Source organism: Acinetobacter sp. NIPH 2100, assembly GCF_000369805.1.
GTDB lineage: Bacteria > Pseudomonadota > Gammaproteobacteria > Pseudomonadales > Moraxellaceae > Acinetobacter.
In genome coordinates this window covers 346,029-403,699 of record NZ_KB850224.1, presented here as the reverse complement: position 1 = coordinate 403,699, position 57,671 = coordinate 346,029, and the positions used below count along the sequence as shown (strand labels likewise).

Annotated in this window: 50 protein-coding genes and 3 tRNA genes (1 of these 53 only partly in view); 17 read left to right on the top strand and 36 right to left on the bottom strand. The window is 41.5% G+C overall.

Annotated features, from left to right (window positions below; genetic code table 11):
- Window positions 1–76: 76 nt before the first annotated feature.
- From F887_RS15975 to tpiA, 4 genes are all read right to left on the bottom strand, one after another.
- A tRNA-Met gene (locus F887_RS15975) sits at window positions 77–153 on the bottom strand.
- Window positions 154–197: 44 nt separating this feature from the next.
- Window positions 198–282, bottom strand: a tRNA-Leu gene (locus F887_RS15980).
- Between the two features lie 56 nt (window positions 283–338).
- The gene (gene secG / locus F887_RS15985; RefSeq protein WP_005291430.1) at window positions 339–668 is read right to left on the bottom strand and encodes a preprotein translocase subunit SecG; all 330 of its coding nucleotides are present in this window, start codon (window positions 666–668) and stop codon (window positions 339–341) included.
- Between the two features lie 12 nt (window positions 669–680).
- On the bottom strand, window positions 681–1,472 hold the full coding sequence (tpiA, locus tag F887_RS15990; protein WP_005291428.1) for a triose-phosphate isomerase: 792 nt from the start codon (window positions 1,470–1,472) through the stop codon (window positions 681–683).
- Between the two features lie 375 nt (window positions 1,473–1,847).
- Here tpiA and pilB point away from each other — a divergent pair, with 375 nt between their 5' ends.
- The 4 genes from pilB to coaE are packed head-to-tail and all read left to right on the top strand — an operon-like array spanning window position 1,848 to window position 6,290.
- Window positions 1,848–3,557, top strand: coding sequence for a type IV-A pilus assembly ATPase PilB (pilB, locus tag F887_RS15995; protein ID WP_005291425.1), 1,710 nt, complete (start codon window positions 1,848–1,850; stop codon window positions 3,555–3,557).
- Window positions 3,558–3,581: 24 nt separating this feature from the next.
- Window positions 3,582–4,811, top strand: coding sequence for a type II secretion system F family protein (locus F887_RS16000; protein WP_005291424.1), 1,230 nt, complete (start codon window positions 3,582–3,584; stop codon window positions 4,809–4,811).
- A gap of 11 nt (window positions 4,812–4,822) precedes the next feature.
- Window positions 4,823–5,683: a prepilin peptidase gene (locus F887_RS16005; RefSeq protein ID WP_005291423.1), complete on the top strand. Its 861-nt coding sequence runs from the start codon at window positions 4,823–4,825 to the stop codon at window positions 5,681–5,683.
- A gap of 1 nt (window position 5,684) precedes the next feature.
- Entirely contained in the window at window positions 5,685–6,290 is a 606-nt protein-coding gene (gene coaE / locus F887_RS16010) for a dephospho-CoA kinase (RefSeq protein WP_005291419.1), read from the top strand.
- Here coaE and F887_RS16015 read toward each other — a convergent pair.
- The 3 genes from F887_RS16015 to F887_RS16025 form a co-directional block, all read right to left on the bottom strand.
- Complete coding sequence (locus F887_RS16015) at window positions 6,287–7,198, bottom strand: DMT family transporter (protein ID WP_005291417.1); 912 nt, start codon at window positions 7,196–7,198, stop codon at window positions 6,287–6,289. The genes coaE and F887_RS16015 overlap by 4 nt on opposite strands.
- Before the next feature lie 30 nt (window positions 7,199–7,228).
- Entirely contained in the window at window positions 7,229–7,978 is a 750-nt protein-coding gene (rlmB, locus tag F887_RS16020; protein ID WP_005291415.1) for a 23S rRNA (guanosine(2251)-2'-O)-methyltransferase RlmB, read from the bottom strand.
- Between the two features lie 168 nt (window positions 7,979–8,146).
- Window positions 8,147–8,473 carry a pyrimidine/purine nucleoside phosphorylase gene (locus tag F887_RS16025; RefSeq protein ID WP_004802302.1) on the bottom strand — a complete coding sequence of 109 codons (327 nt, stop codon included), beginning with the start codon at window positions 8,471–8,473 and terminating at the stop codon, window positions 8,147–8,149.
- Window positions 8,474–8,936: 463 nt separating this feature from the next.
- On the opposite strand from F887_RS16025, the gene recN reads away from it, so the two are divergent.
- The 3 genes from recN to ruvX all read left to right on the top strand — a co-directional run bounded on the left by recN (window position 8,937) and on the right by ruvX (window position 11,701).
- Window positions 8,937–10,598 carry a DNA repair protein RecN gene (gene recN / locus F887_RS16030; RefSeq protein WP_005291413.1) on the top strand — a complete coding sequence of 554 codons (1,662 nt, stop codon included), beginning with the start codon at window positions 8,937–8,939 and terminating at the stop codon, window positions 10,596–10,598.
- Between the two features lie 112 nt (window positions 10,599–10,710).
- Window positions 10,711–11,265, top strand: a complete 555-nt coding sequence (locus F887_RS16035) for a YqgE/AlgH family protein (protein ID WP_005154877.1) — start codon at window positions 10,711–10,713, stop codon at window positions 11,263–11,265.
- On the top strand, window positions 11,258–11,701 hold the full coding sequence (ruvX, locus tag F887_RS16040; protein ID WP_005291411.1) for a Holliday junction resolvase RuvX: 444 nt from the start codon (window positions 11,258–11,260) through the stop codon (window positions 11,699–11,701). The genes F887_RS16035 and ruvX overlap by 8 nt, the downstream gene beginning before the upstream one ends.
- A 66-nt stretch (window positions 11,702–11,767) precedes the next feature.
- Here the strand turns inward: ruvX and F887_RS16045 are convergent, their stop codons facing one another.
- From F887_RS16045 to F887_RS16055, 3 genes are all read right to left on the bottom strand, one after another.
- Window positions 11,768–12,769, bottom strand: a complete 1,002-nt coding sequence (locus F887_RS16045) for an HlyD family secretion protein (RefSeq protein ID WP_005291409.1) — start codon at window positions 12,767–12,769, stop codon at window positions 11,768–11,770.
- A gap of 65 nt (window positions 12,770–12,834) precedes the next feature.
- Window positions 12,835–13,041 carry a DUF1656 domain-containing protein gene (locus F887_RS16050; protein WP_005154872.1) on the bottom strand — a complete coding sequence of 69 codons (207 nt, stop codon included), beginning with the start codon at window positions 13,039–13,041 and terminating at the stop codon, window positions 12,835–12,837.
- Window positions 13,034–15,127, bottom strand: a complete 2,094-nt coding sequence (locus F887_RS16055) for an FUSC family protein (protein WP_005291407.1) — start codon at window positions 15,125–15,127, stop codon at window positions 13,034–13,036. Before F887_RS16055 ends, F887_RS16050 begins: the two co-directional genes overlap by 8 nt.
- Window positions 15,128–15,554: 427 nt before the next feature.
- Here F887_RS16055 and F887_RS16060 point away from each other — a divergent pair, with 427 nt between their 5' ends.
- Window positions 15,555–16,334 carry an IclR family transcriptional regulator gene (locus F887_RS16060; RefSeq protein WP_005291405.1) on the top strand — a complete coding sequence of 260 codons (780 nt, stop codon included), beginning with the start codon at window positions 15,555–15,557 and terminating at the stop codon, window positions 16,332–16,334.
- A 216-nt stretch (window positions 16,335–16,550) separates the two neighbouring features.
- Here the strand turns inward: F887_RS16060 and pgsA are convergent, their stop codons facing one another.
- The 6 genes from pgsA to F887_RS16090 form a co-directional block, all read right to left on the bottom strand.
- Window positions 16,551–17,138: a CDP-diacylglycerol--glycerol-3-phosphate 3-phosphatidyltransferase gene (gene pgsA / locus F887_RS16065; protein WP_005154866.1), complete on the bottom strand. Its 588-nt coding sequence runs from the start codon at window positions 17,136–17,138 to the stop codon at window positions 16,551–16,553.
- Between the two features lie 105 nt (window positions 17,139–17,243).
- Window positions 17,244–18,041: a thioesterase family protein gene (locus F887_RS16070; RefSeq protein WP_005291403.1), complete on the bottom strand. Its 798-nt coding sequence runs from the start codon at window positions 18,039–18,041 to the stop codon at window positions 17,244–17,246.
- Between the two features lie 105 nt (window positions 18,042–18,146).
- A complete protein-coding gene (uvrC, locus tag F887_RS16075; protein WP_032862719.1) occupies window positions 18,147–19,946 on the bottom strand; it encodes an excinuclease ABC subunit UvrC in 1,800 nt (599 codons plus the stop codon).
- Between the two features lie 107 nt (window positions 19,947–20,053).
- A complete protein-coding gene (locus F887_RS16080; protein WP_005291400.1) occupies window positions 20,054–20,911 on the bottom strand; it encodes a hypothetical protein in 858 nt (285 codons plus the stop codon).
- 164 nt (window positions 20,912–21,075) lie between these two features.
- Entirely contained in the window at window positions 21,076–21,990 is a 915-nt protein-coding gene (gene lpxO, locus F887_RS16085) for a lipid A hydroxylase LpxO (protein WP_005291398.1), read from the bottom strand.
- Window positions 21,991–22,118: 128 nt separating this feature from the next.
- Window positions 22,119–23,216, bottom strand: coding sequence for a hypothetical protein (locus F887_RS16090; protein WP_005291396.1), 1,098 nt, complete (start codon window positions 23,214–23,216; stop codon window positions 22,119–22,121).
- Window positions 23,217–23,681: 465 nt separating this feature from the next.
- On the opposite strand from F887_RS16090, the gene fadB reads away from it, so the two are divergent.
- A complete protein-coding gene (gene fadB / locus F887_RS16095) occupies window positions 23,682–25,835 on the top strand; it encodes a fatty acid oxidation complex subunit alpha FadB (protein WP_005291394.1) in 2,154 nt (717 codons plus the stop codon).
- A 12-nt stretch (window positions 25,836–25,847) separates the two neighbouring features.
- Entirely contained in the window at window positions 25,848–27,020 is a 1,173-nt protein-coding gene (gene fadA / locus F887_RS16100) for an acetyl-CoA C-acyltransferase FadA (RefSeq protein ID WP_004802276.1), read from the top strand.
- Window positions 27,021–27,088: 68 nt separating this feature from the next.
- Here fadA and F887_RS16105 read toward each other — a convergent pair whose 3' ends face one another.
- A complete protein-coding gene (locus F887_RS16105; RefSeq protein ID WP_005291392.1) occupies window positions 27,089–27,607 on the bottom strand; it encodes a hypothetical protein in 519 nt (172 codons plus the stop codon).
- Window positions 27,608–27,847: 240 nt separating this feature from the next.
- On the opposite strand from F887_RS16105, the gene F887_RS16110 reads away from it, so the two are divergent.
- Complete coding sequence (locus F887_RS16110; protein ID WP_005291390.1) at window positions 27,848–28,564, top strand: hypothetical protein; 717 nt, start codon at window positions 27,848–27,850, stop codon at window positions 28,562–28,564.
- A gap of 87 nt (window positions 28,565–28,651) precedes the next feature.
- Complete coding sequence (locus F887_RS16115; RefSeq protein WP_005291388.1) at window positions 28,652–29,350, top strand: YidX family protein; 699 nt, start codon at window positions 28,652–28,654, stop codon at window positions 29,348–29,350.
- A 37-nt stretch (window positions 29,351–29,387) separates the two neighbouring features.
- On the opposite strand, the gene F887_RS16120 is transcribed toward F887_RS16115, so the two are convergent.
- A complete protein-coding gene (locus tag F887_RS16120) occupies window positions 29,388–31,193 on the bottom strand; it encodes an ABC transporter ATP-binding protein (RefSeq protein ID WP_005291385.1) in 1,806 nt (601 codons plus the stop codon).
- A gap of 56 nt (window positions 31,194–31,249) precedes the next feature.
- Window positions 31,250–31,999, bottom strand: coding sequence for a hypothetical protein (locus tag F887_RS16125; protein ID WP_005291383.1), 750 nt, complete (start codon window positions 31,997–31,999; stop codon window positions 31,250–31,252).
- A gap of 177 nt (window positions 32,000–32,176) precedes the next feature.
- Here F887_RS16125 and F887_RS16130 point away from each other — a divergent pair, with 177 nt between their 5' ends.
- The 4 genes from F887_RS16130 (at window position 32,177) to F887_RS16145 (ending at window position 37,230) form a co-directional block, all read left to right on the top strand.
- Window positions 32,177–32,872 (top strand): DsbA family oxidoreductase, encoded by a 696-nt coding sequence (locus F887_RS16130; RefSeq protein WP_005291381.1) that lies wholly within the window; start codon window positions 32,177–32,179, stop codon window positions 32,870–32,872.
- A 548-nt stretch (window positions 32,873–33,420) separates the two neighbouring features.
- Complete coding sequence (locus F887_RS16135) at window positions 33,421–34,842, top strand: hypothetical protein (RefSeq protein ID WP_005291379.1); 1,422 nt, start codon at window positions 33,421–33,423, stop codon at window positions 34,840–34,842.
- Window positions 34,843–35,069: 227 nt separating this feature from the next.
- Entirely contained in the window at window positions 35,070–36,209 is a 1,140-nt protein-coding gene (locus F887_RS16140) for a hypothetical protein (protein ID WP_005291377.1), read from the top strand.
- 133 nt (window positions 36,210–36,342) lie between these two features.
- Window positions 36,343–37,230: a hypothetical protein gene (locus F887_RS16145; protein WP_032862717.1), complete on the top strand. Its 888-nt coding sequence runs from the start codon at window positions 36,343–36,345 to the stop codon at window positions 37,228–37,230.
- Between the two features lie 90 nt (window positions 37,231–37,320).
- Here the strand turns inward: F887_RS16145 and htpG are convergent, their stop codons facing one another.
- The 5 genes from htpG to F887_RS16170 all read right to left on the bottom strand — a co-directional run bounded on the left by htpG (window position 37,321) and on the right by F887_RS16170 (window position 43,261).
- Window positions 37,321–39,240 carry a molecular chaperone HtpG gene (htpG, locus tag F887_RS16150; protein ID WP_005291372.1) on the bottom strand — a complete coding sequence of 640 codons (1,920 nt, stop codon included), beginning with the start codon at window positions 39,238–39,240 and terminating at the stop codon, window positions 37,321–37,323.
- 114 nt (window positions 39,241–39,354) lie between these two features.
- A complete protein-coding gene (locus tag F887_RS16155) occupies window positions 39,355–39,708 on the bottom strand; it encodes a lysozyme inhibitor LprI family protein (RefSeq protein WP_005291369.1) in 354 nt (117 codons plus the stop codon).
- Window positions 39,709–39,840: 132 nt separating this feature from the next.
- Complete coding sequence (locus F887_RS16160; RefSeq protein WP_005291366.1) at window positions 39,841–40,425, bottom strand: OmpW/AlkL family protein; 585 nt, start codon at window positions 40,423–40,425, stop codon at window positions 39,841–39,843.
- A 417-nt stretch (window positions 40,426–40,842) separates the two neighbouring features.
- Window positions 40,843–42,264, bottom strand: a complete 1,422-nt coding sequence (locus F887_RS16165; RefSeq protein ID WP_005291365.1) for a Na+/H+ antiporter family protein — start codon at window positions 42,262–42,264, stop codon at window positions 40,843–40,845.
- 121 nt (window positions 42,265–42,385) lie between these two features.
- The gene (locus F887_RS16170; protein ID WP_005291363.1) at window positions 42,386–43,261 is read right to left on the bottom strand and encodes an alpha/beta fold hydrolase; all 876 of its coding nucleotides are present in this window, start codon (window positions 43,259–43,261) and stop codon (window positions 42,386–42,388) included.
- A gap of 114 nt (window positions 43,262–43,375) precedes the next feature.
- Between F887_RS16170 and F887_RS16175 the strand changes: the two genes are divergently transcribed.
- Window positions 43,376–43,861: a DUF4442 domain-containing protein gene (locus F887_RS16175; protein WP_032863053.1), complete on the top strand. Its 486-nt coding sequence runs from the start codon at window positions 43,376–43,378 to the stop codon at window positions 43,859–43,861.
- Window positions 43,862–43,923: 62 nt separating this feature from the next.
- On the opposite strand, the gene F887_RS16180 is transcribed toward F887_RS16175, so the two are convergent.
- The 12 genes from F887_RS16180 to tuf all read right to left on the bottom strand — a co-directional run.
- On the bottom strand, window positions 43,924–44,283 hold the full coding sequence (locus tag F887_RS16180) for a hypothetical protein (protein ID WP_005291359.1): 360 nt from the start codon (window positions 44,281–44,283) through the stop codon (window positions 43,924–43,926).
- 354 nt (window positions 44,284–44,637) lie between these two features.
- A complete protein-coding gene (locus F887_RS16185; protein ID WP_005200545.1) occupies window positions 44,638–45,003 on the bottom strand; it encodes a hypothetical protein in 366 nt (121 codons plus the stop codon).
- A 162-nt stretch (window positions 45,004–45,165) separates the two neighbouring features.
- Complete coding sequence (gene rpoC, locus F887_RS16190) at window positions 45,166–49,359, bottom strand: DNA-directed RNA polymerase subunit beta' (protein ID WP_005291357.1); 4,194 nt, start codon at window positions 49,357–49,359, stop codon at window positions 45,166–45,168.
- Window positions 49,360–49,500: 141 nt separating this feature from the next.
- Window positions 49,501–53,589, bottom strand: coding sequence for a DNA-directed RNA polymerase subunit beta (gene rpoB / locus F887_RS16195; protein WP_005291355.1), 4,089 nt, complete (start codon window positions 53,587–53,589; stop codon window positions 49,501–49,503).
- Window positions 53,590–53,898: 309 nt separating this feature from the next.
- Window positions 53,899–54,264 carry a 50S ribosomal protein L7/L12 gene (rplL, locus tag F887_RS16200; RefSeq protein ID WP_004802232.1) on the bottom strand — a complete coding sequence of 122 codons (366 nt, stop codon included), beginning with the start codon at window positions 54,262–54,264 and terminating at the stop codon, window positions 53,899–53,901.
- A gap of 48 nt (window positions 54,265–54,312) precedes the next feature.
- Entirely contained in the window at window positions 54,313–54,819 is a 507-nt protein-coding gene (gene rplJ, locus F887_RS16205; protein WP_005291352.1) for a 50S ribosomal protein L10, read from the bottom strand.
- A 251-nt stretch (window positions 54,820–55,070) separates the two neighbouring features.
- The gene (gene rplA / locus F887_RS16210) at window positions 55,071–55,766 is read right to left on the bottom strand and encodes a 50S ribosomal protein L1 (protein ID WP_004656290.1); all 696 of its coding nucleotides are present in this window, start codon (window positions 55,764–55,766) and stop codon (window positions 55,071–55,073) included.
- A 3-nt stretch (window positions 55,767–55,769) separates the two neighbouring features.
- The gene (gene rplK / locus F887_RS16215; protein WP_005291350.1) at window positions 55,770–56,198 is read right to left on the bottom strand and encodes a 50S ribosomal protein L11; all 429 of its coding nucleotides are present in this window, start codon (window positions 56,196–56,198) and stop codon (window positions 55,770–55,772) included.
- A 111-nt stretch (window positions 56,199–56,309) separates the two neighbouring features.
- Entirely contained in the window at window positions 56,310–56,843 is a 534-nt protein-coding gene (nusG, locus tag F887_RS16220) for a transcription termination/antitermination protein NusG (RefSeq protein ID WP_005154809.1), read from the bottom strand.
- Between the two features lie 7 nt (window positions 56,844–56,850).
- Window positions 56,851–57,291, bottom strand: coding sequence for a preprotein translocase subunit SecE (gene secE, locus F887_RS16225; RefSeq protein ID WP_005291348.1), 441 nt, complete (start codon window positions 57,289–57,291; stop codon window positions 56,851–56,853).
- 76 nt (window positions 57,292–57,367) lie between these two features.
- Window positions 57,368–57,443: transfer RNA gene (locus F887_RS16230), tRNA-Trp, on the bottom strand.
- 56 nt (window positions 57,444–57,499) lie between these two features.
- A protein-coding gene (gene tuf / locus F887_RS16235; protein ID WP_004802222.1) for an elongation factor Tu crosses the window boundary here: on the bottom strand, window positions 57,500–57,671 show its end. It continues 1,019 nt past the right edge of the window; 172 of the gene's 1,191 nt are visible here — the last part of the coding sequence; its start codon lies off the right edge, out of view — the gene reads right to left on this strand; its stop codon occupies window positions 57,500–57,502.

Sequence of the window (57,671 nt, the reverse complement as noted above, 5' to 3'; positions counted from 1 at the left end):
AAAAATTATATACAAATATGAAAAAAAGTCAATCTAAGTTTTCATATCCGCTTGATTAAGTTGCACCTTAATCAAATGGTAGCGGGAGCTGGATTTGAACCAACGACCTTCGGGTTATGAGCCCGACGAGCTACCAGACTGCTCCATCCCGCAACAACACAAACACTGCATACACCGAACTTACTGGTTATTAAGTTTGGTGCGGAAGGGGGGACTTGAACCCCCACGCCCTAAAGCACTACCACCTCAAGGTAGCGTGTCTACCAATTCCACCACCACCGCAGTTTGTGGGACGCATTCTAGTCCCTTAAATACAAAAAGGAAAGTGTTAATTCAACTTATTGAGTTGTTTTTGGTGCATTTGGCGAAGTTTCAGGCGATGTCACGGGTGCAGATGTCGTTGTTTGAACAGTTTTCAAACTATAAGCATCTGTTGTTTGCTTTTTGGCAAATACTGCCAAGGTCAAACTGGTTGCAAAAAACAATGCCGTAAAAATCGCGGTTAAACGAGTTAAAAAGTTACCTGCACCTGAAGCACCAAAAACAGTAGCAGCACCGCCACCACCAAATGATGCTCCTGCTTCCGCACCTTTACCTTGTTGTACCAAAACCAATGCAATAATTAAAATTGCTAAAATAATATGTACAACGAGTATAAAACTATACATCTCAATTCCTCGTTATTTGCTTTGAGCAAATGCTTTTGCGATTTGGTAAAATGATTGTGCATTTAAAGATGCGCCACCAACCAAAGCACCATTAATATCTGGACATGCAGCCAATTCAACTGCATTTTCAGCCTTAACACTACCACCATATAGAATGGCAGTATGCTCACCATATGATGTAATTTGTTTTAAACCTTCACGAATCTTTGCATGCATGGCTTGAGCGTCAGCTGGTGATGCAGTTTTACCTGTGCCAATTGCCCAAATCGGTTCATAAGCGAACACAATTTTTTGCCATTGATCCGCTTGAACAACCGCCGCAATATCACAAATTTGCTGCAATACCACTTGCTCAGCAGCACCCTGCTCTCGTTGTTCTAAACTTTCACCAACGCAATAAATCACGGTCAAACCTGCATTTAACGCATTATGCAATTTTACTTTTAAAATTTCGACATTGTCACCGAATAATTCACGACGTTCAGAATGCCCAATTAAAACAAATTCAATGCCACTGTCTTTCAACAATTCAGCACTGACCTCACCTGTATAAGCACCTGTCCCTGCAACGCGAGAAACATCTTGAGCCACCGTATAAACTGTTCTCGCCGCATCTTCAAATTGCGTTTGAATATGACTCAAAGCAATCGCGATAGGCGCGACACCAATATGACATTGCTCAGGCGCAATATTATCCTGTTGTAATAACTGTTTGAATTCTTCTACTAATTGGAAAGCATTCGCATGCATTGGATTCATTTTCCAATTGCCAACAACCCAAGGAGTAATGCTCGAGTTCGACATACTTCGCCCACCCACTGTTAATTAATTTCTCAAAAATGCTGCATATTTTACACGGATTTTTATAAAATTCAGTTTTTTCTTTTAGTGCCGTAAAAATCACGTCAAAATCATAAAGTTCAACAAAAGTGAGCATTTTACGTTTATGAAAGAGTTACATTCATTTATCAATAAAAAGCTGACTTACATACAATTGATTTGATTATTGGTAAGATTTAGCTTAATAAAAGAAAATTAATTTGCAAAACACTCGATCAGTTCAAAGTTTTGGCTATGAATCAAGGTAAAAGCAACACTTTCTGTAGTGGTATTTTTGCATAACAAAAGTATAATTTTTAAAATACATATTATAAACATTTATTGTCATAAGGCGGACAGATGTCAGGATTACATACGTCTCCAAAGTTTTCGGGGTTTATTCGACGGTTAGTTGAAGATGGGCACATGCCTACAGCAACAATGCAAACAGCCATCGATGCTGCTAAAAAAGCACAACAAGATATCGTTGCGCACTTGATTGAACAACATCGGGTGTCTCCATTAACCATTGCTGAAACCATTGCAGCCGAGTTTGGTGAACCACTTTTCGATTTGGCTGTTTATGATACGGCCTTGTTGCCGCGTGATTTGGCAGATAATAAACTAATCCAGAAACATAGAGTTGTACCACTGATTCAACGTGGTCAAATCCTCTATGTTGCGACCAGTAATCCCACCAATATCGAAGCACTAGATGCGATTCGCTTCAATACCAAGCTCAATATTGAACCAATTATTGTTGAACATACAAAACTCGAAAAACTGATTGAACAACAGTTTGGTGATTCTGGCAGTTTTGATTTTGGTGATCATGAAGACTTCGACCTCGACGTTGATGTGAACCAAAACACAGAAGCCGATGATGAAGCCCCCCAAGGCGATGAATCCCCTATTGTCAAATACATCAATAAGCTGTTGATTGATGCAATCCGTATGGGCGCATCTGATTTACATTTCGAACCTTATGAAAAAATGTATCGCGTGCGCTATCGTGTGGATGGTGTATTACGCCAAATCGCCAATCCACCGTTACAAATGGCAACCCGATTGGCTTCTCGTTTAAAAGTCATGTCACAAATGGACATCTCAGAAAAACGCATGCCGCAAGATGGCCGTATTAAACTGAAATTGTCTAAAACCAAAGCAATTGATTTCCGTGTCAACTCACTCCCAACGCTGTTTGGTGAAAAGCTGGTACTACGTATTCTCGATCCATCCAGTGCTATGCTTGGTATTGAGGCACTGGGCTACGAAGACGAGCAGAAAGCTTTATTTATGGATGCATTGGATAAACCTCAAGGCATGCTCCTGATTACAGGTCCAACAGGTTCGGGTAAAACGGTCTCGCTATATACGGGTTTAAATATTTTAAATACCGAAGATACCAATATTTCCACGGCCGAAGATCCTGTTGAGATTAACTTAGAAGGCATCAACCAAGTCAACGTAAATCCTAAAACAGGTTTAACCTTCTCTGCTGCATTAAAAGCATTCTTACGCCAAGATCCTGACGTGATTATGGTCGGTGAGATTCGAGACCTAGAAACAGCGGAAATTGCGATTAAAGCCGCTCAAACAGGTCATATGGTAATGTCTACACTACATACCAATAGTGCACCCGAAACCTTGACTCGTTTGCGTAATATGGGTGTACCCTCTTTTAATATTGCAACCTCTGTCAATCTGGTAATTGCACAACGCTTGGCACGGCGTTTATGTAGTCAATGCAAAGAAGCTATTGAGATACCGAGACAAAGTCTTTTAGAGCTTGGGTTTACTGAGCAGGACTTGGCTGATCCTGAGCTTACTATTTTTCAGCCCGTCGGTTGTGCTGAATGTCGCGAAGGCTACAAAGGTCGTGTCGGTATTTATGAAGTGATGAAGGTTACACCTGAAATTTCCAGATTGATTATGGAAGATGGTAATGCGATACAAATTGCAGCAGCATCAGAACAAGCAGGTTTTAATAATCTCCGTCGTTCAGGTTTGAAAAAAGTCATGCGAGGAATTACCTCTTTGCAGGAAGTCAACCGAGTAACAAGTGAATAAAATTAATAAAAAGGATTAATAATCATGGCAGCTAAAAAAGCGCAAATGATGCCAACTTTTGCTTATGAAGGGGTCGACCGGAAAGGAGCAAAAATTAAAGGGGAAGTACCAGCCCGCAATATGGCTTTAGCAAAAGTCACTTTGCGCAAACAAGGCGTGACCATCAAAAATATTCGAGAAAAGCGTAAAAACATTCTCGAAGGCTTGATGAAGAAAAAAGTCACCACACTCGATATCACCATCTTTACACGTCAATTGGCAACCATGATGAAAGCGGGTGTGCCTCTGGTACAAGGCTTTGAAATTGTTGCTGAGGGTTTAGAAAACCCTGCAATGCGTGAAGTGGTATTAGGAATTAAGAGTGAGGTGGAAGGAGGTAATACCTTTGCGGGTGCACTGAAAAAATATCCACAATATTTTGATAATCTATTTTGCTCTTTGGTTGAATCAGGCGAACAGTCAGGTGCACTTGAAACCATGTTGGATCGGGTAGCGATTTATAAAGAGAAGAGTGAATTACTCAAACAAAAAATTAAAAAAGCAATGAAATATCCAATCTCAGTGATAGTGGTTGCTGTCATTGTCACCATTATTTTGATGGTGAAAGTGGTTCCCGTATTCCAAGATTTATTTAGCTCTTTTGGTGCCGATCTCCCTGCTTTTACTAAAATGGTGGTGAATATGTCTAAATGGATGCAAGAATATTGGTTCATTTTGATCATCGTCATTGGTGCAATTATTGCAGCTTTCTTGGAAGCTAAAAAACGGAGTAAGAAATTCAGAGATCTATTGGATAAAATGGCACTGAAAGCGCCAATTTTTGGAGATTTAGTTTATAAAGCGATTATTGCTCGCTACAGTCGCACCTTGGCCACAACATTTGCTGCGGGTGTGCCACTGATTGATGCACTTGAATCAACCGCGGGCGCGACCAACAATGTCGTTTATGAAGAAGCTGTCATGAAAATTCGTGAGGATGTTGCCACAGGCCAACAGCTACAATTTGCCATGCGTGTTTCCAACCGTTTTCCGTCGATGGCGATTCAAATGGTTGCAATTGGCGAAGAGTCCGGTGCTTTAGACAGTATGCTGGATAAGGTCGCAACACATTATGAAAATGAAGTTGATAATGCCGTCGATGGCTTAACCTCAATGATGGAACCTTTAATCATGGCAATTTTAGGTGTTTTAGTCGGTGGTCTGGTGATTGCGATGTACTTACCAATCTTCCAAATGGGCTCTGTTGTTGGTTAATTGGGAATTAAATGCACACTATCTTATTTTACTTTATTGAAAACCCAACTGCACTGTATCTTGCGGTTGGGCTTTTTAGTTTATGTATCGGCAGCTTTTTAAATGTTGTCATTTTCCGCACCCCTCGCATGATGGAACAGGAGTGGCAGCAAGAATGTCAAATGCTGTTACATCCTGAACAACCTAGTATTGATCAAAGTAAACTGACCTTAAGCCAACCAGCCTCAACCTGTCCTAAATGTGACTCACCTATTCGTTGGTATCAAAATATCCCTGTGATTAGCTGGCTAGCATTACGTGGTAAATGTGGGACTTGCCAAAATCCGATTAGTATTCGCTATCCGCTGATCGAACTACTGACCATGCTCTGCTCTTTGGTTGTTGTTGCCGTATTTGGCGCAACAGTACAGATGCTGTTCGGTTTAGTCCTGACATGGGTATTGATTGCATTAACTTTTATCGATTTTGATACACAGTTGCTGCCTGACCGCCTTACCTTGCCCTTAGCTGCTTTGGGCCTCGGGATCAATAGCTATGCCATTTATACCACCGCAAGTGCCGCAATTTGGGGATATCTCATCGGCTTTCTCTGCCTCTGGATTGTGTACTACATTTTTAAACTCGTGACCGGCAAAGAAGGCATGGGCTATGGTGATTTCAAGCTTTTGGCCGCACTCGGGGCATGGATGGGGCCAATGCTACTACCTTTAATTGTGCTACTCTCTTCTATGGTCGGTGCAATTATTGGTATTATTTTGATGAAAATGCGTGGTGAAAATCAGCCATTCGCATTTGGCCCTTATATTGCAATTGCAGGTTGGATTGCATTTTTATGGGGTGATCAAATTATGAAGGTCTATCTGGGCGGTTAATATGAGTTTTATCTTGGGCATTACGGGTGGTATTGGTAGTGGAAAATCTGCGGCCACACAATGGTTTGAATCTCAAGGTATCACCGTCGTTGACGCTGACATTGTCGCAAGAGAAGTGGTTGAACCAGGTCAACCCGCTTTGCAAGCGATTCAACAAACCTTTGGTGACTGGGTGTTATTGGAAGATGGCCAACTGGATCGACGTGCACTGCGTGAGCATATTTTCCAGTTCCCGGAAGCACGTCAAAACTTAGAAAAAATTACCCATCCTGCCATTCGCCAATCGATTATTCAGCAACTACAAAATGCTGAAAGTCCTTATGTAATTTTAGTCTCACCGCTGTTGTTTGAGACCAATCAACATGAATTGGTTCAACATACCTTACTGATCGATGCTGATGAACAAACTCAACTGCAACGCGCAGGTCAAAGAGATGGACAAACTGAAGAACAGATTCGAAAAATTATTGCAGCGCAAATGCCACGTGCTCAAAAACAACAGTTAGCCAATGATATTGTACTGAATGATGGTTTATTAGAGCATCTGTATCAGCAGCTTAAATCCTTACACTTCAGTTATTTACAACGAGCAGAACACGCTTTCTAGCCTTGTTTCTGTTTAGCAAGTTGAGTAGCCAAAGTGTCTTTACGAAACCAACGCCATGGCTGTAAGGCACCAACACCCATCCCGATCAAGCCACAAATAATAGCTGCATTCAATGGTTCGTTCAGTAAAGGCACAGCCACAACAGCAGCGATGAAGGGTGCCAAAGTCACAATACTGCCTGTTTTAAACGCACCTAAACGCTCAATTGCAGCAACATACGTCAATGTGGCAACGATAACCACCAAAATGCCGTGAAATAGCCCTTGGATCAGCAGATGTAGAGGTGCTGCATCATGAAAATGCTTGGGAATAAAAAAAAGATAAATCGGCAAGTAGATCACGGCTGACCAAATCACCACACCTGCAGTTGCATGCCAAGCGGATAATTTCCACTGTCTCAGCAACACCGTAAATATTCCCCACCATACTGCGCTGATGAAAAGTAACAGATCGCCCCACCCCAATGCCGAAGCTTGGTCATGCAACATCAAGTAACTCATAAGAATTAAAGCAGCCATCATAATCATTAGACTCAACCATGTGTGTTTATCAAATGGTTGTCTGAATAGCAGATAAGCTGCGACGGCTGTACAGAGCGGGATACAGCCATTTAAAAAAATAGCAGCATGTGCAGCAGGTGCATGTAAAAAAGCAGTATAGACGGTGAAACAATAAGCCAGACCACCAATGAGGGCTAAGATGACGGGCCGAGTATCCCATAAAAATGCAAAATCTTTTTTATAGATCAAGACGGGTATTAAAATCAGGGAGGCAATCGCAAAGCGCATTGCCACCAGATCCCAGACACTCACATGCCAATGTGCATTTAAACGAGAGAAAATAGTGAATCCTCCCCAAATGCACATGGTAATAAAGACAAAGAAATAGCCTTGTGTACGGACAGTCATCAGAGTTTACATTGCCAACATTTGGCTAAATTATACAGCACTACGCTGACGACACGCCTCATAAAGTGCCATACCTGTGGCCACACTGACATTCAAACTTTGTAGATCACCCGACATCGGGATGTACACGGTATGGTCACACTGTGACTGGGTAATCGGACGGAGACCTGTATCTTCAGCGCCCATGACAATCACCACAGGACCTTTAAAATCGCATTGATGAATCGGCAATGCTTTTTCATCCAGCATGGTGCCAATCACACGGGTATGTGTGCTGTCTTTTAAATGTGCTAAGGTTCGCGCTAAATTGGTCACTTGAATAAACTTAACTTTCTCAGCACCACCTGCCGCAACCTTACGTGCTGTTGGTGTTAAGCTTGCTGAACGGTCACGTGGCACAATCACCGCCTGAACACCCATCGCAGCTGCGGTACGAATACATGCACCAAGATTATGCGGATCAGTCACCTGATCAAGCGCTAATAACAAAGCATCTGGTGATTGCTGCATCAATTCATCCAAATCTTTTTCATTTAAGGTTGGATGTGGACGAACAGCGGCAACCACTCCTTGATGGAATGGCAAACCTGCCAGCTTTTCTAAGCTGTCACGACTGGCTTTTTGAATACTAATCCCAAAAGGTTCTGCCAGCTGCAAAATCTTTTGCAAACGCTGATCATCACGACCTTTCAAGGTAAATAAAGTCAAAACGCGTTCAGGCTCTAACTCCAACAATGACTCCACCGAATGAACGCCATAATAATATTCAGGTTTAGCCATGAACGACCTCTAACAATTTCATATCAACGAAAAATAAAAATCCTGCAAAGTGACTTTACAGGTGAGGAGCGATTATAGCTCCGCAAGAGTACTTAATAAAAAAATCCTGCAAAATGTCTTTACAGGATTTCTATTGACTCTAGTGTACTCGATTTAGAAGGGAATACGTTAGCCTTCTAAATGACAGACATAATCGAGTACTTCATCCGCTTCGATGTGGAACATACTATTACCAGGCACATAGAAAGACTGACCTGCACGGAATAGTTCACTTTCAGTGCTATCTGCTATTTTGACACGGCATTCACCAGAAATAATTTCCATACGTTCTGGAACATGTGTTTCGAAAGTTAAAGCCTGTTCAGTAGGTAGAATTACACCCAAAGTCTTTTTTGTACCATCTTCAAATTGTACTGTATGGCTAATACATGCCCCACCAAAATACACATTCGATTTCTTAATGACCGTTACATGATCAAATTGCACTGAACTCATGCGTACTCTCCAAATAATGCCGCATTTATATTAAATTATGCTGGACGTAGTTTAATTGCGCCGTGACAACTAATCAATCCATTTTCTAGGCTAAACATAGCAATTTTCATACCTGAGCGAGGAAAAAACAAAGTGGAACTTTGTCCGAGCGCAAGACGAGTAGCTATGCTGCGAGTGACGAGGAAAAAACAAAGCATGAGAAGCATTGCTTCGCAAGGTCTGGGCGCAAGTCGAGCAGTTATGCTGCGAGTGGCGAGGAATAATAAACATTAATAACATTTTGCCCAAGCGTAAAACCTTAGCTCACCCATATAAATGCTGAAGAAAAAATCAAGCAGCTAAATACATAATGAAATAATCCTCTATCCACACAGTAAATCAGGAAAATCCTACATTCATCTCTTGTGACAACTTAAAAACTTCTCTATCTTTAAGCAAAAGATTCTGTGCATTGGATGCGTTTATGCTCACCCATTTAACTTTAATTAATTTTGCACTCGCTGACCATTTGGCTTTAGATATTGAACAAGGCTTCAATGTGCTGACTGGTGAAACTGGCGCGGGCAAATCATTATTGTTAGATGCCCTCTCTGCCTGCTTAGGTGAACGTACTGATACCAATTATGTGCGCTACGGTGCAGATAAAGCAGACATCACTGCAGTATTTAGCTATCAGCCTGAAAGTGCCGAAGCACATTGGCTGACGGAACACGAACTGGATGATGACTCAGGTGAAATTCATTTAAGACGTGTGGTTTTTGCTACAGGTCGCAGCAAGGCCTGGATTAATGGCCGCCCGAGTAGTTTAGCTGAACTCAAAGAAATTGGCCGTTTGCTGGTACAGCTCTATAGTCAACACAGTCAACAACAGTTATTAGAACCGCCTTATCCGAGACGCTGGTTAGACCGTTATCATAATTTTGCTGAGCCCTCAAATGCGGTACGCGAAGCGTATAGTACATGGCAAAAGAATATTCGCCTGCATCAAGCGGCTTTGGATGCACAAGCCACACGGATTCAAAAAATACAAAACCTAGAATCTCAAATCGAAGAACTTGAGGACGTGGTTCAAACAGATTATCGCGAAACTGAACAAGAGTTTGATCGTCTCAGCCATCACGAACATATCATGCAGGACTGTAGCTATAGCCTGAATGTATTGGATGAAGCGGAGCAAAATATTACTCAAGAAGTTGCCTCGATCATTCGTCGCTTAGAATCTCATGCAGGTCGCAGTGAACAACTTTCCAATATTTATAATGCTTTGTTAAACGCCCAAAGCGAAATCGATGATGCCACGGCGAGCTTACGTCAATTTATTGATCGCCAAAGCTTTGATCCTGAGCGTATGGAACAGTTGAATGCGACTTTAGAAGTATTCCATCGTCTAGCACGCAAGTACCGTACTCAACCTGAATTACTGAAACAAGAATACGAAACTTGGCAGCAAGAATTAGAACAATTACATCAACTTGAAGATCCAGAAACCTTGGCCGAACAAGTTGAAATTTCTTATCAAGCATTTATGCAGAAAGCACAACATTTAGATGATATTCGTCGTGCAGCTGCAATTCCATTGGCCAAACAACTGACCGAGCAAGTTAAACCGCTGGCACTGCCTGAAGCACATTTCGAATTTAAGTTTGAACCACAAGAAGCTGCCAATGCAGAAGGATTAAGCTTCATTCAACTGTTATTTACCGCGAATAAAGGGATCCCACCGCAGCCACTTGCACGTGTTGCATCAGGGGGCGAACTCTCTCGTATTGCGTTGGTAATGCAGGTCATGAATGCCGAAAAAACGGATGCTGAAGTACTGGTATTTGACGAAATCGATGTGGGGATTAGTGGTGGCACGGCTGAGGTGGTTGGGCGTCTGTTGGCGGACTTAGCCCAACACGTGCAATTGCTGTGTATTACCCACCAAGCACAGGTTGCGGCGCAGTCTGACCAACATTTATTGGTGAAGAAACAACAGACTGATCCTGCAAGCAGTACCATTATTGAGCTTGATGAAGACCAACGTATTTTAGAGCTGGCACGTATGTCGGGTGGTGTTGAAATCAGCGAAACCACCTTGCAACACGCAAAACAATTACGTCAGCTCAAATTTCAATCTGCCTGACCCTGTTACAAAATATTAGAAAATAATTGGCGAAATCCGATTAACTCTTGTATGTTGATAAAAAGAACCTATATAGATAGATCAGCACAATTTTTGATGGAGAACCGCCTAGGTGACGAAACAATACTTAACTCACCGTTGTCTCATCGCTCCACCAGACATGGCAGATGACAGCTTTGCAAACACCGTCATTTATCTTGCTCGCCATGACGAAGACGGTGCTCAAGGCATTATTATTAACCGCCCGTCTGACCTACAAATCAAAGAATTACTCAATGATTTAGAGATTGATGCCGACAATGTACAGCCACATGCTGTTTTGCAGGGCGGTCCATTACGTCCAGAAGCAGGATTTGTTCTACACACAGGCCAACCGACATGGCATTCATCAATTGCAGTGGGTGAGAACGTCTGTATCACCACCAGCAAAGACATCTTGGATGCGATTGCACATAATGAAGGTGTCGGACGTTATCAAATCGCATTGGGTTATGCGAGCTGGAGCAAAAATCAGCTTGAAGAAGAAATTGCACGTGGCGACTGGCTCATTTGCGATTCGGACATGGATTTGATTTTTAATCTGCCATATGACGACCGCTGGGATGCAGCTTACAGAAAAATCGGGGTAGACCGCACTTGGCTGGCGTCTGAAATTGGTCATGCCTGATATGCAAAATGCTCAATCGATTATGGCTTTTGATTTCGGTACCCAAAAAATGGGGATGGCAATCGGTCAATCTAGTATTGAAAGTAGCAATCCCCTGCCATTATTTGCAATGAAAGATGGTATTCCTGATTGGGATAAACTCTTAAAGATCGTCAAAGAATGGCAACCTCAATTATTTTTAGTGGGCTTACCACTGAACATGGATGATAGTGAATCTGAACTGTCTGCTCGTGCCCGTAAATTTGCCCGACGTTTACGCCATCAAACCAATATTGAAACTTGGATGGTGGATGAACGGCTGACTACACGTGAAGCGAGAGAAGAACTTGAGTTTTATCAAAATAAAGGTCAAGCCAAACGCTTATCTGCTGATAGTTTTGCTGCTGCATTACTGATTCAAAGCTGGTATCACGATCCTGCTGGGATTACGCCTTAAAAAGAAATCGCCCTCCAGTTCTTTCAACATAGCGGCATCCGTGCCGCTCAGTGCAAGTCAACAACATCATTTCTCAATAATTCTAACCGTTGCGGTACGCCCAGAAACAAAGGCCAATGGATTATGCGGTTGTTCATCTAAAACAATTTTCACTGGTACACGTTGCGCCAAACGCACCCAACTAAAGGTTGGATTCACATTTGCCAACAGATTAGAGCTGCCTGAACGCTCGCGATCTTCAATCCCTGTCGCGATGCCTTGTACATGTCCACGAATCTGCTGACGGTCCCCCATCAGTTGGACAGTTGCCGAATCACCGACATGAATACGGTTCAATTTGGTTTCTTCAAAGTAACCGACGACATAAAGCTGTTGGCGATCTAAAAGTGCTGCAACCGCCTGCCCAACTTTGACGTAATTACCCACGCGCAAATCAAAGTTTGATAAGGTTCCGTCCGCTGGAGCAATCACCTCCGAGCGATGCAAATTCAACTGCGCCAAATGCAGGTTACTATTCGCAACCTCAATTAAGGCTTGTTGTTGTTGAATGGCAGCATTGGCTTGTTCAATATTGGCCGTCAGTTGCTCTTTTTCAGCTACAGCTTGATCACGCACAGCAAATACTTGATCCTGTTCCTGCTTTGAAATCGCGCCATCCATCAAGCTTGCATATCGAGCTGCATTTCTTTCTGCCAGCTTTTTATTCGCTTCAGTCTTGACCAAACTGGCTTTTGCACCGGCTAGATTGGCATGTGCTTGTGCCAGACCTGCTTTGGCTTTGGCTAAATCTGATTTAGCTTGCTCAACATCCAGTGCTTGACGTGCCACATCAATTTTAAAAAGTACCTGCCCTTTTTTCACCGTCTGGTTATCTTGAACCAGCACTTCGGTGACTAAGCCGTTAACGTCAGATGCAACCTGAATCACATCACCACGGATACGACCATCACGCGTCCACGGAGCAGCATTGTAGTAATTCCATAAATGCACCACCGTATATACAGCAATCAGAACTGCCAATATCAATACAATAGGACGTATGATTTTTCGCACATCAAATGCATTCATGTTCATCACCTCTACCACTTTCTTTTAAATCATTAAATTTCAGAATAAGCATTTATTCAAAGACCTTAAGCCCACAGCCACACAAACAACCAATGCACCACAAGCAACAAACCAAAGTAAAAACATAGGTTGAAAATACTCGGTAAGGCGATCCAGCCCTTGATTGCCGCACGATCAATAAAAGGACTCACCAACTTGAACAGCACATAGGCAATAATGGCTTGCACCAAAAGGATTGGGATATAAATCCCATAAACATTAATTTCACCCATGAGATACACCTAAGCCGTATATATCCGAATACATCTGCTCTGTTGAGACATGACCAATGCTTTCGCAAATATTATTGAGAGAAATCAACAGTCGCTGGTGCAATTGAACATCTTCAACCTGTTGTGCCATACGCTGCAAACGTTCTATTTGCTGCACAATGTGTATTGGGAAATGATTGATTGACAGCTGTTTTTCTTGGGCATAAAAATAGTCAGCGAGTTGCTGCTGCAATACGTTGAGTTCACTTTGCAGCGCTGTCTGTTGCGGTAACTTCTGGCTAATTTCTTGTAACCTTACCAAATCAACCGTCGAGCTACTTTCAACCAACGCATGTTGAATCGCGGTTTTAATCTCAGTATTTTGTACCATCTTGGTATTCAATACCCCGACACGGTCTAACATACTGCGCAAATGGATTTTAAAATCACTGCCATAAGACAAATACAGAGTTTGTCGCATCGCTTGATAATGTAAAGCCAAAATCCGCGTCGCACTGGTATCTGGTGAAATTGCACGGACCAAATTAATGACAATCAGAGACACCAAAACCCCTAATATCATCCCAAAAGAGCCATCCAGATAAGAAACCGCATCCATCGTATATTGATTATGCAAGTTCAAACCCATCATGGTATTAATCCCAAGCACCATCCCGATCGGCATCAACATCTGATTTGCCATCATCGTGACCGCTACAAGAAATACTGGAAAGAGTACCAAAGCCAACTGCCAGAAATGAGTCACATGCGGAAAGATGCCAAAGGCGTATAAAAACACTAGACCTGCCGAGACAACACTGCCCCAAATAAAGATTCTGAGTACAGGTACAGGGTTATCCAAAGCCGTAAGAATACAGGCGGTAATCGCACCCATTTGTGCCATCATAAAACCTGTTTTCCAACCCGATAAAATCCATGCTCCTGTCACAATAAAGGTAATCAGTACCGCGCTAATCCCGCCACGAATCGCAATGCCGTGATCGCGATGCAAACTCGGATATTTGGTTGTGATTGCTGTAATCTCAGCGGGAATATCTTTTTGACCTTGTTGGATCTGCTGCCAGATCAACTTCACCGCCAAAATATTGGCAATAAAATGCCGAACATCCATTTTCAATGCAGCCAGCACGATTTGTTGTTCAGATGATGCCATCGCAATCAGTTCAGCAAAATCCTCTTCAAAACCCACAGGAAGCTGCTGCAAATCGCTTGGAACCAGCGCTCTTTCCTGCTTTAAAAATGCCAGTGTATGTTGATGAATACGATTTAAATGCGGTGCAAGGTCAACCAGCTGCATTTGCTGTAACTGTTTGACTCGCTGAGACAATGCAACCAGATTGGCGACTACCAATGAAACCTGATGTAGCATTTCCTGTAAAGGTTTGGTCATACCATTGAGCTCACCTTTTTCATATGCCAGATGTACTGCCAAGGCATGAATATCTGAAGCATCACGGGTGATCACCGACAAAACCTGAGTGTAATTCTCAGGTTCATCCTGAACTTTAATTAATCTTTCAAAGGTGCTTTCCAAATCACTTAAGGTCTTGTTGACACGCTGCTTGATCATTGCACCAACATGAACTGGAAAGAAAGTTGCCGATACCACTGCCGTTGCTATCACACCAATTGAGATTTCCAAGACTCGTGCCAAGGCAATATCAAAAATATTGTAGGTGTCGATATAGGTAATGGCATTATAGGCAATCATAGCCGTTGAATAGCCTGCCAGCATAAAGACATAACTACGAGCAGTACGGTCAAGCAATGATATGTATAAAGCAAAGCCCACCCATAACGACAAAATAATGGTGAACAGCCACGGCGTATTGATGAAATGCGGTGTGAGCAATAAAGCAATTATCGCCCCTGCAATCGTACCGACCAAACGATAGACACACTTTGAAGACACCATACCCGAGTACGGACTGGCGATAATTAAGACTGTACCAATCGACCACATTGGATTAATTAAATCTAATTCAAACGAGATAAACAGTGCCAGCATACCTGCCACAAATGTTTTGCACGCAAAAATGAGGTCGAGTCGACTCGGTCTAAAAGCCAACAACTGTTTAAATAGCATGAACGTGTCTCAATTCAGATTCAGCATTACCATTCTTACATCACTAAAAAGTGACGACTCGTCCTGACTGATTTGAGAAATTCGAATCAGGGCAACCGATATCAATAAAGCTGAGGATTGGGCGTGATACACAATGTTGGGTATTTTTAGACCAGAAATCCTAAAAATAATTATCCCAATAAGACATTGTGTTGCTAATTTTTTCAAAACAGAGTGAAATAGTCAACATAAATTATCACTATTTGATAATTTTTAATTTTAATTTAGAATAATCCCAATAAAAGTAATTCATTTTCTCAGGATAGTGGTTAATTTATTGATCTCGAATGATCAAATTTAAAAGTCCATTCACGACCTTGCGCTTTTCTGCTATAAAGCAATAAAAGTTCGGTTTTCACGTTATTTTTTAAGGAGTAGACAACTCATCATGGCAATTTCGAGTTTTGGTAAAATTCTCACCGTGCTGGATTTATTTTCAGTTTCACGTCCGATTATCAATGTCGATATCATTTGTGATGAGCTGAGCCTATCCAAACCAACAGCCTATCGTTATCTAAAAGAACTCGTTTCTGCCGATATGCTCAAACGAATCAGCGGTACTTCTGGCGACTATACGCTTGGCTCTAAAATTGCGGTTTTAGACTATATTTCGCATAGTACCGATCCTCTGGTTCAGATCAGCATTCCCTTTATGCGAGATATCGTAGAACGTACTGAACTGTGCTGTTTGCTGACCTATTTAAATCATGATTATTGTATCGACCTGCATCATGAAACCTTTAAAGATGCAGAACTCCTTTCTTTTGGACGGGGCTGTCCACGACCCGTCTATGTCGGCGCCTCCCCTAAAATCGTCATTGCACATTTAACCAAACAACGTATTCAAGGCTATTATCAGCAGTTTTCGAAAGAATTGGCTCAAGTCGGATTTGCACAGACTGAAGATGAGTTCATTCAACACATGCGGAGAATTAAAAAGCAAAGTTTCTACTTGTCACAAGGTGAGATTGATCCTCAGCTTTGCAGCTTGTCAGTTCCTATCCGATTTTCAAATAAAGAAGCTCCAATTGCACTGACTTTAGTCGCCTCGAAGAATCGTTTTGATTTCATCAACATTCAAAAGTTAATTGAAATTTTGCAAAATAATGCAACTCAAATCGAGCATAAATTTGCAACGCTTTCAGAAATTCAAAACAATCAAAACTGAGAATATTAAAAAACATTTACATTTTTCACTGTTGTAAATTTCAATAAATTCTCATATGATGATTATGTTCTTCAGCATACTCTCCCAAAAGAGCATGACTTTCCTCAGAGAACTAAGCTCATTTTTGTGATGGGCTTTTTTCTTGTCTGATTTTTTTATAGCACAATAAAAAAGCCCTCTCAATAGAAGGCCTTTTCTGTCAAATATATAGAGCTATCAGGGTTGTTTTAAGTACGGCCAAGCGGCTTTAAGGTAAATAAACATCGACCAAAGCGTGAGTATCACCGCAGCGTAAAGCAAGGCATAAGCCCAAATTTCCAAAGGCTTCCAGTTCAACAAGAACACACTAATGGCGATCATTTGAAATGCTGTTTTATATTTCCCCACTGTCGAGACTGCCACATTTGTACGCGCTCCCAACTCTGCCATCCACTCACGCAATGCAGAAACAGTAATTTCACGAGAAATAATCACAATCGCAGCGAAAGCCATTGAAATGGTCGGCTGCCATTGCACCAATACAATCAGTGCTGCGGCCACCATTAACTTATCCGCAACAGGGTCAAGAAAGCGACCAAAAGCAGATGTCTGGTTTAAAGTTCTCGCCAAATAGCCATCAAACCAATCGGTTACTGCAGCAATAATAAATATTGCAGTCAGTACCATATGGCGCATCATTCCCCCATGATGCTCAGCAATCCCGATTGCTGGTGGCCAATAAGCAATCACCAAAAATACAGGGATAAAGGCAATACGTGCCAAAGTTAAAATATTAGGAATGTTCAGGATCTGCCCTGTGCTCATAAACACCGCCATGTTGTTCGCATCAAATATGCATACTGCACAAAGGATGTGCTGAGATTGTATTCATGTGTCAGCAACTTTATACGAAATGCACCGTAGTGTCGACTAGGCAAAAACCACAACTGTCTGTCTAAGCACCGCAATTAACTGGTTTTTACGATCCCAAACATACGCATATTCAGTTGAATAACCATGTTCTGCATATTCAGTCACAACTTTATATTTAAACCAATCCTGAACCTGATCTGAAATGGGATTCAAATAGGTAATTTGCCACGTGAGTGAACTTGCAGGAGCTGGCATCTTAAACATTGGTAAAACACCCGGTGGCCACACATCCATCAGTACAAATAAATCGGCTAATTGCATCTCACGATTCGGATGGAAGTTGGGGGCAAAGCGGCTCCATCCACCAAAGTCTGGCACTTTACTGCCTGCCATTGGGTAACTGCCCTCTGCCCAGCAAAGTTCAAATTGTTGTAAACACTCAGGCATTAACCCTTCAAGATAGAAGGTCTTATCTAGCTGCTCAGGTGTTGGATAATCTGGAACCTGCGGCAAATTCTGTACATGAATACGCGAATCACGTTGTGTACCAAAACTGGCAATTAAAATACTTTGAACCGCATCATCCTGCCATAACCTAACTTCCAGTGTGGTAACAGATTTCCCTTCACGTAATATTTCAGCACTGAGTCTCGCTCGCCCTTCCTGTACCGGCCCGATAAAAGTGATATTACAGCTGAGTAATTGTTTTTCCGCATCATCAACAGCATCAAGGGCTTTCTGGATCAATAATCCTGCAACCAAACCACCAAACACGGTACGACCTTGTAGCCAACCCGATGGAATATCAATCCATTCCTGTTGTTCAACCTGCTGATATAACGGAAGCAATGACATTGTTTTTCCTTGATCCTCAAAACATCCCTATCTTTGAATGTTTTTAGTCATTTGTGAATGATCTTTGATACAACAGTATTGGGAAGTTTTGGTCAATCGGTCAAATTACTCATGCAAGATTTTATAAATCGTTCTCGCCATAACCTCTCCTAAACCAGGAACGAGCATTAACTCTTTTTCCGATGCTCTGAGTACGCCTTGTATCCCACCAAAATGGGTCAAAAGATCTCGTCTACGTTTCGGCCCTAAACCAGGAATCGCCTCTAATACAGAGCTGCTCCGACGTTTATCCCGCTTTGCTCGGTGCTTGGTAATTGCAAAACGGTGCGCTTCATCCCGTACCTGTTGAATGAGGTGTAGCGCTTTGTGATCTTCTGGAAGTTGAATCTTGGTGCCATCGGTAAAATGTAGCGTTTCCAAACCGGGCTTACGTCCTTCACCTTTGGAAACCCCGATCATAAATGCATCCAACTCTAGTTCCTGCATCACCTCCATCGCCATATGCAGTTGTCCTTTACCGCCATCGATAAGCAGCAGGTCAGGCAACATATTCTTTTTATAACGGCGTGTCAGGGCTTGTCGCATTGCTGCATAATCATCGCCCCCAGTAATGTCTTGAATGGCAAATTGACGATAATCGCGCTTTCTCGCCCCGCCTTGATCAAAGACCACACAAGATGCAATCGGCGCTTCGCCCATGGTATGACTGATATCAAAACATTCGATCCGATCAATTGGACGCCCCACCACCTGTTCAAGCTGATGAAAGCGCTCATTGAGTTCTAGATGGTTACTGAGTTTGCCTTTAATGGCATGTTGCACATTCATTTGTGCCAACTCTAACCACTCTGCACGGGTCTCACGCACTTTATGCTTGATCTGGACCTTTTTATTAAAAGTTTGCTGTAAAGCTTCTTCCAATTGTGGTTTGTCAGGCACATCAATATTGACAATCAACTCTGTCGGAACCTCATCGGCCACTTGGAAATAGAAGTTTGCGATAAAGTCACTGAGCATCTGCCCCAAATCATCGCCCAACATATCTGGGAAATAGCTTTTTCCACCCAGCATCCGCCCATTACGTACATACATAATTTGGACGCACGTCACCCCAGCTTGGTAGGCAATCGCCAGGATATCGGCTTCACCTTTGATTTTAAAAACAGCTTGTTGTGCCTGAACTTCACGCAGCAAAGCCAAGCGATCGCGATAGAAAACAGCTTTTTCAAATTCCAGTGCTTCAGCCGCCTGCTCCATTTTTCCAATCAGCTCTTGATTCAGCTCTTTGGTATCACCCTGCAGAAAACGGATGGAGTTATCAACATCTTCTTTATATTCTTCTGGACTGATCAGGCCTACGCAAGGTGCGGTACAACGTTTGATCTGATATTGCAGACAAGGGCGTTTTCGTTGCGAGAAGTAGCTATTTTCACATTGGCGCACATTAAACAGTTTTTGTAAGACTAAGAGCGTATCACGCGCACTATAGGCACTTGGATAGGGCCCAAAAAACTTGCCAATCTGATGCTTGCCTTTGCCACGTCCACTGGCAATACGCGGATAGGGTTTATCTGATGAGACAAAAATATAGACATAAGATTTATCGTCGCGCAACATGATGTTGTAGGTTGGGCGATGCAGCTTAATCAGATTCTGTTCAAGTAATAAGGCTTCGGTTTCGGAACGTACCACCAAGCTTTCAATATCATAAATACGAGAAACTAAGGCCTGTGTTTTAGGATGCTCAATGGTCTTAACAAAATAGCTCGATACACGATTTTTTAAATTTTTAGCTTTGCCCACATACAGTAACTCTCCATCCTTACCGAGCATTTTATAAACGCCAGGTAACTGAGTCATGTGAGCAAGTATTTTTTCAATGTGTTCTCGAGCGTTTGGATTCACGACAGGCTTTCATAATCAAGATTAAGTTGATGATGTAGCCTGTATCAATGAATTTCAAGCCTCATGCTGTGAAATCCATCCATTGAGTCAATCTAACCGATGCCAAATTAAAACACTTTACTTAAAACATTATCAACACTCTTAAAAGCAGACTCATTAAAGAAATCACAGACCAGCTCATTTGTTGGGGAAATTGGATTAACTTCTCTGGTTGTATGGAAAAAACCCCAATGCTCTTTCCCTTGATAGTGAACTCTCGTATCAGCTAAGTTAAACTCAGCATTAGATTCAAAAACTGTCCAAGCTGCATTTTGCCAAATCCCTTGATTTTGAACATTATTACTTGTGCTAACATGTTCAAGATTTTGTGTCGGATAAGATTCAATATAATCTTGAGTACTCAACTGAACTTGTTTTTGCCAACATATTGCACCCGAAGAAAACTTATCTTGCGTGGGCAATAGCAATGCCTGAATAATCTCTAAAGTGCTATCACTAAAAAAAGATGAGGCTGATGCTTGCTTCAGAAAATAACGCATATAATCTGATACGTTTAAGCCTGATAAATCAATTTTTTTGAGCTGATAAGTGAGTTTAAATGTTGCTTTCTGGTCTAAATTATAAGGTTCGTATTCTAAAACAGTATCATTAAATGTTGCTTTACGACCTATAATATAATCACCCGTTGTATTCTGTGGTGGAAATATGGTTGATATTCCATCTTTGGTTATGAAGTTACGTAACGCTTCTGTTTGCAATGCTGGCGTTTCAGTATAACTCACTAAAAGATCACTATTTTTATTAACTTGATAGAATTTCTTGGTTAACTTATTGGAAGAGTTTTTCGTAGCAAGATCATAACTATAAAATCCCTCATTTTTACCAGTACCGAAACTATCATCATTCTCATCCGTACATGCCACTAAACTTAAAACAGCGATACCTATCAATAATTGTTTTTTCATTATGTATTCTCATGACTACAAATTGAGCTAATTATCTTATTTTATATCATTTGATACAACCAGACTCAGATTACAGACATGCTTGCACAGTGAAAAAAGCCCTAAAATCTCTTAGATTTCAGGGCGAAATATATAAAAATTAGATATTAAAATTCGATCTTGGCTTAAAACACATACGGGCGAATAAAAATAAGGAAAAACAAACCAAGCATGATGAACCACTTCAAGAAGTAATATAGTGAACGATTCGATGCTTTGAGTGCTTTGGCTTTAATACGAATTTGGTAAATATAACCAAACGCTTTATTTAACCCGCCTGTTTGATCTCCCGCTTCATTGGGTGAACTCGCAGCCGTCATCACACTTTTACCAAACCAGTGATTAAACTTCTCCATAAAGCGTGTTTTTAATGGACGTTCTACATCTGCGAAGAAAATAATACGGTTTTGGTCTGTCGTGTTTTCCGCATAATGGATATAAGTTTCATCAAACACGACACTTTCACCATCACGCCAAGAATAACGCTCGCCATCGACATCGATAAAGCAACGATCATCATTCGGCGTAATTAAACCTAAATGGTAACGCAATGAACCTGCATATGGATCACGGTGACGAACCAAACGGCTATCAGGTGCCAATTCAGTAAACATTGCCGCTTTAATCGTTGGCAAAGTCTTGAGCAATGCTGTGGTTTTTGGGCAAAGCTCAGCTGCCGATGGATGTGCAGAGTCATACCATTTCAAATAGAAACGTTTCCAGCCTGTTTTAAAGAATGAGTTAAAGCCCAAGTCATCATAGCTACTCGATGCTTTAATCCCACCTTTGTCATACAAGGCTTTTGCTTCATCACGAATCATTTCCCAATTTTCATCTAGAACTTTTAAGTCCTGAAAATGTTGGGTGTCGATATACGGTTGATTCGGCACTTTAGAAAACATGTACATCAAAAAGTTAATGGGTGCGAGAATCGTAGAATGGTCAAAAAATTGACGATAAAACGAATGCTTCACTTTCCCACGACGCTGAATATACAGTGCAGAAATGATAAAAATCGCTAATATGATCCACTTAACCATAGACTATTGCTTTAGCTTCAAAAAAATCACAACTATTTTAACACCGTATTTATTGATTCAAACAAGAATTGCATAATTTAAATTGATCGACAGGTATGCAGTGCTCCTCATACCTGTCTAAATAGAACTTATTTTTTAACTTTGCTTAAAACGCTATCCACAGATTTTGCTGCTTCCGCATTGTAATAATTACATTGGCTGCGCATTTTTGCTTCTACAGACGCCATAAATTGATCTTCCTTTGCCTTCCCTAAAGGAACAACGACACTTTTGAACCACTCTGCGCCCCTAAATTGTTTTTTCAAGTCTTCTACGAACTCATCTGTATTCCATTCTGGTTTTTGCGGATATGTGTGGTAGACCTTACCCTGATATTCAAGCGCGAACTGATAATATTCAGGTGCTGATGGATCATCATTATGCTCTAAGAGTGAACCTATTCTAATTTTTCCCCATACCTCTACATTTGGTACTGTTTGCTTAGTATTGCCAGCATCAAATACTGTATCAGCCCAATCCTGTAAGACTCTAGCATCAGGAACTTCAAATTCAGTATTCGGTTCAAACTCGAAGAAAAATTGATTAGAGCTAAATGCTTGTGTCTGTATGCACTTTGCCCCTTTTGGAAATTTATCAGAGATCTTCACCAATTGGCTTGATACTGCACCCAGCTCAGGCGAGCTTCCGTTATTCACTTCAAACTCGTACATAGTGATCAGTACTGGAGCAAACTGATCAACGATTCTTACCCCCTGAAGATCAATTTCCCTCATCTTCTGAGTAAATTTCAAATCGTTAAAACCAGCTTGGTTATAGGGTGAAGTGACCCATGTTGTTGAATTCATTGAATGGATAAAACTATTACGAATGCCTCGATCTGCACGATAGCTTTGTTCTGTTTCGGGAACGAATAAACCATTCGTTTCAGTTACGTAGTGATTAAAAAAGATAGGATTTTTTGTTTTCTCAAGCAAAATTCCCTTCTCAATATTCCACTCTGACTTATCAAAATCTAACTTTTCTTGTTCATAATCAATATCAACTGTATAGCTAAATAATTTAGCTTCTCCGTTCGGGAACAGCTCAGCCTTAACTTCATTTGAATTAGAAGATGAATTATTGCCAGACGATGAGCTATTACCAGAGGAAGAAGAACCACCTCCGCCCCCACATGCACTCAACATTACTGAAATTATTGATAAAGCTAGAAATTTATTTTTTAACATAATTTTACTTTCCAGAACATTTTTATAACACAAAGATTATCTAAGAATAAAAAAAAGACAAGCCTTTCTGTCTAATACTTTTAAATTGTCCTAAACTATTTAATAAATCTTTTTTCTCTGTTATCAATTCGTGTAATTAGAACTGAAAACCTTGCTGTATCAACCTAATAAAAATCAATACTCACCACTCAAATCAGCCTCTTCGCCATCAGGCGATAATTATCCCCATCAAAAAGCGCAGACAAAAGTACCCACAAACCCAAAAAGCTAAATATTTTCATAAAGATAGAGTAAGAAATAGATATAGCCAAACAATTGATGACCCTAGCGTCACGGCTTGATACAACTTGTTATGTCCTTTTTGGATATAGTTATCGTAAGATTAGCGAAGCTTTTTTGTGTGCTTAAGCGCACACACGCTTTATGACATCCACTCAGAATCCTCCACAACAAGGGAGATCAGGCATGATCCACGCTGGCAATGCCATTACCGTCCAAATGCTTGCGGACGGAATTGCAGAATTCCGCTTTGACTTACAAGGTGAGTCGGTTAATAAATTTAACCGTGCAACCATCGAAGACTTCCAAGCAGCGATTGCTGCAGTGAAAGCCAATAACGATATTAAAGGCTTAGTTGTTACTTCTGGCAAATCAACCTTCATCGTTGGTGCTGATATCACTGAATTTGGCGATAACTTCGCTGCGGGTGAGCAAGCGATTGTTGATTGGCTTATGCCTGTACATGATGTCTTCAATAGCTTTGAAGATTTAGATCTACCTAAAGTTGCTGCAATCAATGGTACAGCGCTTGGTGGTGGTTTTGAAATGTGCTTGGTTTGTGACTATCGTGTGATGTCAGAACAAGCGCAAGTTGGCTTACCAGAAATCAAACTCGGTATCTATCCTGGTTTTGGTGGTAGCGTACGTTTAAGCCGTGTAATTGGTATCGACAATGCCGTTGAATGGATGGCAATGGCGAATCCTAAAAAACCAGCTGCTGCACTGAAAGATGGTGCGGTAGATGCGGTTGTTGCTGCTGACAAACTTCAAGAAGCTGCTGTTGATTTAGTTAAACAGGCACTTGCTGGTCGTTTGAACTGGAAAGCAAAGCGTCAAGAAAAATTAGATGCGATTAAATTGAACCCGCTTGAACAAATGATGGCGTTCAATACGGCGAAAGGTGCGGTCCTTGCGAAAGCAAATCCTGCACAATACCCTGCTCCAAAGTTATTGCTTGATTCTTTACAAGCAGGCGCAAGCTTAACACGTGATGATGCATTAAAAGCGGAAGCACAAGGTTTTGCTAAAGCGGCAATTACACCACAAGCGGGTGCATTGATTGGTTTATTCATCAATGATCAAGTGGTGAAGAAAACTGCGAAAAAATATGAGAAAGGTGCTCATCCTGTTAACCAAGCAGCTGTATTAGGTGCTGGTATCATGGGTGGTGGTATTGCTTACCAAGCGGCAAGCAAAGGCACACCAATCATCATGAAAGACATTGGTAACCCACAACTTGCATTGGGTATGACGGAAGCAAATGGCTTACTGACCAAGCAAGTTGAACGCAAGAAAATGAAACCTGCACAAATGGGTGAAACACTTGCTCGCATCCGTCCAACTTTAAGCTATGACGAGTTTAAAGAAGTGGATATCGTGATCGAAGCCGTGACTGAAAATCCAAAAGTGAAAGAAATCGTTCTTGCTGATACTGAAAAACATGTTCGTGAAAACACGATCATTGCATCTAACACCTCTACGATTTCAATTACTCGTTTGGCGAAAGCATTACAACGTCCTGAAAACTTCGTTGGTATGCACTTCTTCAACCCAGTACACATGATGCCGCTGGTTGAAGTGATTCGTGGTGAAAAGACTTCTGAAGAAGCAATCGCAACAACTGTAGTTCTTGCTCAAAAAATGGGTAAAACACCAATCGTTGTTAACGACTGCCCAGGTTTCTTGGTTAACCGTGTATTGTTCCCTTATTTCGGTGCATTCGACCTTCTTGTAAAAGACGGTGCGGATTTCCAACAAGTGGACAATGTGATGGCGAAATTCGGCTGGCCTATGGGTCCTGCATACTTGATCGATGTTGTTGGTATCGATACCGGTGTTCATGGCGCAGAAGTGATGGCTGAAGGTTTCCCTGACCGTATGAAGCCAGACTACAAAGGTTCGATCGAAGCGATGTATGAAGCAAAACGTCTTGGTCAAAAAAATGACGTTGGTTTCTACAAATACGTGTTAGACAAGAAAGGTAAGAAAGCGAAAACTGTTGATCCAACAGCATACGAAATCATTGCACCGTTCGTGACTGGTGAAAAACGCGAGTTTGATAGCCAAGAAATCATTGACCGTATGATGCTTGCTTTCTGTAACGAAACAGTTCGTTGCTTAGAAGACAACATCGTTGCAACTGCTTCTGAAGCAGATATGGCAATGATCATGGGTGTAGGTTTCCCTCCATTCCGTGGTGGTCCATGCCGTTACATCGACCAAACAGGTGTTGCTGAATACGTTGCGCTTTGCGACAAATATGCACACTTAGGTAAGGCTTATGAAGCGCCACAAATGTTGCGTGACATGGCTGCTAACAACACAAAATTCTACGGTTAAGGAGCGACGTGAATGGCTACTTTAAATCCACGTGACGTTGTGATTGTTGATGGCGTTCGTTCTGCCATGGGCAAATCACGTAACGGTATGTTCCGCAATGTACGTGCCGACAGTTTATCTGCTGAATTAGTACGTGCACTTGTTGCTCGTAACCAGTTTGATACCAATGAAGTTGAAGATGTAATCTGGGGCTGTGTAAACCAAACTTTAGAGCAAGGTATGAACATTGCTCGTAACATTGGTTTATTGGCTGACATTCCAAAAACTGCTGGCGGCCAAACGGTAAACCGTCTTTGTGGTTCATCTATGCAAGCAATCCACACGGCTGCTGCACAGATTGCAACCAACCAAGGTGATGTGTTCATTATCGGCGGTGTTGAGCATATGGGCCACGTAGGTATGATGCACGGCATCGATCTCAACCCTGAAGCATCTAAACACTATGCGAAAGCATCTAACATGATGGGCTTAACCGCTGAAATGTTAGGTCGCATGAATGGTATCTCTCGTGAAGAACAAGATGCATTCGGTGTTGAATCTCACCGTCGTGCTTGGGCTGCAACTCAAGAAGGTCGTTTTAAAAACGAAATCGTTGGTGTTGAAGGTCATGATGCCAATGGCTTCAAAATCCTTTGCGACATCGACGAAGTAATTCGTGCTGATGCCAACCTTGAAGCATTCAAAGCATTGAAACCAGTTTTCGATCCTAAAGGTGGTTCAGTAACAGCAGCAACTTCTTCTGCTCTTTCTGACGGCGCATCTGCAATGTTGCTTATGTCTGCTGAACGTGCTCAAGCATTGGGTTTAAAACCACGTGCCGTGATTCGCTCAATGGCAATTGCAGGTTGTGATGCTGCAATCATGGGTTATGGTCCAGTACCTGCAACTCAAAAAGCGCTTAAACGTGCTGGTTTAACGATGGCGGATATCCAGACTATCGAATTAAACGAAGCATTTGCTGCTCAAGGCTTATCAGTGATGAAAGGTCTAGGCGTTTATGACAAACAAGACATCATCAACTTGAATGGTGGTGCGATTGCATTGGGTCACCCATTGGGCTGTTCTGGTGCGCGTATCACAACAACATTGTTGAACGTGATGGAACAACAAGATACACAAATCGGTCTTGCGACGATGTGTATCGGTCTTGGTCAAGGTATCGCGACTATTATCGAACGTGTTTAATCGACACTGAGATAAAAAAATCCCCGCTAAATGCGGGGATTTTTATTTTAAGTGAAAAGATAGAAAGACTAACGTGGAATCAAATTATTTTGAGAACCATTGAGTGCATCTCTATACTGTTGTTGTAATCTCAAAATATCATCAACATTAACTTTAATTGTTCCATCCCGAATCCCATCAACACTATTCCGATTAATATTAAGTGGCTCTAGGATTTTAAATAGCCCATTGGTTGGATCAGAGGATTGAAAGCCTGCTGCAACCGCTAAAATATATTGCTGCAGCATAGGCGAAAGCTGAGACATATCTGGCTGTGCCTGCATCGGTTGATAGTTCACGATCATTGGGCTTTCACTTACACCAGCATTCTGCATATCATTGTGAATTTTATAGACACGATGTTGCAGTGATTGACGGACTTGCTTATCTTCCTGATAAGGCACAAATCCCACTTCTTCACGCAATTCAGATTCAGCCATAACACGAATGGTCGGTAATGAAGTAACTGCTGCTTCATTCGCATAGGCCATCGGCAAACCTGTAAAAGCCAATGCAGTGATCAGGACGGATCGTTTTAGAAAATTCATCTCTTGCTCCAAACATCCCTCATCCATAAGAAGATTGAGTTAAATAAAAGTGTCTATTTAATAGGCTACAACAAAGTGATGTTTGATTCAGTATGGGTCAGATAAACGGTAAAGATCATGCAAATCTGGATTCAGACTAAAGGATATTTTACCAGTCAGACAAATTTAAGCATGTAGTTCCTATTCCCTAGATTTTTGTTTATAGTCATTTTCTCATCCAATCAGTTCTAAAAAGAAAGAATGAATTTTAAAACATTGAATCATAAAATATTTATTTGTTGTTTATTATCTGGCTTAGTTTTTACAGGCTGTTCAAGTAACCGAGTCATTGGTGAAACCACACGGGATTTATACACAAAATATGAATCTGGTCATGAATGGACAACATTAATCGAAGATGAAGTGATTGCCTTTGGTAAACCATCCATTCCCCTACCAAATGAACCGACCAATAGCATTATCATTGCAGGGAAACAATATAGCTATGTGATCAACAAAGGGGGAGCCGAATTCATTGCACTCATCAGCCAGCTCAATCCAGCGTATATTCATATCAGTCGTGATTTAAATTTTATCGCCCCAGCTCCTGATAGCAATCGTTTTAGAGGTCAATTTAGATTTGCTTATACGCCACCAAATGGAAATCTCAGTGAAAAAGAGCAAGCACTATTTAAGCAATATGGTATAGCGCCTTGTCACTGTATCGACAAGCAGAATCCTCATACCTTTGAATTAAGCCTTGAAGGTATTGTTTATCCTGCGGTGAGTAACCTTAAATCACTACAGCCACTCTCCAAGCCTTATCGAGTTAAAATTCAATACCTTCACTATAAAAGTGGCAAAGTTCAGTTATCGACTAAAGAAAAACTAGCTAATTTACCTCTACTACCCTTTACTTTAACCCTTGATGCAATTGCGCTACCCGCAAAAGTTCTAGGTATTATTTATCAGCCCTAAAATGATCAATCCTCAGCATAAAATGATGACAACCTTAAATCCAATCTAAGGCACAGATCTAAGCTTTCAAATAAAAGGAACACATGGATGTTTACATCACAAACAAAGACAGTAATTGCACTAGCAACGATAGCCGTACTCTCTACAGGTTGTGCCACCTCAACCCTGATCAAGAAAGACAATCGAAGTTATACTCGAACCACAAAAGTAACTTTGGTTGAAGACAATGTCGTCGCTTTTGGCCGACCTGCGCAAAATGCTACAAACTTGCCTAAAGACAGCATCGTGATTGCAGGCCAACAGAAAAGTTATATCCTCACTCAGGGCGGGACTCAGTTCGTTACGCTAATCAGTAAGCTTGATCCTAAAAATATTCAAATCACCCGTGATCTCAATTTCTATTCAGAAAAAAATGATGGTCATTTTTCAGGGACTTTGCCGCTTTCTTATGTGAAATTGAAAGAAGACTTAAGCAAGAAAGACCTTGAGTTTTTTATTGAAAATGGCGCAAAAGAATGTTCGTCCTCAAGTGATGAGCGTATGCAAGCTCAACGCTTCTGTTTTGACATTAAATTGGCAGGTGTGGTCTATCCAGCAGCCAATAATCTCAGCTCGTTAAAGGCATTAAGCAAAGCCTATCAAGTCACCATCTATACCAACAAAGAAGAAAGCTATAAATCCAAATCGGGCTTGAATCCCTTAGAAAAACTGGTGCTGCTACCTTTTGCAGTCGCAATTGATGTCGTCAGCCTCCCTTTCCAAGCTGCGGACAAGATTTTTGATTAATCTGAAAAAAGACTTTTCTAACAAGATGATGAAGTGACTAACTATGGGTTTCCTCTTCATCATCTCCTTCAAAGGTTTTGGAAATTTTTTCGATATTTAAGCTCTTGGCCATCGCATCAAAGATGTTCTTATACGTACCTTGTTGCTGATAAAGTTGATGATGTTCACCATGTTCCACAATCATGCCGTCTTCCATGACATAGGTGTAATCCGCATCGATAATTTGCGAAAGACTATGGGAGATGATAATAACGGTACGTCCCTGCTTAATCTCATCCAGACTATGTTTGATTTGCTCAGTTGCAATTGCATCCAAACTGGCAGTCGGTTCATCCAGAAAGATGATCGGTGGATTTTTCAGGAACATACGTGCAATCGCAATCCGTTGTTGTTGCCCACCTGAAAGTAACAAGGCATCAGATTGATAGGCCAAAGGTAACTTGAGAATCTGATCATGGATAGAAGCTTTTTTTGCAGCGAGGATAATCTCATCCTGTGTCGCCTCCATCTTGCCATAACGGATATTTTCCTCAATCGTCCCCTGAAAGATATGATTCTTTTGCAGTACTAAACCAATGTGGTCGCGTAGATATTGGGTATCGATCTCGGTCAATGACGTTCCATTGAGTAGAATGTCTCCTGACTGAGGCAAATAAAATTTATCCAGCAGGCTAATTAAGGTTGATTTACCTGCGCCCGACAAGCCAACCAACGCGGTAATTTTATTCGGCTGAATGGTTAAATTGATGTCTTTCAGTGCATGATAACCATTAGGATAAAAGAAGTTGACCTGTTTCAACTCAAACTTACCTGTTAATGGTTGAGGTTTCAGCTCGCCAGAGGTTTCAATTTCATCATCAGCTTCCAATATCTTAAAAAAGCTTTCCGCATAAATCATGGCATCATTCACTTCATCATAAATACGATGTAAGGAACGAATCGGTGCAGAGACATTATTGAACAACAAGATATGGAACATGATCATGCCAATGCTCATATCCCCCACCAAAACAAAATAGGCGGTTAAAATAATGATAAACACCACGCCAATCTGTTCAATAAAGGTTTTAAGTCCATCGAACAAGAAACTGAGTTGGCGAGTATGCATCTGATCTTGGGTCAATTGTTTTTGTAAGCTGAGCTGTTTTTCGGCCTCAATCTGTTCACGGTTAAATGATTTAATCACCGTGATCGACTGAATGATACTCAAGGTGCCCTGACTTTTACGTTCGCGCCCATCTCGTAAATTACGTCGCGTGCCACTCAGTTTCTGTGCCTGTTTGAAGGTAATCCAAAAATAAATCGGTACAATACTTAAAGCCACTAAGCCAATCCAGAAGTTGGCATAAAACATCAAACACAGAGCTATAATCGCACTGCTAAACAACGGGAAAATATCAATAAAGAAGATTTGCACCAGCCGAGTAATCGAGCCAATACCGCGATCAATACGAGTCTGTAACTTTCCTGCCTGATTATCATCCTGCGTAAAGAACGCCAATCGATATTGTAAAAACTTGACGATGATCGACTGAGCCACATCTTGTGAAATCAGAATCCTTAATTTTTCGCCGAAGAATTTCTGCCCAAACTGAATGAAAATATTGAGCACTTCTTTACTCAATAAAATCACACTGATGGTGATCAGGATATGCAAGCCTGCATTTAGACCCTGCCCTGATTCAACCACAGCATTGATCTGATCGACAGCATATTGCAGGGTTAACGCATTCACCTGAGCGGTTAAGGCACCAATTAAGGTTAGAACCAAAGTCACCGCAACCAGCCACTTATAGGGAAGTACAAACGGCTTAACTTTATGAAATAACTGCCATAGATTCATCTTGTTCGACTGCTACCTGTGCTCAGACTGCAATATTTGTGCGTTATCAATCGCTGTTACAGCTCATCCTCTAAAACTTCGGCATTATTTTTCTTAATTTTTTCCATCTTGGCATTCAGCTTTAAAACATCTTGATACAGCGCATTAAACTTTTTTACCTGTGTTGTTTCAGCAAACAGAATGGTTTTATCTTTTCTTTGCCATGGATATTTTTTCAGCATATCAAACATCGCCTGTGCCTTTTCGATAATCTGCTGCTCAATCGGGAAAATATCATGTGCTTTGTCCGCTTTCAAATTATGTTCTAATTTTGCTTGGAGTGAGCTTCTCATTTCATTATGGATTGCCAAACTTTTTGCCTGCTGCATGGAACTGGTCTGAATCTGTTGCCGTGCTTGCTCATACTCAGCCGATGCTTTACGGACATTTACAAACATCTGCTCAGTCTCTTTATAGTTTTGCTTGCGGTCTTGATCCAAGCGTTCAACATCTAAAAAAGTATCCCAATTGGCTGCTTTGAGTTCTCGTAAATAGCGATTGCGAGCTTCTACATTTTGCATCCAATAACTGAGTAGAAACTCGGACATCAACTTATAATCACCTGCTAAACGATCATCATGAATATCTAGCTGCACGGGTGTGGACCAGTCTTGCGATTGATCATAAAGTGTACGCATTTTCTCAGCCATCACCACTTCAAACATTTGCTGATTATTGATGGCACGCTGTTTCAAGGTATGCTGATAAAAGAAGAAAGAACCGATACACAGCACGACAACGGTAATAAATAATAAAAAACGGCGCATAGTGCCTCCAAATATAATTATATTTTTTATGTTGTTAATCTGAGTTTAATCTATAAAACACATGCAGTTATATACCTTTTTATTTCACTTCTCGTAACGGAGCATTACATTTTCATCGCTTTAAATTCTGTACATTCGCCCCTATTATCTGTTTAACGAGAATTGAAGAGATCCACCATGCGTGTAGATATTTGGTCAGATGTGGTCTGTCCGTTTTGTTATATCGGTAAAAAACGTCTTGAACATGTGGCTGAAGAAGCTGGTATTGAGCTAGACATTCACTGGCATAGCTTTGAACTCGACCCAAATGCACCCGCTAAACATGAGACCTCAAATACTGAACGTTTAGCGCAAAAATACGGCCGTAGTTATGCGGAAATGGAAGAAATGGAGCGTAATGTTGCAGCCATGGCAGCAGCAGAAGGCATCGACTTCCAATGGCAAAAAGCCAATTCAGGCAATAGCTTCAATGCACATCGTATTATTCACCTTGCTCAAAGCAAAGGCTTGGGCAATGAAGCGAAAGAAGCTTTTTTCCATGCATATATGACAGAAGGTTTGGCGATTGGCGAACGTGAAGTGGTGGAAGAAATTGCCTCACGGATTGGCCTAGATAATGCTGAAGTTGAGTATGTGCTAGATACCAATGAACTCGCTGATTTTGTTCATCACGATGAACAGATTGCACACGAACAATTGAAAGTGACAGGCGTTCCTTTCTTTGTCTTTGACCAAAAACTTGCTCTTTCAGGTGCTCAACCCCGTGAGATTTTCTTACAGGCGATGCAACAAGCGCAGTCAGAATCAACTGAAGAAATTGAGCAAACTAATGCAGCTCAATGTAATGATGACCAATGCGAAATTAAGCCTTAATTTCGCATGATCATGAGACCGCTTCCACAAACCTATGGAGGCGGTCTTTTTTATCGTTAATTGTCTTTTATTTCAGTCTTTTATCTTTGAATAAATACCGTTTATCGACAGTCACCATTATTTCAATCGTGGCTTATTTTCATTTGCTGAGCTTTTCATCAAGGGATATGTGAAAGTGATCACAATTCACGCATAAATTTATAGATAAAGTTTTATCTTATGATCTACTTCTTCGATTCACTATTTTAAAATGTTTTTATTTTCAATGAGAAACCATGACCCATATCTCGATTTGAGCGATACAAATGAGATTTTCTACTAACTTCCCCACTATAGATTTTGCCTCTTTTTCTTCTATAATCGTCATAAAGTGACAATCTTTTTAGACTAAAATGTAAGCATGCATCAATATCACAAATTGTTTGTCACAGGCGTAAAACAGCATACTTTATCCATTATAACCGATTAAAAACTGTTAGAAACTGCTGTCACTTTGTCCTTATTCATGATTTAAAACAGGCTCAAGCCTATCTCTAAGGAAACAATAGATGGACGTATTAGAGAAAGCACTCTTGGTTGATGAGCTCAAAACCCTCGTCGACGGGCTTAATGATGATAAAACATCACTTTTTGAAATTGCTAAATCAAAACAACGCATCAAAGACATCTGCGCATCTTGCGACGATCCTCATTTTCAGGATCAACTTACCCCCTATAAAGAATTTATTCTCAATGAAGAGTTTTCGAGCGATGATTTAGCTCATTATGGCTATGCCATAACTTATCGTGGAACCTATAACTTTATGGGCCGTGTGGAAAATGCCTTGTTTGCTTCGGCTGATATGGGCTGGGCAGCGTTACGTCAAGCGCAACACTGGCAAGTTTGGGTGATTCGTCCTGCCTTATCCTTCCTGAAAAGCCCTTGGCTGAACTCAGCCCAAGATGCATTGCTATGGCTACAAGAACATGCTAGTGAATATGTTAAAACAGATCATGAGTTACAAAATCTGATTCCAGTTTTAGAGCCCATCCAAGCTGCAACCGAGCAACAAGCAGCCAGTAAAGACAGCTTATCGATTATTAAAGAGCAAACAGCCAAATTTCAGTCACAACTCGATGCAATTATTCAGGAAAAAATCCAACCTGCCCAAGTCACTGCTTCAATTCAAGCAGCAACACGCGTCAAACCGAGTTTTAGATCAGGTACGCGTCCCTCAGCGAACCTCAACAAGGCAAAACCACTGACACTGAATGATTTTAATTTGGATGGTTTACTGTGCAAATTGGAGCGGCTAGATCCTCGCACCTTTCCATCGCTGTATCGTGTAGATTTGCATAATGATATTGATCAAAATATTAAAATTGATTGGCTTTATTTAAAAGCCGAAAATGAAGCACAACCACTTTGGGGATCAGCACAGATTTTCATTGCTGAGCAGCTGTATGCACAAGGCCAATTTTCACATTATGTAGTCTTGGTTGGAACGCATAGTGTTGAATACGCAACGACGATTTTACAGGCCTATACTGATCAGCGGCATACCCGAACCAGTTCCATTCACCAAACCAGCTGGAATAATTTTAAGCAACATTATCATCAGCATGAAACCTTGTTTAATGAATGCATTATGAATGGCACGTTGGTCTGGCAACGCGATCAACGGGTTTACCCTTATATCCCAGCATCATTTATCAACACACAGAAATTTATTCCTTTTGAGGAAACAGCCGCAACCTTCTTTACCCCTGTAATTTTACTCAGAGAGCGTCAAAAGATTCGTGTCATTCACGGATTAGAGCGTGTCAAACTATCCAATGAAGACCAAGCCTATCCTTATCTATTATTAGACCGAGCTGATGGTTATACATGGCAATTGATTCGTCAGGTGATTAGCCGCTTACCGCAACCGATCTCTGTCCATGATCTGTATCAAGCCTTAGAAAATAGTGCCTTGTCAGAATCATCTTAAACTGAGTCAACTGCATATTCTTTAGATGCGCTGTCTCAAGCTGTCATTCGAGTATTGGCTGAATTTTTCCAAAAGGACTTGGATCAGCTAATGCAGCTGTATTTCACTAAACCATTATGATTTCTAGCATTTTTACTTGGTTAAATTGCTGCTTTTTGTGTCCAGTGCTTGCTTTTATGGCCTCAATCATCAAAAGTTAACATAAGAACAATATATAAGTCTTCATTATGAACAATTTACAGCAAATGGTACCAACACGTATCTTTTTTGCTTTGTTAACACTTTCGATGGGTACGATCAGTGTGACCAAGGCAGAAACTAATACTCAAACAGTGGATCAACAGCCGAATAATGCTGCAAATTCAACGGTGACAAATACTTCGGAAAACGCACTGGACTATATTCCACGTTGGGTCGATGCGACACCGACTATTTTTCCTGAACAATCGGATCAATCTACAGTTCCCCCAACTGCTGAAACAGAAGATAAAACCTGGTTTGACAAAAAACAGCGTCGCATTCGAGAATGGGCTGACAATACATCAGTCAAGATTGATGATTGGTTTGGTGAGGTCGATCCTGAGAATCCAGCCTCGGCCACCATTCGGGTAATGCTAGATAACTATTGGAATGAATATGATGGCTATGAGGTTAAACCTCGTATTCGCGGTAAAATTAAATTACCGACCTTAGAGAAAAAAGTCAGTGTGGTATTTGGTGATGACTCGCTCGATGATGAGTTTAAAAATAATGTCGCCAATACCAATAATCAACCCAATCAAGACCCAAATAAAAAATTCGACTCCAGACAAACCCGAGACAGTAATGGTTCCTTAGCCTTACGTTGGTCAAATTTCTCCAAAAAACTCCCTTTTGAAACCGATGCAGATATTGGTATTCGTTCAGGCAGTGATATTTATGCCCGTTTAAGAGCTGAGAAGCATTGGGATCTACGCAATGATTTCCGTTTTAATGCAGAACAAATTTATCGTTATGGCAGTAAAAGTGAAAATTATCTGCGCACTAATTTAGAGTTGATTCATGCACGCCCAAATCAACCCTTTATCTCCAATCAGTTCAGCCTGACCTATGCGGATAAACAGGATGATGACCTACTCTGGGACAACCGTACTTTCCGCCAGCATCAGTTCTTTGCCCATAACAACTTCAATTATGGCATCTATACGGGCGGTTACTACAACAATGATCAACTGCGCTTAAATAGTTGGGGGCCGTTCGTATCATGGCGACAACCACTGTGGCGTGAATGGTTCTATGTACAGGGTGATCTCAATTATTTTAATGACCATCGTGAAAACCATGATCATTTCGTCAGTACTTTCGTCCGTTTGGAAACTTTATTCTAATGTTTGATTGACGTGACTGATGCCCAATTGCATGTGTAATTGGGCTTTTTTATTTCATTTTTTTTAATCGCGTAAATAAAGCATTAAGCTTAAACTGCTATGCTTATTTTCTTTGATTTTTCTTCGCTTTAACATGTATCAACGATACGCTGTGGCCGGATATTTTTTGGTGATAGGCAGCCTTTGCCTCGGTGAGCTCCTTACCCCCTTCTTTCCAATGCTATTGCCTGTCAGCAGGCATCTTATGCGGATGCCACTGCATAAAAATACGGATGCTTATCCTCATGGACTCCGATCTACACATGCACTCACTTGTGAGCTCGCCCAGGAAAATTTTTCCGATCAACTGAGTGATGCACAATTGAGTCAGGAATTGATGGCTGTTTTTGGTGATGACTCATTATGGTTACGCGCACAACAACCTCAAGCACTTAAAAAGCTGGGGAAAACGAGTAAACACACGACGCATAAAAACATAAGTACGCTCAATCCACTGAGTGCCAGTTGGAGCACCATTTCGAGTTGGTTGCCATTTAGCAATAATCTGGACTTAGGTTCAAATTCCAATACGGATGTTTATGTGCAGTTTCTTGCCAAGAAACAATGGCTGCTACCCTCAGGGCTGAATCTGGATACTGCACAAATCTTTCGTTATGGTTCAAGCAGTAAAAACTACACCGAAACCAATTTCAATTTCACGCAGAAATTTCAACAGCAAAGCTTGCTATCGACACAATTCAATCTGTCCAGAGCCCAAGATGAAGACTATACATGGCGTAATCGCACCTTTCAGAAACTGCATTTGTTATCCAAAGACAATCTTAGTTATGGCATCGTCAGTGAGGGGGAATATGAAAATAAAGAGCTGCGTGTCAATCAATGGGGACCGTATTTTTCATGGAAACGACCCATTTGGCGCAACTGGCTGTATATGCAAAATGATCTGAATTATTTAAATGTTCCTACGGATAAACAGGACAATCATTTTAGTTATCAGATGAGCTTTGAAGCCCACTTCTGAGCAAAAGATCAACACAACTGTGGATAACTTTAAAGTTATCCATACAAATAAAAAACCTCTACCGAAGCAGAGGTTTTTGGGTCAAATCACTTATTGCAATAACAAGCTGTTGATACGTTTTACATAGGCTGCTGGATCTTCTGGTAAGCCACCTTCAGCAATCACCGCCTGATCAAAGATCACATTGGCCAAATCATCAAACTGCGCTGAGCTTTCTAATTTTTTCACCAATGGATGTTCTGGGTTGATCTCTAAAGTCGGCTTGATTTCTGGCACAGCCTGACCTGCTTGTTTCAGCATACGGATCAGTTGTGGAGAAAGCTCACCTTCGCTGGTCACCAAACATGCTGGTGAATCCACCAAACGTGTCGTTACGCGCACTTCTTTGGTTTTGTCTTTTAACGATGTCGTTAAGCGATCCACCACAGGCTTAAACTGCTCAGCTGCTTGCTCTAGAGCCTTTTTCTCTTCGGCATCCTGTAGATCACCTAGATCCACTGCGCCTTTAGATACGTTTTGTAATGGCGTACCATCGAACTCAAAGACAAAATTCATTGCCCACTCATCCACACGGTCCGCCATGAGCAACACTTCAATGCCCTTTTTCTTGAAGACTTCAAGTTGTGGCGAGTTTTTCGCAGCCGTTAAACTATCCGCAGTCACATAATAAATCGCTTTCTGCCCTTCTTTCATACGTGCCTTATAGTCGGCAAAAGAAGTACTGATTTCATCATTAGTAGAAGTTGCATAACGCAATAGCTTCAAGATACGGTCACGATTGCCCGTGTCTTCGCCCAGACCTTCTTTCAACACTGAACCAAATTCGGTATAGAAGGTTTTAAATTTCTCTTGGTCTTTCTCATCTTCCGATTTTGCTAAACCATCTAATAGTGTCAACACACGGCGTGCATTACCTTCACGAATGGTCTTCACATCGCGGCTTTCTTGTAAAAGTTCACGACTGACGTTCAATGGTAAATCTGCGCTGTCTACCACACCTTGAACAAAGCGTAAGTAATTTGGAATCAGATTATCGGCTTCATCCAAGATAAATACACGTTTTACATACAGCTTGATACCTGCTTTCGCTTCACGGGTAAATAGATCCTGCTTGGCCTGACTTGGGATATACAGTAACTGAGTATATTCGGTACTGCCTTCGACGCGGTTATGTGCCCATGCCAAAGGCTCTGCAAAATCATGACTTAAGTTTTTATAGAACTCGATGTATTGTTCATCGCTAATTTCACTCTTGTTACGTGTCCATAACGCACTCGCAGAGTTAATCGCTTCCCACTCATCGGTCTTGACCATTTGACCGCCTTTTGGCTCTTCACCCTCAGCGACGTCTTCCTCTTGCCACACTTCTTTTTGCATTTCGATTGGCAAGCTAATGTGGTCCGAATACTTATTAATGATTTGTTTAACTTTCCACGACTCTAAATAGTCGAGTGCATCATCACGTAAATGCAAGATGATGTCCGTACCACGGGTTGCTTTCTCAATCGTTTGAACTTCGAACTCACCCGTACCACCACTGATCCAACGCACACCCTCAGCAGCCTCTGAACCTGCACGACGTGATTCAACAGTAATCTTATCAGCAACAATAAAACCTGAATAAAAGCCAACGCCGAACTGACCAATTAACTGGGCATCTGATTTTTGGTCACCTGTCAATTTCGACATAAAGTCTTTGGTACCAGATTTGGCAATGGTACCTAAGTTATCAATGGCTTCTTGTTGACTCAGGCCAATACCATTATCTGAAATGGTTAAGGTTTTATTGTCTTTATCTAAACTAACGCGAACACGTAGATCTGGATCATTTTCATAATATTCAGGATGGTTAATCCCTTCAAAACGCAACTTATCACAAGCATCTGATGCATTTGAAATCAATTCACGTAGAAAAATTTCAGGATTCGAATACAGTGAATGCGTCACTAAATGTAATAACTGCGCAACCTCAGCTTGGAAACTATAATTTTTTGCGACCTGCTCACTCATAAATCACTCCTTATCTGTGCTTATATGTTTGGAATGATTTATGAATGGTGTATATCTTGGATTTTTCAATCCTTCAGCTTTATTTTTCAGCTAAAAATCGTACAAAAATAAAATTTAGAATGGTCCTTGGCTCAAGACACGCGTCTGTAACAGCTGATCAAGTTGCTGTTGTCGTTGTGCATAGGCACGTTTCAAGCAAGGTGTATTTGCGCCACAAGAGTTACGTTGCTTTAACCACTTAAACTGTTGATCCTTCTCGGCATCGCGTCCCCCCATCGGTAAAGCATGCAATATAATTTGATAGGTCGTCGCCAGTTTTACATCGGCATCATTCAAGCTACGTTCATTACAAATCTGTTGTTCAGCTTTTAACTTCGCCGCTTTGCAAGAGAAACTCGCCGCCTGAGCCTGAGACAAAAACAATAAGGGTGTAAGTAATAATGCTGTACTTATAAATTTTTTCATCATGGATCATTCACTTTTATTTAAGATTATTTCTCAGCATACAAAACTCAAGTGTTGAAGCCTGTATCGGTTTTATTTCAAATTGCAAAAAGAAAAAACCTCACACAAGGTGAGGTTCTTCAATCTTTCATCGACTTAGAATTTGTAGCTATAGCCTAATGTATACACCACAGGATTGAGATCTAAATCAAATTTAGTACCATCAACCAAGGTCACTTCTGGGCTGATGTCTGCATAACGCACATCAACATAAACGCCCCAGTTTTTCGCATCGGCTGGCTGGAAGTTAAAGCCTAACTGACCGGCAAAACCAAATGCTTCTTTTACATCTTTCGCAACACCCTTTTCATGCCATGGGATGAATGCTGTACCACCGACACCAATATACGGCGTGAAGCGAGTTGAGTTTTTAAAGTTATATTTCGCGGTAATTGTTGGTGGCAAATGACGAACACTGGCAACTGATTCACCGTTGAGTAAAACATCATGCTTCACGGGTGTTGCCAATAAAATTTCAGCTGAGAATGGCGTTTCACCAAAGAAATATTCTACTGATGGTGTAAAGGCAAACTCATAATCCCCTTTTACAGTTGCACCAGGCGCTAAAGTTACATCCGCAGTTGGATCAATTAAACTCGCACCTACTTTAACTTGAAAGCCCCCTGCAAATGCAGTTGAAGATAACCCCAATAATGCAACAACCAATACTTTATTTAACATTTAAACAACCTCTTTAACAATTTATGTTCTTGTTCAACATAATAAGCACGGGTTTTTACATTATGCAATACTTATTAATTCCGACCTTTTAAATCTATTTTGTAATATATTGAATATTAATAAAATATAATTGTTAAAATATGTAAAAACCATTAATTCAGACTATTTTAATCAAGTTAAATCACTATAAAACCTAGTATTTTCATCGGAATAAGGTATTCCAAAATATCAATTAAAGTTTTTAGAAAAATTAAATTTAGATGAATTTAAAAATATAATCACACAAAACTTAATATTAAAACCACATTATAAAATCAGATTAAAAAAGAGACAAAAAATGTCAAATACTGATATTTTTTATATTTTAATTCTTAAAATAAGCAGCCATAAAAAATGGCTCTTAACGAGCCATTTGTATTATAAAATCATTGCGGCAATCCAGCCAAAAATAAGCAATGGGATATTAAAATGTATAAATGTCGGCACAACTGTATCCCAAATGTGATCGTGTTGACCATCTACACCCAAACCCGCTGTTGGTCCTAAAGTCGAATCAGATGCAGGAGATCCAGCATCACCCAATGCCGCAGCGGTACCAATCAGTGCAATCGTTGCCAATGGTGAAAAACCAAACTGTACGCATAAAGGGACGTAAATCACTGCAAGTACAGGTACACTCGAAAAAGATGAACCAATACCGATCGTGACAAATAAGCCGATAAAGAGCATCAAGAAAGCGGCTAACGCATGGTTATCACCAATGATATGCACCACCCCATTGACCAAATGAGTAATGTCGCCAGTATGGGTCATCACTGAAGCAAAGCCTGCCGCAGAAATCATGATAAAGCCGACCAGTGCCATCATCCGCATACCTTGTACAAATACATCATCGGCATCTTGCCATTTAAAAATACCTGACGCGGACAAAACAGCAAAACCAACTAAACCACCGAGAATCATTGAACCTGAATATAACTGTGCAACCAAAGTTAAAGCGATCGCAAGAACAGCCATAAACATGGTCTTCTTGGAGATATAAGGTACATTCTCAGCTTCTTGTTTGAGTTCTTCAGCATCGGCTTTAAGATCATATTCTGCTTGTGTGGTCACTTTCAGCGGCTTGTCTAGGTCAATGGTTTTGACTGGCGTTATTGAACGATCAACATAGATACGCGGCTTACGATAGCTAATAAACACCGCAACCAAAGTTCCGATCACCATACCTAAGACAGGAATCGCCATACCCAGTGGCATCATGCCGCGTTCAACATGTAGCCCATACGCTGCACCGATCTTGTTGATATTGCCCATCAGAATCTGTTCAAGGAAGATCGCACCAAAGCCCACCGGTAGAAAAATATAGGTTCCGACAAGACCCAAGGTCATGACACATGCCGCCGCACGACGATCCAACTTCAAGTGGTTCATCACTTTTAATAAAGGTGGAACCAGAACTGGAATAAAAGCAATATGCACTGGAATCAGATTTTGAGAGAAAATGGCAGCGATCAATAGAATGGTTAATAAGAGATATTTCACCTTTTTCTGCTGATTTTTACCTGCTTCCATGCCTAATAAACCAATCAGTTTATGGGCAAGTAAATCGGGTAATCCAGACTTTGAAAGTGCCAATGCAAATGCACCTAATACGGCATAAGCCAACGCCACTTCAGCGCCATCGCCTAAGCCAGCATTAAATGCTTCTACAGTTTGAGAAAGACTTAGACCAGCGACCAAGCCCCCAATGATGGCTGAAATCACCAAAGTGAGAACAACAGAAACTCGTGCCAGTGACAGGATAAACATCACGGCAATCGCAATTACGACAGCATTCATGAACAAATTCAGGAGCAAAGAAAAGGCGATATTCTAGCAGATTCATTAAAACCTAGCTGAAAATATCGCCGTATTATCGCTAATCTTAAGTGATTTTTAGCTTAATAAATCCACTAAAGCCTTAAGCAGCTTGACGTTGCACGAATTGACGGATCAGTTCAGCAATTTTTTCTGGTTGGCTCAATACCGCCCAATGGTTGGCATCGAGTTCAACATACTCAAATTTTTCCACCCATTTTGGCATAGATTCAGTAATGTACTCAGTACTGACAAAAGCATCGCGCTGTAATACGATCGCTTGTACAGGACATTGCGCATAGCGTTGGCGAGGCTGAGTTAAAGAGGGAATAAAATTGGCACGATACAAATTAATGCCGTATTTACCATCCGCCACAATATTGGCATTTAAAGGTAAATTTTTCTTCTTTTCCAAACCACTTAAAATCTTGCCCCATTTTTCAGGGCTAAAGAATGTCCATACCGTTGGCGCAACGAAAGGTAAATGGAAAGCACCGATATACCAAGATTTGGTTAGCATTTTCAGTACATTGCTTGGTGCAGATTTAAATTTTTCACGCAGATATAAAGAAGCATGATCCAAACAAGGACCTGAAATCGTCGTATAAGACAATAAACGGCCTTTTAATTTTGGTTCAGTCGCTGATTCCCATGACTGTAAAGAACCCCAATCGTGCGCTGCCATGTGAAAGTTACGACCTGGGATCACGGCATCAACCACTTCTTGCAGGTCCAATGACAAACGTGGCAAACGGTAATCTTTGATGCGTTTAGGAATCGAAGACAAACCTGCACCACGCACATCATAAGTCACCACATAGTAATCATTGACAAGTTTTTCAATGATGGGTTCCCACACTTCCTGGTTATCAGGATAGCCGTGCACTAACACCAAAGGTGTTTTTTTCTCATCACCCCATGTTTTGACACAAAGCGTTTGCTGATCAGACGTCGTTACTGTTTTTACTTGTGCTTGCATAATTCTTTCCCATTTTGTTTTCTATCGGCTTGGTCATAAAACAGCCATTGCCAGCGATGCAATAAAAATGATACTTATGGAGTATGAATAGAGTTGCAAGAAAAAAAATTGACCATGAAAGACTTTTTCAAAAAAATTCGAACCATTCCCGCGATATCGAAATTTATGCTCAACCATTATTCACCTTATCGTGGTGCAGGCATTGAGATTGAAACCATTGATCTAGATGATTATTACATTCGAGTCAAAATGCCACTGACCAGACGCAATCGCAATATTGTAGGAACACATTTTGGTGGTAGTCTTTATTCAATGGTCGACCCTTTTTATATGCTGATTTTGATTCATCATTTGGGGCATAAATATATTGTCTGGGACAAAAGTGCCACCATTAATTTTCTATCACCTGGTCGTAATACCGTGTATGCAGAGATTCAGCTCAGCGCCAATGAAATCACAGAGATTAAACGACTGGCAGAAAATCATGAACCTGTTTTACGTCATTACACCTTAAATATTGTGGATGATGCGGGAACACGAATCGCAGAAGTTGAGAAGGTTCTGTATATTCGTCGGAAAAAGCCCAAAGCCAGTGCTTAGCTTTAGGCATATAAAAATGCCTGCAAATGATTGCAGGCATTTTTGAATCTGAAAGGAAGAAATTATCTTTTCTTCTCTTGGATGGCAGCACCAGCACCGCCACCAATCGCACCACCAATTGCAGCACCTGAGTCACCACCGAAGATCGCTTTACCAACAACTGAACCGATACCAGCACCGACAGCACTGCTCGTAGTTGAGCTACTACTACCACCTTTAGCGTTTGCGCCTACACCAGCACCCGCAGCTGCGCCTACACCAGCACCTAAGCCACCACCGACATGGTTACCAACACCGCCACCGACCGCACCACCCAGTGCTGCTGCACCGATACGCTGATCAGAGGCGCTCATATTTTGACAACCTGTAAACATAACCGCCGATAGCACCAAAGTAGAAACTAAACCTATTGTTTTTTTCATGACTATATTCACTCCTATACTTTCTAATAAAAAGCATAATCTTCTTTTATGTGGATTTTGATCACATTGTGTTATCACAATGTCCCAATCGATTGATATTTTGTAAAGGCAGCTGCTTTTAAAAAACATTTGAATGAAGATGAAATAAATAAGCTCTAGATACCTTTGCTCAACGCTGAATGCTTTAAAGAATTAGGATGAATTAAAATTTGGATTATAAATAAGGTTTTTATTATGGAACTTTTCTCAGCAATACATTTATGCTCACTGAGAAAAGACAACTTTATTCAATGAAACTGTTCGATGGCTAAAGCTCAAGGAGATAATCAACCATCGAGCGATTTCTATTCAGGCTTAGTACTTGCCTTTTTTCTCTCCATAAGCAGAACCAGCACTACCACCTAGCGCACCACCAACAGCAGCGCCAGAGTCGCCACCTAATACAGCACCACCAATCACAGCACCTAAGCCAGCACCGATTGCGCTATTACGTGTATTTTTACTATTTGAACCTTTGGCATTTGCAGCAACGCCCGCACCAATTGCAGCACCTAAGCCCGCACCGAGATTACCACCAACGTGCTTACCTACGGCTCCACCTGCACCACCGCCAATCGCAGCAGAACCAATACGTTTACTTTCTGGACTCGCGTTCTGGCAACCAACAAACAGGGTTGAAGACATTAAAGCGACACCAGCAATCATCATCATTTTTTTCATTAGAACAACTCCTCTCTCAGATGTGCATAGGATAGTATTGTTTAATGAACTGTTTACTTTGATTAAGTAATCAAATACTGATGCTGTAATGTGTTTTTGTAACAACTGCTTTATTTTTCCACAAAAAAAGGCACCCGAAGGTGCCTTTTAATTCGTTAAAACTTAGAACTGGTCTGAGTTCAACGCTTGACTAAATGCTTGGTCAACTTCACTGAAATCGTTATGAAGTTCAAATTCAGCAGCTTCCGATTCTTGACGACGACGTTCTAAGTGATACGCAAGACCTGTACCAGCAGGGATCAAGCGACCTACAACAACGTTCTCTTTCAAGCCACGTAAGTCATCTTCTTTACCTGTTACAGCCGCTTCAGTTAACACACGTGTTGTTTCCTGGAACGATGCAGCAGAGATGAATGAGTCAGTAGAAAGCGATGCTTTCGTGATACCCATCAACTGACGTTCAAACTTCGCAGGGAACTTGTTCTGAGCCAAGACTGCTTGGTTCTCTTGAACAACGCGGATGTAATCCACTTGCTCGCCTTTGATGAAGCTTGTATCACCGCCATCAGTGATATCAACTTTACGCAACATTTGACGTACAACAACTTCAATGTGCTTATCGTTGATTTTTACACCTTGGAGACGGTAAACGTCTTGAACTTCGTTCACGATGTAGTTGGTTAATGCAACTTCACCTTTTAAACGCAAGATGTCATGTGGGTTTTGTGGACCATCAGAAATGGTTTCACCACGGTTCACATGTTCACCTTCGAACACGTTAATGGTACGCCATTTTGGAATCAATTCTTCGTAGATCTCAGAACCATCATCCGGAGTAATCACTAAGCGGTTCTTACCTTTGGTCTCTTTACCGAAGCTTACAACACCTGATACTTCTGCAAGAATCGCGTGTTCTTTCGGTTTACGTGCTTCAAACAAGTCAGCTACGCGTGGAAGACCACCGGTAATATCACGTGTACGTGAAGTTTCTTGTGGTACACGACCAAGTACATCACCCACACCGATGGTTGCGCCATCGCGAACGGTTACGATCGTGTTCTGTGGTAAGAAGTAGAATTGTTCGCCACCATCTGTTGTATCCAACACAATTGCTGGACGTAAATCTTTACCAGAAGCAGGACGAGCTGTTACAGGTAAGATTTCAACAGTGGTCATACCTGTTGCATCATCTGTCTTAGAGGTTGCAGTTACACCATCAGCGATTTGGCTGAAACGTGCTTTACCCGCAACTTCGGTAACAAGTGGATGTGTATGTGGATCCCAAGTCGCCACGATACCGCCCGCTTCTACAGCTTCGCCATCTTTCAACAAGATGCTCGCACCGTAAGGAAGTTTATAGCGCTCACGCTCACGACCTAAATCATCCGCAATACCAATTTCACCTGAACGTGAAACTGATACCAAGTGACCTTTGGCATGTTGTACAGTTTTCACGTTGTGGAAACGTACAGTACCTTTGTTACGTACTTGAACACTGTTTGCAGCAGACGTTCGGCTTGCAGCACCACCTACGTGGAAGGTACGCATTGTTAACTGTGTACCTGGCTCACCAATTGACTGTGCAGCCATTACACCGACTGATTCACCTGGGTTCACCAAGTGACCACGTGCAAGGTCACGACCATAACAGCGCGCACATACACCGAATGTTGATTCACATGCGATAACTGAACGTACTTTAACTTCATCGACACCCGCTTCTTCAAGCTGAGCAGCGATTTTCTCGTCAATTAAGGTACCGCGTGGAAGTACAACTTCATCATCAGATGCACGACGTACATCTTCAGCAGTTACACGACCCAATACGCGATCGCGTAACGGTTCAATCACGTCACCACCTTGAATGAATGGTGTCATCACTAAACCACCCGCAGTACCACAGTCAGATTCAGTAATGACTAAATCTTGTGCTACGTCTACAAGACGACGAGTCAAGTAACCAGAGTTCGCAGTTTTCAATGCGGTATCGGCCAAACCTTTACGCGCACCGTGTGTTGAAATGAAGTACTGAAGTACGGTCAAACCTTCACGGAAGTTTGCTTTAATCGGAGTTTCAATGATCGAACCATCTGGTTTCGCCATCAAACCACGCATACCAGCAAGCTGACGGATCTGCGCCGCACTACCACGGGCACCCGAGTCAGACATCATATAAATCGAGTTGAATGATTTCTGTTTCTCATCTTCACCTTGTTTGTTTTTAACAAGAGTATAAGACAAGTTATCCATCATCGCTTTCGCAACTTGGTCGTTGGTACGCGCCCAGATATCGACAACTTTGTTATAACGCTCACCCGCAGTTACGAAACCTTGCTCAAACTGTTGTTCGATTTCACGAACTTCGGTTTCAGCTTTATCGATAATCGTATGCTTGGTTGGTGGAATCAACATGTCTTCCATACCAACAGATACACCTGAACGTGTCGCTTGACGGAAGCCCAAATACATCAATTGGTCAGCGAAGATAACAGTATCTTTCAAACCAAGTTTACGGTAGCAAGAGTTGATTAACTTAGAGATGTTTTTCTTGGTCATCTCAAGGTTGATCGATTCAAAGCTTAAACCTTGTGGAACAACTTCCCACAACAAGCAACGACCAGGTGTTGTATCAACAATAATAGTTTGCTTTTCACGCTGACCATTTTCATCGATCACAGTTTGGTGTACACGTACTTTTACGCGTGCATGGATCGCAACTTTACCCGTCGCTAACGCACGGTTAACTTCGTGTGTATCCGCAAACACCATGCCTTCACCTTTGGCATTTACCGCATCACGGGTGATGTAGTAAAGACCCAAGACAACGTCCTGAGAAGGAACGATGATTGGCTCACCATTGGCAGGTGACAAAATGTTGTTGGTTGACATCATCAAGGCACGTGCTTCTAACTGTGCTTCCAATGTCAATGGAACGTGTACCGCCATTTGGTCACCATCGAAGTCGGCGTTAAACGCAGCACATACGAGTGGGTGAAGACGGATCGCTTTACCTTCAATCAAAATAGGTTCAAATGCTTGAAGACCTAAACGGTGAAGTGTTGGCGCACGGTTCAACATCACTGGATGTTGACGAATCACAGATGCAAGAACGTCCCAAACTTCTGGTGTTTCACGCTCAACCATTTTCTTCGCAGCTTTAATGGTTGTAGCCTGACCAGATGCTTGTAGTTTCGCGAAAATAAATGGCTTGAAGAGTTCAAGTGCCATCTTCTTCGGAAGACCACATTGGTGAAGACGTAAAGTAGGACCAACGGTAATTACCGAACGACCAGAATAGTCAACACGCTTACCAAGTAAGTTTTGACGGAAACGACCTTGTTTACCTTTGATCATATCTGCCAAAGATTTCAACGGACGTTTGTTCGAACCAGTAATTGCACGACCACGACGACCGTTATCAAGCAATGCATCAACAGACTCTTGTAACATACGTTTTTCGTTACGTACGATAATGTCTGGTGCAGCCAAGTCGAGAAGACGTTTTAAACGGTTGTTACGGTTAATCACACGACGATATAAATCGTTCAAGTCTGAAGTCGCGAAACGACCACCCTCAAGTGGTACAAGCGGACGTAAGTCTGGTGGAAGTACTGGAAGTACATTCATCACCATCCATTCAGGCTTGTTGTTTGAATCTTTAAAAGCTTCCATCAATTTCAAACGCTTAGACGATTTCTTAAGTTTCGTCTCAGAGGTTGTTTGAGGGATCTCTTCGCGTAAACGCGCAATTTCAGCTTCAAGATCGATATCTTTCAATAGATCCTGAATTGCTTCAGCACCCATCTTCGCAGTGAATTCATCACCGTGTTCTTCAAGTGCATTGTAGTATTCTTCGTCTGTTAAAAGTTGATACTTTTCAAACGGAGTCATACCAGGATCTGTAACAACATAAGATTCGAAATACAATACGCGTTCAATATCACGTAATGTCATATCAAGAAGCAAACCGATACGGCTCGGTAATGATTTCAAGAACCAAATGTGTGCAACTGGAGATGCAAGTTCGATGTGACCCATACGCTCACGACGAACTTTGGCAGTTGTTACTTCAACGCCACATTTTTCACAAATGACACCTTTGTATTTCATACGCTTGTATTTACCACACAAGCATTCGTAATCTTTTACTGGACCAAAAATTTTGGCACAGAACAAACCGTCACGTTCAGGTTTAAAAGTACGGTAGTTAATGGTTTCAGGCTTTTTAACTTCACCGTGAGACCATGACTTAATCATCTCTGGCGACGCAAGACCAATACGGATACGGTCAAATTCAACAGGTGCATGACCTTCTGAATCCGGTTTCTTACGCATGATATCGAGCAAGTCTTTCAATTTTTTTCTCCGTGTGTCGAGGAGCTAAGCTCCCTCGACTGGGTCACAAATATTGTTTTCACTGAAATTATGGAATCTCCCCTAACCCCTCTTTTCAAAGAGGGGAACTTCCCCCTTTAACAAAGGGGGATCGAGGGGGATTTAGTCACCATTTTTCAGTTCAATGTTGATACCTAAAGAACGGATCTCTTTGGTCAATACGTTGAACGATTCAGGCATACCCGGATCCATATAATGGTTACCATCTACAATATTCTTATAGATGCGTGTACGGCCTTCGACGTCATCCGACTTCACAGTGAGCATTTCTTGAAGTGTATATGCGGCACCGTATGCTTCAAGTGCCCATACTTCCATCTCACCAAAACGCTGACCACCGAATTGTGCTTTACCACCAAGCGGCTGTTGAGTAACAAGTGAGTAAGAACCTGTTGAACGTGCATGCATCTTGTCATCAACCAAGTGGTTCAATTTGAGCATGTACATGTAACCTACAGTTACAGGACGATCAAACTGTTCACCTGTACGTCCGTCAAACAATACCGTTTGACCAGTACGTGAAATGTCAGCCAATTCAAGTAAGTCTTTGATTTGGCTTTCTTCAGCACCGTCAAATACAGGTGTTGCCAATGGAACACCAGCACGCAAGTTACCTGAAAGTGCCAAGACTTCTGCATCAGTTAAGCTATCAAGCTCTTCTTGCTCGCCACCTACCTTGTTATAAATCTTGTCTAGGAATTCACGCAGTTCAATCACTGTACGTTGTTCTTTCAACATTTTTTCGATTTTATCGCCAAGACCTTTAGCAGCCATACCCAAGTGAGTCTCAAGAATCTGACCCACGTTCATACGTGAAGGTACGCCCAACGGGTTCAATACGATATCAACTGGTACACCATTGGCATCATGCGGCATGTCTTCAACTGGTAAGATGTTTGATACAACACCTTTGTTACCGTGACGACCCGCCATCTTATCACCAGGCTGGATACGACGTTTTACAGCGAGGTAAACCTTAACAACTTTCAATACGCCAGTTGTTAATTCATCACCTGTAGAAAGTTTACGTTTCTTCTCAGCAAACTTCTCATCAATTTCGTAACTCTTCTCTTTCAAGAAGACTTGAATTTGAGTTAAACGCTCAGCAATCGCTTCATCAGTCGGTTGGATTTCAAGTAAATCAACCAGCTCTAAACCAGACAATACATCTGCAGAAAGTTTATCGCCACGCTTAGTTGAACCACCACCGTTAGACTCTTGACCAGTCAACAAACGAACAATACGTTCACGTGCTGCTTCTTCGAAGATTTTATATTCTTCTTTCAAGTCTTTACGGTATGCATCAAGCTGAGCTTTCTCAATTGCTTGCGCACGTTCATCTTTTTCCAAACCATCACGCGTGAAGACTTGAACGTCAATGACTGTACCTTTAGTACCAGACGGAACGCGTAAAGAAGAGTCTTTAACGTCAGCTGCTTTTTCACCAAAGATTGCGCGAAGTAATTTTTCTTCAGGTGTTAACTGAGTTTCACCTTTAGGCGTTACTTTACCAACTAAGATGTCACCCGCAGTAACTTCAGCACCGATATAAACAATACCAGACTCATCCAGCTTAGACAGTGCAGCTTCACCAACGTTAGGAATATCAGCAGTAATTTCTTCTGCACCCAACTTAGTATCACGCGCTACACATGATAATTCTTGAATGTGAATCGACGTTAAACGGTCTTCTTGAAGTACACGCTCAGAAAGTAAGATCGAGTCTTCGTAGTTATAACCGTTCCATGTCATGAACGCGACGCGCATGTTTTGACCAAGCGCAAGTTCACCCATATCAGTCGATGGACCATCAGCCAAGATATCGCCACGAGCAACTTTGTCGCCCAAGTTTACGATAACGTTTTGGTTGATACATGTATTTTGGTTTGAACGTGTATATTTGATCAGGTTGTAGATATCTACACCCGCTTCACCCGCGATCATTTCATCTTCGTTTACACGAATAACGATACGAGATGCATCTACATATTCAATCGCACCACCACGGTCTGCAATCACACACACACCCGAGTCACGTGCTACGTTTGCTTCCATACCTGTACCAACAAGCGGCTTGTCAGCACGTAAGGTCGGAACAGCCTGACGTTGCATGTTTGAACCCATCAATGCACGGTTCGCATCATCGTGTTCAAGGAATGGAATAAGTGACGCAGCAACAGATACAACCTGCTGAGCAGAAACGTCCATATGTGTTACGCGCTCAGGCGACATACGTACGAATTCACCTTGGTGACGTACAGAAACCATTTCTTCAGTCAAGTTACCATCTTTATCTACAGCAGAATCGGCCTGTGCAATGACAGTACCTACTTCTTCAATCGCAGATAAATATTCAACTGTATCCGTTACACGACCTTCAACAACGCGACGGTATGGTGTTTCCAAGAACCCGAAGTCATTCGCTTTTGCATATACAGAAAGCGAGTTGATCAAACCAATGTTTGGACCTTCAGGCGTTTCAATTGGACATACACGACCGTAGTGAGTTTGATGTACGTCACGTACTTCAAAGCCCGCGCGCTCACGTGTCAAACCACCAGGACCAAGCGCAGATACACGACGTTTGTGTGTAATCTCAGACAATGGGTTGTTTTGGTCCATGAACTGAGACAATTGGCTTGAACCAAAGAATTCTTTGATTGCAGCAGCAACTGGTTTTGCGTTGATTAAATCTTGTGGAGACAAGTTATCAGTTTCTGCTTGGCTTAAACGCTCTTTAACAGCACGTTCAACACGGACTAAACCAACACGGAATTGGTTTTCTGTCATTTCACCAACAGAACGTACACGACGGTTACCTAAGTGATCGATATCGTCGACTTCACCCTTACCGTTACGGATTTCAACCAATGTACGCAGTACATCGATGATATCTTCGTGCGATAAAATACCTTCAACTTCACGAGACTTCTGGTCTGTACCCACTTCGTAAGGACGACCCAAACGACGGTTGAACTTCATACGACCTACTGGAGAAAGGTCATAACGCTCAGAAGAGAAGAACAAGTTGTTGAATAAGTTTTCAGCAGCTTCTTTTGTTGGCGGCTCGCCTGGACGCATTACTTTATAGATTTCAACAAGCGCTTCTTCACGGCCTGTTGTGGTATCTGCACGTAATGTATCAGCAACGAAAGAACCACGATCGATGTCGTTAGTGAACAGGATGTTAAACTGCTTAACACCACCTTCTGCCAACTTCACCATCACTTCATGGCTAAGTACGGTATTCGCAGGAATTACATCACCACTTTTTAGTGTGATATCTTCAGCTGTAATACGCTCATATAAATATTCATCAGGTACAGAAAGCTTCGCTAAATTCGCAGCTTCCATTTGACGTACATGACGTGCATTAATACGTTTACCTTGTTCAACGATTGCTTTGCCATCATTGTCCAAGATATCAAATTGCGCCATTTCACCACGTAAGCGGTCTGGAACGAGGTCAATTTGATAGCTACCCATATCAAGATATACAGGTACTTTTTCGTAGAACAAATTCAAGATTTGTTCATTGCTATAATTTAAAGCACGTAAAATGACAGTTGCCAATAGTTTACGACGACGGTCAATACGTACAAAGACTAAATCTTTGGCATCAAATTCGAAATCTAACCATGAACCACGGTAAGGGATAATACGTGCTGAATACAACACTTTACCGCTTGAGTGGGTTTTACCCTTGTCATGGTCGAAGAATACACCTGGTGAACGGTGTAATTGAGATACGATTACACGCTCAGTACCGTTGATAACGAATGTACCGTTATCTGTCATGAGTGGCATTTCACCCATGTAAACTTCTTGTTCACGAACGTCTTTAATTGACTTCGTTTCGCGATCTTTAATGATCAAACGAATTTTTACGCGCATTGGTGCCGCATAAGTTGAACCACGTAAAATACATTCACGCACGTCAAACTCTGGCTTACCAAGACTATACTCAACAAATTCTAAAGCAGCATTGCCAGAATAACTTTCAATAGGAAAAACTGAACGAAATGCGGCTTGGAGACCGATATCTTCGCGATTTTTTGGAGTTTTACCACCTTGTAAGAAAGTACGGTACGAATCGACCTGAATCGAAAGTAAGTACGGTGCTTCCATTACGTGGGGCAATTTACCAAAATTCTTACGAATCCGTTTCTTTTCGGTATATGAGTATGCCATCTGGAGTCCTCGGAAAGTAAACTAAACCCGCCTGCAGAACGGGTTTAGAAGGAATTACGCAGGCCGATATGGCCACCACTGTTTACAAATGCTGCAATTTTTAGTGGTATTAAAACGCTTAACAATATTTTTATAAGCAAAAAAATATTGGTAAGCGTTTGATATTATGTTGTTTGTTTGAATTTTATGCGCAAAAAACGCAAAACTAACAAAAAACGAGCCGATTATTGTAACGCAAAAAGGCTGATGACCCAAGAGCCATCAGCCATTTTTTGGAGCCGATTTTCAAAAAATCGACTCCCTACAGAATTACTTAAGTGTAACTGTAGCACCAGCTTCTTCAAGCTTCTTCTTAAGCTCTTCGCCTTCTTCTTTAGAAACGCCTTCCTTAAGAACAGCAGGAGCGCCTTCAACAAGATCTTTAGCTTCTTTAAGACCAAGGCCAGTAGCTTCACGAACTGCTTTAATTACAGCAACTTTGTTAGCACCGAAAGAAGTCAACTCTACGTTGAATTCAGTTTGTTCTTCAACAGCAGCAGCAGCTGGACCAGCAGCAACAGCTACAGCAGCAGCAGATACGTTGAATTTTTCTTCGAAAGCAGAAATAAGTTCAACAAGCTCAAGAACAGTTTTTTCAGCAACTGCGTTTAAGATTTCTTCGTTTGTTAAAGCCATGAGAGTAACTCCAAATGGATATTGAATGGTGTGAAAGTAGATTTAAGCTTAAGCAGCTTCTGACCCGTTTTTCTCTTGAAGCGCTGTAAGTAAGCGACCCAATTTCGAAATAGGAGCTTGAAGAACAGAGGCAAGCATAGTAAGCGCTTTTTCTTGGTTCGGAAGATTCGCGATAACGCTAACGTCAGCACCTTGATAAAGTTTGCCTTCAAATGCAGCAGCCTTTAATTCAAATGCTTTATTAGTTTTAGCAAATTCTTCGAACAAGCGTGCAGCTGCACCCATGTCATCTTCAGAAGTTGAGAATGCTAAGATTGTTGGACCAACAAGGTCATCATTCAAGATAGCGAATGGCGTATCTTGAAGAGCGCGCTTAGCTAAAGTATTACGTACAACACGTGTAGCAACACCTAGTTTACGAGCTTCAACACGAAGAGCAGTTAATTGCTCAACGGTTAAACCTTGGTAGTCAGCAACAACGGCAGCGAACGCTGTAGAAGCAATTTCACTTACTTCAGCAACGATCTGTTTTTTGCCTTCGATAAGAAGAGCCATTGTAAAACCTCCTAACGGTGATTTATGCACTCATACGAGCACACTCCCAATTCGTAAGCCTTATTCAGACTTACACGCGGAGGAGCAACAAATCACACCACCGCGTCTACTCAGACTGGATTATTAAGAAGATCTTCTAAAAAGAATCACTTCGCCTGAGGTCTTTGACGCTGATAAACATTCATTTATCAATTCAAAGTTTGCTTAGATTTTTTCAACGAAAAAATCTAAGGCTTCAAAATTCTTTCTAATTACTTAGAAACGTTGCTTACGTCAACGATCAAACCAGGACCCATCGTAGAGCTCAAAGTGATCTTTTTAACGTATACACCTTTAGAAGTTGCAGGCTTTAACTTTTTCAAGTCTGCAATTAAAGTTTCAACGTTTTGACGTACAGCTTCTTCGCTAAAGCCAAGTTGGCCGATCGCAGCGTGGATGATACCCGCTTTGTCTACACGGTAACGTGCTTGACCAGATTTAGCATTCTTAACCGCGTTAGCAACATCAGGAGTTACTGTACCCACTTTAGGGTTTGGCATTAAGCCACGTGGACCAAGAATTGTACCAAGCTTACCAACAACGCGCATTGCATCAGGAGCAGCAATCACGACGTCGAAATCAAGGTTTCCACCTTGAATGCTTTCAGCAAGGTCATCAAAACCAACGATATCAGCACCAGCAGCTTTCGCAGCTTCTGCAGCAGCACCTTGAGCAAATACTGCAACACGTACAGTTTTACCAGTACCCGCAGGTAAAGTTGTAGCACCACGAACAACCTGATCAGATTTACGTGGGTCTACACCAAGATTTACAGCGATATCTAAAGATTCTTTGAACTTCGCAGCTGGAAGGCTGTTAAGAACTTGTACTGCTTCTTCCAAAGTATAAACTTTGTTTGCTTCAACAGCAGCAGCAATGGCTTTCTGACGTTTAGTTAACTTTGCCATGTCTTATAGCTCCACTTCCAAGCCCATAGAACGTGCAGAACCAGCGATGGTACGAACACGAGCGTCTAAATCAGCACCAGTTAAGTCTGGTTCTTTAGTAGTCGCAATTTCTTCTAACTGAGCACGAGTCAACTTACCAACTTTAGTTTTGTTCGGTATAGAAGAACCCTTTTGAATACCAGCAGCTTTCTTAAGAAGAATAGATGCAGGTGGAGTTTTCATGATGAAAGTGAACGACTTATCGTTGTACACAGTGATCACGACAGGAATTGGCAAACCAACTTCAAGTTTTTGTGTAGCAGCATTGAATTCTTTACAGAATGCCATGATGTTTACACCACGTTGACCTAAAGCAGGACCAATTGGTGGAGATGGATTTGCTTTACCAGCTGGGACTTGCAGCTTGATATAGCCGTCAATCTTCTTAGCCATTGAAAATTACCTCTGGGTACAGACGCCGTTAGGCTCCCCAAAAATTAAACAACACCGAAGTGTTAGAACAACAATGCCCGATCAAATCGGGCGCTTCTCAACCTATTCAGATTAAACTGTTTTTTCGACTTGTCGAAACTCGAGTTCAACCTGAGTTGGTCGATTAAATACATTAATCGTCAACGTTAAACGTGACTTTTCGTATAGTACTTCCTCCACGACCCCTTTAAAGTCTGTGAACGGACCATCTATAACGAGCAATTCTTCGCCTGGTTCAAACATCGTCTTAGGACGAGGTGCTTCACCTGTATTGCGTACACGGGCAAGGATCGCATCAGCTTCACGTTGTGAAATCGGAGCTGGTTTCTCTGGTGTACCACCAATAAAACCTAGAACCTTTGGACACTCTTTTACGATATGCCAAGTATCATCATTCATTTCCATTTCGACTAACACATAGCCAGGAAAGAATTTACGTTCAGACTTACGCTTCTTACCATCCTTCATTTCCACTACTTCTTCAGTAGGGACAAGGACTTCACCAAAGCTTTCAGCAACAGTACTACGCTGAATTCGATCATTAAGCGAACGCATCACTTGTTTTTCAAAGCCTGAATAGGCATGAATAATATACCAACGTTTCATCGCGTTCTTACCCAATAATTAACTTAATAAACCAACCTAAGCCGTAGTCGAAACACCATAAAACCAATGATGCAACAAGTACAACCAAAAGAACTTGCCACGATGTCGTGAGCGTCTCTTGTTTTGTTGGCCAGGTCACTCGACGCAGTTCAATTCGCGCATCTTGTAATAAACGCACAAAGCCTTTGCCTTGATGGGTGGCGTATAATAAACCTAAAGCGACTACGATACAAGCCAAAATCACCCCAACACGCACCCAAATATCATTTGCTGGTGCCCAATAGGCAGGTAAATGCTGGTTTACCAATGCTGAACCGACCAATAAAGCTATAGCAATCAACCACAAGACAACATCTAGCGGTGAACCAGAACTTACAACTTCTGCAACATTATTTCTTTGAGGGATTGGCGCGTCGCTTAATGCGTCACGCGATTTATCATTCGACATTTTTTTACTCGTCGTAGAATTCGCGACTTATTATATGACAACTTAGCCAGAATTAAGCTTTTTTATTAAAAAAAAGTGGCAGGCCAGGAGGGACTCGAACCCCCAACATTCGGTTTTGGAGACCGACGCTCTACCAATTGAACTACTGACCTAACGTACAAATCGAAAGCCGGAGCTTTCGATTTGAGTGTAACACACGGTATTGGGCTTATGCAGTTACTTTAGCAACAACACCAGCACCTACAGTACGACCACCTTCACGGATCGCAAAACGTAGACCTGGGTCCATTGCGATCGGGTGAATTAATTCTACTGACATCTCAACGTTGTCACCAGGCATTACCATTTCTACGCCATCTTGCAATTTGATCGCGCCAGTT

Bases quoted from the DNA above. Each gene is read 5' to 3' on its own strand.
- secG (WP_005291430.1), bottom strand. From the start codon at position 668: ATGTATAGTTTTATACTCGTTGTACATATTATTTTAGCAATTTTAATT.
- tpiA (WP_005291428.1), bottom strand. From the start codon at position 1,472: ATGTCGAACTCGAGCATTACTCCTTGGGTTGTTGGCAATTGGAAAATG.
- pilB (WP_005291425.1), top strand. From the start codon at position 1,848: ATGTCAGGATTACATACGTCTCCAAAGTTTTCGGGGTTTATTCGACGG.
- F887_RS16000 (WP_005291424.1), top strand. From the start codon at position 3,582: ATGGCAGCTAAAAAAGCGCAAATGATGCCAACTTTTGCTTATGAAGGG.
- F887_RS16005 (WP_005291423.1), top strand. From the start codon at position 4,823: ATGCACACTATCTTATTTTACTTTATTGAAAACCCAACTGCACTGTAT.
- coaE (WP_005291419.1), top strand. From the start codon at position 5,685: ATGAGTTTTATCTTGGGCATTACGGGTGGTATTGGTAGTGGAAAATCT.
- F887_RS16015 (WP_005291417.1), bottom strand. From the start codon at position 7,198: ATGACTGTCCGTACACAAGGCTATTTCTTTGTCTTTATTACCATGTGC.
- rlmB (WP_005291415.1), bottom strand. From the start codon at position 7,978: ATGGCTAAACCTGAATATTATTATGGCGTTCATTCGGTGGAGTCATTG.
- F887_RS16025 (WP_004802302.1), bottom strand. From the start codon at position 8,473: ATGAGTTCAGTGCAATTTGATCATGTAACGGTCATTAAGAAATCGAAT.
- recN (WP_005291413.1), top strand. From the start codon at position 8,937: ATGCTCACCCATTTAACTTTAATTAATTTTGCACTCGCTGACCATTTG.
- ruvX (WP_005291411.1), top strand. From the start codon at position 11,258: ATGCCTGATATGCAAAATGCTCAATCGATTATGGCTTTTGATTTCGGT.
- F887_RS16045 (WP_005291409.1), bottom strand. From the start codon at position 12,769: ATGAATGCATTTGATGTGCGAAAAATCATACGTCCTATTGTATTGATA.
- F887_RS16050 (WP_005154872.1), bottom strand. From the start codon at position 13,041: ATGGGTGAAATTAATGTTTATGGGATTTATATCCCAATCCTTTTGGTG.
- F887_RS16055 (WP_005291407.1), bottom strand. From the start codon at position 15,127: ATGCTATTTAAACAGTTGTTGGCTTTTAGACCGAGTCGACTCGACCTC.
- F887_RS16060 (WP_005291405.1), top strand. From the start codon at position 15,555: ATGGCAATTTCGAGTTTTGGTAAAATTCTCACCGTGCTGGATTTATTT.
- pgsA (WP_005154866.1), bottom strand. From the start codon at position 17,138: ATGAGCACAGGGCAGATCCTGAACATTCCTAATATTTTAACTTTGGCA.
- F887_RS16070 (WP_005291403.1), bottom strand. From the start codon at position 18,041: ATGTCATTGCTTCCGTTATATCAGCAGGTTGAACAACAGGAATGGATT.
- F887_RS16080 (WP_005291400.1), bottom strand. From the start codon at position 20,911: ATGAAAAAACAATTATTGATAGGTATCGCTGTTTTAAGTTTAGTGGCA.
- lpxO (WP_005291398.1), bottom strand. From the start codon at position 21,990: ATGGTTAAGTGGATCATATTAGCGATTTTTATCATTTCTGCACTGTAT.
- F887_RS16090 (WP_005291396.1), bottom strand. From the start codon at position 23,216: ATGTTAAAAAATAAATTTCTAGCTTTATCAATAATTTCAGTAATGTTG.
- fadB (WP_005291394.1), top strand. From the start codon at position 23,682: ATGATCCACGCTGGCAATGCCATTACCGTCCAAATGCTTGCGGACGGA.
- fadA (WP_004802276.1), top strand. From the start codon at position 25,848: ATGGCTACTTTAAATCCACGTGACGTTGTGATTGTTGATGGCGTTCGT.
- F887_RS16105 (WP_005291392.1), bottom strand. From the start codon at position 27,607: ATGAATTTTCTAAAACGATCCGTCCTGATCACTGCATTGGCTTTTACA.
- F887_RS16110 (WP_005291390.1), top strand. From the start codon at position 27,848: ATGAATTTTAAAACATTGAATCATAAAATATTTATTTGTTGTTTATTA.
- F887_RS16115 (WP_005291388.1), top strand. From the start codon at position 28,652: ATGTTTACATCACAAACAAAGACAGTAATTGCACTAGCAACGATAGCC.
- F887_RS16120 (WP_005291385.1), bottom strand. From the start codon at position 31,193: ATGAATCTATGGCAGTTATTTCATAAAGTTAAGCCGTTTGTACTTCCC.
- F887_RS16125 (WP_005291383.1), bottom strand. From the start codon at position 31,999: ATGCGCCGTTTTTTATTATTTATTACCGTTGTCGTGCTGTGTATCGGT.
- F887_RS16130 (WP_005291381.1), top strand. From the start codon at position 32,177: ATGCGTGTAGATATTTGGTCAGATGTGGTCTGTCCGTTTTGTTATATC.
- F887_RS16135 (WP_005291379.1), top strand. From the start codon at position 33,421: ATGGACGTATTAGAGAAAGCACTCTTGGTTGATGAGCTCAAAACCCTC.
- F887_RS16140 (WP_005291377.1), top strand. From the start codon at position 35,070: ATGAACAATTTACAGCAAATGGTACCAACACGTATCTTTTTTGCTTTG.
- F887_RS16145 (WP_032862717.1), top strand. From the start codon at position 36,343: ATGTATCAACGATACGCTGTGGCCGGATATTTTTTGGTGATAGGCAGC.
- htpG (WP_005291372.1), bottom strand. From the start codon at position 39,240: ATGAGTGAGCAGGTCGCAAAAAATTATAGTTTCCAAGCTGAGGTTGCG.
- F887_RS16155 (WP_005291369.1), bottom strand. From the start codon at position 39,708: ATGATGAAAAAATTTATAAGTACAGCATTATTACTTACACCCTTATTG.
- F887_RS16160 (WP_005291366.1), bottom strand. From the start codon at position 40,425: ATGTTAAATAAAGTATTGGTTGTTGCATTATTGGGGTTATCTTCAACT.
- F887_RS16165 (WP_005291365.1), bottom strand. From the start codon at position 42,264: ATGAATGCTGTCGTAATTGCGATTGCCGTGATGTTTATCCTGTCACTG.
- F887_RS16170 (WP_005291363.1), bottom strand. From the start codon at position 43,261: ATGCAAGCACAAGTAAAAACAGTAACGACGTCTGATCAGCAAACGCTT.
- F887_RS16175 (WP_032863053.1), top strand. From the start codon at position 43,376: ATGAAAGACTTTTTCAAAAAAATTCGAACCATTCCCGCGATATCGAAA.
- F887_RS16180 (WP_005291359.1), bottom strand. From the start codon at position 44,283: ATGAAAAAAACAATAGGTTTAGTTTCTACTTTGGTGCTATCGGCGGTT.
- F887_RS16185 (WP_005200545.1), bottom strand. From the start codon at position 45,003: ATGAAAAAAATGATGATGATTGCTGGTGTCGCTTTAATGTCTTCAACC.
- rpoB (WP_005291355.1), bottom strand. From the start codon at position 53,589: ATGGCATACTCATATACCGAAAAGAAACGGATTCGTAAGAATTTTGGT.
- rplL (WP_004802232.1), bottom strand. From the start codon at position 54,264: ATGGCTTTAACAAACGAAGAAATCTTAAACGCAGTTGCTGAAAAAACT.
- rplJ (WP_005291352.1), bottom strand. From the start codon at position 54,819: ATGGCTCTTCTTATCGAAGGCAAAAAACAGATCGTTGCTGAAGTAAGT.
- rplA (WP_004656290.1), bottom strand. From the start codon at position 55,766: ATGGCAAAGTTAACTAAACGTCAGAAAGCCATTGCTGCTGCTGTTGAA.
- rplK (WP_005291350.1), bottom strand. From the start codon at position 56,198: ATGGCTAAGAAGATTGACGGCTATATCAAGCTGCAAGTCCCAGCTGGT.
- nusG (WP_005154809.1), bottom strand. From the start codon at position 56,843: ATGAAACGTTGGTATATTATTCATGCCTATTCAGGCTTTGAAAAACAA.
- secE (WP_005291348.1), bottom strand. From the start codon at position 57,291: ATGTCGAATGATAAATCGCGTGACGCATTAAGCGACGCGCCAATCCCT.